Raw genomic sequence first — 57,120 nt, 5'->3', positions numbered from 1 at the left:
GCGTGATGGGGGGCAACATGCAGCCCCAGGGGCACATGCAGACACTGGTGCGCATGCTCGATTACGGACAGAACCCGCAGGCGGCCTGCGATGCGCCGCGCTGGCGCTTCAATGCCGGGCTCAACCTGAACGTCGAGGCGGCCATGAATCCGGCCACGGTGCAGGGCCTGACGGCTTTGGGCCACCAGCTGGATGTGATCAACGACTCCTACCAGGACTTCGGCGCCGGCCAGTTCATCTGGCGCGCGGGCGACCCTTCGGTCGAAGGCTATATCGCGGCCAGCGATCCGCGCCGTGACGGTCTTGCCGCAGGTTACTGATGCACCGCGCTGGATGACCGCTGAAAAGAAACTGGGGCCGGGTTTGGTGCTGGCCACGCTGGGCGCGATCGCATTCAGCGGCAAGGCGATCATCGTCAAGCTGGCTTACCGGCACGGGGTGGATGCGGTCACGCTCATCATGCTGCGCATGCTGTTCGCACTGCCGCTGTTCCTGGTCATGGCCTGGTGGGCCGGGCGCGGCAAGCCGCCGCTCACGCGGCGCGATGGGCTGGGCGTGCTGGGGCTGGGCGTGTCGGGCTACTACCTCGCGAGTTTTCTGGACTTTGCCGGGCTGGCCTACATCTCGGCGAGCCTGGAGCGGCTCATCCTTTATCTCAACCCGACGCTGGTGCTGATCTTCGGCTGGCTGGCGTACCGCCGTCGCGTCACGCGCTGGCAACTGGCGGGCATGGCGATCAGCTATGCGGGCGTGCTGCTGGTGTTCGGCCACGAGTTGCAGGTGGGCCAAACCGCGCAGGCGGCCTGGGGCACGTTGCTGGTCTTCCTGAGCGCGGTGAGCTATGCCGTGTACCTGGTGGCCAGTGGGGAGTTCGTCCGTCGACTCGGCTCGCTGCGGCTCGTGGGCCTGGCCACCAGCGTGGCCTGCGTGCTGTGCATCGCGCAGTTCCTGCTGCTGCGCCCGGTCGGCCTGCTGGCGACACTGGCACCCGAGGTCATCTGGCTGTCGGTGCTCAATGCCACGGTGTGCACGGCACTGCCGGTGCTCGCGGTGATGATGGCCATCGAGCGCATCGGCGCACCGATGGCGGCGCAGACCGGCATGGTCGGGCCGATGTCGACCATTCTGATGGGTGTGGTGATCCTGGGGGAACCGTTCACGGCCTGGGTGGCAGCGGGTACCGTGCTCGTCATTGCTGGAATTTTTGTCTTTACACGAACTGGGCGTTGAGCCCCGGAGAACGAACATGGATCTCGGAATTGCAGGCAAGACCGCCCTGGTGTGCGGTGCGAGCAAGGGCCTGGGCCTGGGTTGCGCCGACGCGCTGGTGCGCGAAGGCGTGAACGTGGTGATCGTCGCGCGCGGCGCCGAGGTGCTCGCCGCCGCGGCCGAACGCCTGTCGCAGGTGGCCGCCGGCGTGACTGGCACGCCGTTCGTCAAGCACGTCGCGGCCGACATCACGACGCCAGAGGGCCGCGCGGCCGCATTCGCCGCGCATGCCGACTACGACATCGTCGTGACCAACGCGGGCGGTCCGCCGCCGGGCGACTTCCGCGACTGGGACCGTGAGGCCTGGATCAAGGCGGTCGACGCCAACATGCTCACGCCGATCGAACTGATCAAGGCCACGGTCGACGGCATGGCCGCACGCGGCTACGGCCGCATCGTGAACATCACGTCGAGTTCGGTGAAGTCGCCCATCGACATCCTGGGCCTGTCGAACGGCGCGCGCAGCGGCCTGACGGGTTTTGTTGCGGGCGTGGCGCGCACTTCGATTGCCGCCAAGGGCGTGACCATCAACAACCTGCTGCCGGGTGCGTTCGACACCGATCGCCTCAAGGGCACGATGGCCGGCACGGCCAAGAAGTCGGGCCAGGACGTGGAGGCCGTGCGCGCCGCGCGCCAGAAGGGCATTCCGGCCGGCCGCTTCGGCAGCCCGGAAGAGTTCGGCGCGGTCTGTGCCTTCCTGTGCAGCCTGCAGGCCGGCTACATCACCGGCCAGAACGTGCTCACCGACGGCGGTGCCTACCCCGGCACGTACTGAGTTCAGGGCCGGGGCGCCGGCCTGCACGAATGGCGAGGTCGTGGCACCATCGGCGGCGCCTCTGGCAACCCCCGCAAATCCCTGGAAGGACATTTCCTCATGAGCAAAGCCGTCCGCATCGAGCGCCATGGTGGCCCCGAAGAACTCAAGATCGTCGACGTGGAAGTCGGAGAACCCGGCCCCGGCGAGATCCGCATCCGCCACAAGGCCGTCGGCCTCAACTTCATCGACACCTACCAGCGCAGCGGGCTCTACCCGTTCGCGATGCCGCTGCAGCTCGGCATGGAAGCCTCGGGCATCGTCGAGTCGGTCGGCGAGGGTGTGACGCACCTGCAGCCCGGCGACCGTGCCGCCTATGCCAGCGGGCCGCCCGGTGCGTACAGCGAAGTGCGCGTGATGCCGGCCAAGACCGTGTGCAAGCTGCCCGACGCGATCTCCTTCGAGACCGGCGCGGCCATGATGCTCAAGGGCCTGACCGTGCAGTACCTGCTCAAGAAGACGCTGCCGGCCGAAGGCCTGCAACCGGGCGACTTCATCCTGTTCCATGCCGCGGCCGGCGGCGTCGGCCTGATCGCCTGCCAATGGGCCAAGGCGCTGGGCCTGCAGCTCATCGGCACGGCGGGCTCCGACGCCAAATGCCAACTGGCGCTCGACCATGGCGCGGCGCACGCGATCAACTACAGCACCGAGAACTTCGCTGAACGCGTGAAGGCCATCACCGGCGGCAAGGGCGTGAAGGTGGTCTACGACTCGGTCGGCAAGGACACCTACGAAGGCTCGATCGACTGCCTGCGCCCCTTTGGCCTGTTGGCGGTCTTCGGCAACGGTTCGGGCCCCACGCCGCCGATCAACCTGGGTCTGCTGGCATCGAAGGGGTCGCTCTACGTGACCCGCCCCACGCTGTTCACCCACATGTCCACGCGCGAGGCCACGCAGGCCATGGCCGACGACCTGTTCGCGGTGGTGCAGAGCGGCGCGGTGAAGATTCCGATCGCGCAGCGCTATGCGCTGGAAGACGTGCAGCAGGCGCACCGCGACCTCGAAGCACGCAAGACCACCGGCTGCACCATCCTCACGCTGTAGACGGCGACACTGTCTCGCGCACCAGCTGCCACACGCGCTGCGCGAGCGGCGAGGGCGCGCGGTTGCGCCGGTGCACGAGCATGATCGCGCGCTGCACACGGGGCAGCAACGGCAGCGCCACCAGGCCGCCCAGTCCTTCGGACGGCACGGCAAGCGCGGGCATGACGCTCAGGCCGATGCCCGCCTCGACCATGCGAAAGACGGTGGTCGGATGGCCGAGTTCCTGCGCCACGGGGCAGTGCGCGCCCTGCGCGCGCAGGGCGTCATCGATCAGGCGCCGGCTGCCCGACGCGTGGTCGAGCAGCACCAGCGCCGTGCCGTCGAGCGCCGACCAGCGCAGGCCCGTGCGCGCGGCCCACGGATGGCGCCGGGGCACGATCAGCACGAAAGGGTCGTCCAGGATGGATTCGCAATGCAGGTCGTCGCTCGCCGAAGGCTCGACGACCACGCCGAAGTCGACCTCGCCGCCGCGCACACGGTCGAGCACGTCCTGCTGGATGCGGTCGAGCAGCACCAGCTCGATGTCGGGTTCCTGCCGCGCGCAGGCTGCAATGCAGGCCGGCATGAGATTGGCCGACAGCGTGGGGCTGCTGGCCACACGCACCTTGCCGCGGCGCGCATTGCCCAGGTTCTTGACGTCGAGCAGCGCCTGATCGAGTTCCTCGAGCACGCGTTCGAGCCGCGCGGCGAGCGACTGGCCCGCTTCGGTCACCACCACTTCGCGCGTGGTGCGGTCCAGCAGCTTGAGCCCGAGCTGCGCCTCCAGCTCCAGGATGGCGCGGCTGACTGCCGGCTGCGTCAGCCCGACGGCGTCGCCGGCACGACTGAAATTGCGCGCCTGTGCGGCGGCGAGAAAGACGCGAAGCTGGCGCAGGCTGATATTCATGCAGAGAAATCATATATCTATCAGATAAATCCATTTCTCTTTTGAATCGCCTGCGGGTCCAATTCGCGCCATGGCTCGTTCACGCTTTCTCCCCGACAACTTCACGCTCGCCCTCGTCACCACCGTGGCGCTGGCGTCGCTCTTGCCCGCCAGCGGCAATGTGGCGCATTTCTTCGAACGGCTGACCAGCGTGGCGATCGGCCTGCTGTTCTTCCTGCACGGTGCCAAGCTCTCGCGCGAGGCGATCGTCGCGGGCGTCGGCCATTGGCGGTTGCACCTGCTGGTGCTGGCCAGCACGTTCGTGATGTTCCCGTTGCTCGGCTGGGCGCTCAAGCCCGTGCTGTCGCCGCTGGTCACACCAGCGCTCTACACCGGCGTGCTGTACCTGTGCGTGCTGCCTGCCACGGTGCAGTCGGCCATCGCCTTCACCTCGATGGCGCGCGGCAACGTGCCGGCAGCCATCTGCAGCGCCTCCGTGTCGACGTTGCTGGGCGTGTTCGTCACGCCGCTGCTGGTCAATCTGGTGGTCACGCCGGGCGTGAGTGCGGCGTCGTCCTTCGACGCGATCGGCAGCATCCTGCTGCAGCTGATGGCGCCCTTCGTGGCGGGGCACCTCATGCGCCCCCTGATCGGGGGCTGGGTCAAGCGCCACGCCGCCATGCTCACGCTGGTCGATCGCGGCTCGATCCTGCTGGTGGTCTACACGGCCTTCAGTGCGGCCGTGATCGAGGGCCTCTGGAAGCAGGTGCCCCTGGGTTCGCTGTTCGGCCTGGTGCTGGTGTGCGCGGTGATCCTTGCACTGGCGCTCGGGTTCACCACCCTGGTGGCACGCAAGCTCGGTTTCAGCAAGGCCGACGAGATCACCATCGTGTTCTGCGGCTCCAAGAAGAGCCTGGCCAGCGGCATCCCGATGGCCCATGTGCTGTTCGCATCGTCGGCGGTCGGCGCCATCGTGTTGCCGGTGATGCTGTTCCACCAGATGCAGTTGATGGTCTGTGCGGTGCTGGCACAGCGCTATGCGCGGCGACCGCTGGAAACCCTGCCTGGTGATGCGCCCGATGCGCCCTCGGCGGCCGTGCAAAGTCCGCCAGCCAAGGTCACGGCCCGCTGAGCCGCAGGCGCACCGTCAGGGCCTGTCGTCGACGACGGTGGGCGTCAGGTGCGCCTCGCGCAGCCGGCTTGGCGCCAGTGCGCCGGCCGAATCGAGGATCGGGTAGGCGATCGAGCAGATGTGCGAGTTGATGCGCTTCAGGTCGCTGATCAGGTCGATGTGCAGCGAGCTGGTTTCCATGCTCGTCGCCGTGCGGTCCATCAGGCGAAAGAGGTGGGTGCTGGCATAGGCACGCTCCAGGTCGCGAAAGCGCGCCTTTTCCTCCAGCAGCTTCTGCGCGTCGCGCACATTGCCGTTCAGGAACACGCTCATGCCCAGGCGAAGGTTGGCCACCAGGCGCTCGTGCAGCTCGACGATCTCTGCCATGCCCGCTTCCGAGAAGTTGCGCTGCGGCTTGATCTTCTTGTCCTCGATGTCGATGATCACCCGTTCGATGATGTCGCCGACCTGCTCCATGTTGATGGTGAAGCTGATGATGTCGGTCCAGCGCTTGCTCTCTTCCTCGCCCAGCGCCTCGCGCGAGATCTTGGTGAGGTAGTACTTGATGTCCGAATAGAGCCGGTCGACCTTGTCGTCGAGCTTGCGCAGCTCGTTGGCCAGGGCCAGGTCGTTGTTGCGGATCACCGAGAGCATGCCGATGAGCATGGTCTCCACCACGTCGGCCTGGTGCAGTGCCTCGCGCGCCGCGTTGGAGATGGCCAGCGAGGGCGTGGACAGCGCCGACGGGTCCAGATGCTGCGGACGGGTGGTCGAAGGCGGCTTCTGCGGCACCGGCAGCAGGCGGCGCACCAGCGTGGCGACCCAGCCGGTCAGCCCGATGAAGCCCACGCTCACGATCACGTTGAAGGCCAGGTGGTAGAGCACCACCAGTTGCGTGGCATCGGTGACATGGGGGCGCATGTACTTCAGGTAGACGCCCACGAAGGGCGCGGCCACGGCCACGCCGAGCAGCTTGAAGAGCAGGTTGCCCAGCGTGACCTGGCGCACTGCGATGTCGGCCTTGGCCGTGGTCAGCACGGCCAGCACGCCGCTGCCCAGGTTGGCGCCCAGCACCAGGCCCAGCGCCACGTCCAGCGGCACCACGGCGGACGTGCCCATGGCCGCGACCAGCAGCACCACCGCCAGGCTCGAATACGCCACCACGGCCAGCATGGCACCGATGGTGATCTCCAGCAGCACGTCGCTGTTGATCGACATCAGCACGGCGCGCATGGCCTCCGACTCGAACAGCGGGCCAGTGGCCTGCACCACCAGCTGCAGGGCGAGCAGCATGAGTCCCAGGCCGATCAGCACGCGGCCGAAGCGGCCCGCCGCGCGCTCGGGACGCGTGATCGACAGCACCACGCCGACGAAGATGAACAGCGGCGACAGCCAGGACAGGTCGGTGGAGAACAGCACCGACATCAGTGCCGTGCCCACATCGGCCCCACGCATCACGGCCAGCGCTGCGGGCAGCGTGATGAGGCCCTGGCCCACGAAGGACGAGGTCATCAGCGAGGTGGCCGTGCTCGACTGCACCAGCGCCGTCACGCCGATGCCCGACAGGGCCGCCGTGAAGCGGTTGCGCATGCTGCGTGCGAGCAGGGTGCGCAGGTTGCCACCGAACACGCGCAGGACGCCGGTACGGACCAGGTGAGTGCCCCAGACGAGGAGTGCGACTGCTGCCAGCAGGTTCAGCAGGTGTTTCATGGGCGGCGTGCGACTTTCTAAGCTTCTGTGCGAGTCCCGATGGTCGGCGGCGTCGGCACGGCCATGCGCAGCCGATCGCCATCGGGATCAGTCAATGAGAGCCCCATTCTCGTGGAAAGGAAAAGGCCCCTCGAAATCGCCCGAGGCCGCCAGGTGCGTGACCAGCCGCTGCCCGTCCCAGGCATGCACCCGGAAGCCGGGTGGTTCGAGCATCCACGCGGACGGCGCGGCCGGGTCGAGGTCGAGCGCCACCTGGTGGCCCGGTGCCGGCGAGGTCGACGCGAGGGTGCCGCCGAAGCGCACGTCGATGGCGCGGTGCAGGTGGCCGCAGATCACGCGTTCGACGTTCGGATGGCGGGCGACCAGCGCCTCCAGTTCGGCCGCGCCTTCGAGCAGGCCGATGTCGTCCATGTGGCCGATCAGCGTGCGGAAGGGCGGATGGTGCATGGCGATGACAACCGGCTCGTGGCTGCACGCATCGAGCTGCGCGGCGAGCCAGTCGAGGCGCTCGGCATCGAGCGTGCCGTGGCTGTGGCCCGGCACGCAGGTGTCGAGCGTGAGCAGCCGGAGGCCGCCGACCTTCACGCTGTACTGCACGAAGGTGCCTGCATCGCCCAGGTAGCTGTGCGTCGGAAAACTGCGACGCAACTGGTCGCGGTCGTCGTGGTTGCCCGGCATCAGGTAGATCGGCATGGCCAGCGGCGCCAGCAGCTCGGCCATGTGCGCGTACTCGGCCGCGCGGCCGAAGTCGCTCAGGTCGCCGGTGATGACGACCGCGTCGGGTGCCTGCCGCAGGCGCAGCACGCTCTTCACGGCACGCTTGAGGTACGGCGCGGTGTCGATGCGGCCATACGCCAGCCGGCCGGGTTCGCGAATGTGGAGGTCGGTGAGTTGAACGAGAAGGCTAGTGGTCATGCGGCGACCTCCTCCTGCGAGGTCATGAAGCGGTCGGGCTCGGCGCGGATGCCGATGGTGTCACCAGCCTGGAAGGGTGTGTCGCGCACGGCGTCGGCCAGCAGGCCGGGTTGATCGGCGAGGCTCAGGCGCAGCTGCACGCGGTCGCCGAGGAAGGTGCGTTGCTCGACCCGGGCCGTGCCCCAGCCCGGCTCACCCGCAGGGCCGATCCGGATGTCTTCGGGGCGCAGCAGCAGGGTCGGGTGGTGCATCCAGTCCGGTGGGCATGCAATGGCCGTGCCGCCGAAGGGCACCACGCCCTGGGCGATGGCTTCCGGCGTGCGTTCGAGCCGGTTCACCCGGCCCAGGAACTCCGCCACGAAGGGATGGCTCGGCGCGCGGTACAGGTCTTCGCCGCGGCCGATCTGCACGATGCGGCCGGCCCGCATCACGGCCAGCCGGTCGGCGATGGCCATGGCTTCCTGCTGGTCGTGCGTGACGTGCACGGCCGTGATGTGCAGCCGGCGCAGCAGCTCGGCGAGCTCGTCGCGCAGCGACTCCTTGAGCTTGGCATCGAGCGCGGCCAGCGGTTCGTCGAGCAGCAGCACGCGCGGGCGCACGGCCACCGCGCGCGCCAGGGCCACGCGCTGCCGCTGGCCACCGGAGAGTTCGCTGGGCCGCTTGCTCTCCAGGCCGGTGAGGCGCGTGAGGTCGACCAGCTCGCCGACCACGCGCTTCTCTTCGGACGCTGCGACGCCGCGGATGCGCAGGCCGTAGCCGATGTTGGCCGCCACGCTCATCTGCGGGAACAGCGCGTAGCTCTGGAACACCATGCCCACGCCGCGCTGCTCGACCGGCTTGTGCGTGACGTCCTGGTCGCCGAAGCGGATGCGGCCGCCGTCGTCGAGCGTCTCCAACCCCGCGATCAGGCGCAGCAGCGTGGTCTTGCCGCAGCCCGAGGGGCCGAGCAGCGCGAGCACTTCGCCCGGCTCCACGTGCAGGTTCGTCGGCTGCAGGCCGCGCGTGCCGTCGGCGTAGGTTTTGGCGACGTTGTCGATGTCGACGGGGATGCGTTCAAGTTCCATGGCGTTTCTGCAGGAGATGGGCGAGGGACTGCAAGCCCCACAGCACCGGGAGGATGACGATGAAGAAGACCAGCGTGTAGGCCGAGCCCACTTCCAGCCGCATCGAGGCGTAGCTGTCGGCCAGGCCGACGGGCAGCGTGCGCGTGAGCGGCGTGTGCAGCATCCAGGTCAGGTTGAATTCGCCGACCGAGAGCGTGAAGACCATCAGGCTGCCCGCCACGATGGCAGGGAACACGGCGGGCACCAGGATGCCCATGAAGCGCTGGCGGAAGCTCGCGCCCAGCGTGCGCGCCGCTTCTTCCAGCGCGACGAGGTCATGGCGTTGGAAGGCCGAGGCCATGGTGCGCACCATGAAGGGCAGCGTGAAGATGATGTGCCCGACCAGGATGAAGGCGAAGCTCTGGCGGAAGGCGCTGATCTGTCCGTAGGCCAGGATCAATGCCAGCGCCGTGGCCAGGCCGGGCACCGCGACCGGCAGCGTCAGCAGCTCCTCGAAGATGCGCGCGGCGCGCGAGCGGCTGCGGGCCAGCGCGTAGGCGCACGGCACGCCGAGCACGATGGTGCCCGCGACGCAGACCAGCGCCAACGCGAGCGACCAGCCGACGGTGCCGCCGTAGACCTCCCAGACCTCGCCGAGCCAGCGCGTGGTGAGGCCGCTCTTCAAGCCGACGCTGTAGTTGTTGACCAGGCCGGCCATCACCGACAGCAGCATCGGCGAGATCATGAAGACGCTGACGATTGCCGTGATCGCGAAGAGGAAGGGCGCCTTGGTGGTTGTGTGGGTTCGCATGCGTCCTCCGTTCAGCGCACCGCAGGGCTACCGCCAAAGTGGCGTGCCAGAAAGAGCACCAGCCAGGTGACCACGCCCAGCGCGATCGATAGCGACGCGGCCAGCGCGAAGTTGGCGTAGTTGGTGAACTCGTTGTAGATCGTGATCGGGATCACCTCGAACTTGCTCGCCAGCGTGAAGGCCGTGCCGAAGGCGCCCATCGAGGTCGCGAACAGGATCGCGCCGCACGCGAGCGTGGTCGGCGCCAGCTCGGGCAGCCACACGTCGCGCACCACCCGCAGCCGCGAGGCGCCGAGCGAACGCGCGGCTTCCTCCAGCTGCAGGTTCATCGATTCGGCCGCCGCCGCATAGGTCGCGATGGCGCGTGGCAGCGAGAAGTACAGGTAGGCGAGGAACAGGCCGAGCAGGCCGTACGCAAAGGTGATGCGTTCACCCACCAGCGCGTCGGACAGGTCGGCCACCAGGCCCTGCCGGCCGCCCAGCAGGATCACGAAGAAGCCGATGATCACGCCGGGAAAGGACAACGGCAGCGTGAGCAGCGACAGCAGCACGCGCTTGCCGACGAAGTCGCGCCGCGCGAGGTAGACGCCGACCGCGCCGCCGAGGACCAGCGTGGCCAGTGTCACGCCCAGCGACAGCAGCACCGTGTTGAGCATGCTCTGGAGGTAGCGGCTGTCGGTGAGCACGGCGAAGTAGGTGGCCCAGCCCTTGTCCGCCGGCAGCGCCAGCAGGCGCAGCACCGGCAGCAGCCAGAACATCAGGAAGAAGGCGGCGGCCGGCGCTGCGCAGCCGAGCAGCAGCCAGCGCTGGCCGGACTTCAACGCACGTCCTTCAGGTAGCTGTCGGAGAAGGCGCGCTGCGCGGCGGCCATGCGGCCGTAGTCGACCGTCTTGGCGCGCTTGTACTCGGCGGCGGGCAGGAACTGGGCCTCGACGTCCTTGGGCATCGCGCCGGCACGCACCGGGCGCAGATAGGCCTTGGCCCAGATCGCCTGGCCTTCGTCGGACAGCACGAAGTCGAGCACCTTCTTGGCATCGGCCGCGTGCGGCGCGTTGGCCACCATGCTCATCACGTAGGGCACGACGACGGTGCCTTCGGTCGGGATCACGAAGGCGACGTTGGCCTTGTCCTTGTACTTGGCGCGGTAGGCGTTGAAGTCGTAGTCCAGCAGGATCGCGATCTCGCCGGACAGCACGCGCGCGTACGAGGTCTGCTTGGGCACGATAGGTTCGTTCTTCTGCAGCGCCTTGAAGTAGTCGATGGCCGGGCCGAAGTTGTCAAGGGTGCCACCGCGCGCTTCATTGACCGCCACCGCGCCGACGTAGCCGACGAAGGCCGAGGCCGGGTCGAGGTAGCCGATCAGGCCCTTGTACTCGGGCTTGAGCAGGTCGGCCCACGACTTCGGGATCGGCTTGCCCTTGAGTGCGTCGACGTTCACCATGAAGCCGAGCGTGCCGGAGTGGATCGTGAACCAATGACCGGCCGGGTCCTTCAGGCCGTCGGGGATGTCCTTCCAGTTGGCGGGCTGGTAAGGGGCGACCACGCCGTCCTTCTGCGCCTGGATGGCGAAGGTGACGCCGAGGTAGGTCATGTCGGCGACCGGGCTGGCTTTCTCGGCGATGAGCTGGGCCAGCGACTGGCCGGAGTTCTTGTTGTCCGGCGGCACGGTGACGCCGGTCTTGGCCTTGATGGCGCGCAGTTGCGTGCCCCAGTCGGCCCATTCGGTCGGGCAGTTGTAGCAGATGGCAGTCTGCGCCATCGTGGCGCTGGCAGCGGCGAGGCCGACGGCCAGCACGCCGAGGCGGGCGATGCGTTTCAGGGTGAGGGACATGGAAAAAGCTCCTGGGTTGGAAGAGATCGTTGGGGGAAGGGGGAATCAGGTGGGCGCCGCCGCACACGACTCGCCTTCGCGGAAGGCGTGCGGCAGCAGCAGGCTGGCGTCGGCACGGGGCACGACGCCGTCGGCCAGCGCCTTGAGCAGCAGCTCGACGCTGTGGCGGCCGATGTCGTGGTTGGGCTGCATCACGGTGCTCAGCGCCGGCGTCAGGTCCTGGCCGAGCGCGATGCCGTCGAAGCCGACCACGGCCAGGTCCTGCGGCACGCGCAGGCCGTCGAGCGACGCGGCGCGGATGCTGCGGATGGCCAGCAGGTCGTTCGAGCAGAACAGGGCGGTGGGCCGCGGCGTCTCCGCAAGGTAGTGGCGAAGGGCGTCGACCGCGGTCTCGACGAAGGGCACCTCCAGCACCGGCGGCGCCGTCAGGCCGGCCGCGTCCATGCCCTGCAGGTAGCCACGGTAGCGCTGCTGCGCACGGTCGGACGCCGCCATGGTGCCGGTCACCATCGCGATGCGTCGATGGCCGAGCCGCACCAGCCGCGCCACCACGTCGGCCGAGGCGCCTTCGCTGTCGACCGAGACGCAGGGGTGCAACCCGTGCTTGTTGTAGGCCAGCACGTAGGGCACGGCGTTGGCCCGCAGGCGTTCGAGCGCCTGCGACGTCGTCGGGTTCGACACCACCAGGATCATCCCGTCGACGTTGCCGGCGAGCAGCTGGTTCACGGCGCGCTCTTCCTCTGCGAGCTGGTAGTCGGTGGTCACTGGGACGATCGCATAGCCACCGGCCGCCGCCGTCTGGGCGATGCCCTGCAGGCATTCGGCGAAGGTCGGGTTCAGCAGCGTGGGCAGCACGACCCCGAGCACGCGGCTGCGCTGGGTGCGCAGCGTGCGCGCGCTGGCGTTGGCGACATAGCCCAGCTCGGCGGCAACGCGTTCGACCAGCGCGCGGGTGGCCGGCGCCACCTTGTCGGGGAAGTTGAACGCGCGCGACACCGTGGCGACGGAGACGCCGGCGCGTCGGGCAACGATCTGGATGTTCATCGAGGGCATCGGGGCGGTTTCATGTAATCGATTACATTGGACCGCGTCAGTGTGACGCCCTGATGACCAAGAAAAAACCGCGTTAACCCTGGGAGGGCAACGCGGCTGTCGGTTCGGCGGAAGGCCGGGGCGCTACTTGCCGCGCCGCACGCGCCGGATCTCGTCGAGGATCAGGCAGATCGCGCCGATGGTGATGGCACTGTCGGCCACGTTGAAGGCCGGGAAGTGGCTGCTGCCCAGGTGGAAGTCGAGGAAGTCGACCACGTAGCCATGCATCATCCGGTCGACCACGTTACCGATGGCGCCGCCCAGGATGCAGGCCATCGCGAAGCTGAACAGCTTCTGGCCAGGGTGCGACTTCAGCATCCAGACGATGAACACCGCCGCGCCCACGCCGATGCCGGTGAACAGCCAGCGCTGCCAGCCCGAGTGGTCCGCCAGGAACGAGAAGGCCGCGCCGGTGTTGTGAGCCCGCACGATGTTGAAGAAGCCGGTGACGTAGGTCGCGTCGCCGAGCCGGTAGTAGCCGAGGATCAGCGTCTTGGTGAACTGGTCAAGGATGAACAGCACCAGCGACAGGCCGAGCCAGGGCCAGATGCCGGCGCCGGACGACGACAGCTTGCGGGTGGAGGCAGTGCGGGCCATTACGCGATGCTCCGCGCTTCGCCCGCGCCGTAGAGGTTGCTGGTGCAGCGGCCGCAGATCGTCGGGTGCGCCGGGTCGTGGCCGACATCGGCACGGTAGTGCCAGCAGCGTTCGCACTTGGTGTCGGTGCTGGGCTGAACGGTCGTGGCCAGCGCGTCGCCGGCCACCAGCGCGATGGCCGACGTGATGAGCACGAACTTGAGGTCGTCGCCCAGCGACGCGAGCAGCGCATGGTCGTCCGGCGTGGCCGTCAGAACCACGTTGGCCTGCAGCGACGCGCCGACCTGGCCGGCTGCGCGCAACGCCTCGATGTCCTTGTTGACCACGTCGCGCAACTCGCGGATGCGCGACCACTTGGCCAGCAGCGCCGCATCCGGCGTGCCCAGGTCGCTGTAGGTCTGCGTGAAGATCGAGTCACCCGGCTGGCCCGTGCCCACCAGCTTCCACGCCTCTTCGGCCGTGAAGCTGAGGAAAGGCGCCATCCAGCGCAGCATTGCCTGGGTGATGTGCCAGAGCGCGGTCTGCGCGCTGCGTCGCGCGTGGGAGCCGGGCGCGGTCGTGTAGAGCCGGTCCTTGAGCACATCGAGGTAGAAGCCACCGAGGTCTTCCGAGCAGTAGAGCTGCAGCTTGGCCACCACCGGATGGAACTCGTACACCTCGTAGTGGGCCAGGATCTCGGCCTGGAACTGCGCCGCGCGGCTGAGCGCGAAGCGGTCGATCTCGAGCATCTGTGCAAGCGGGACGGCATCCTTGGCGATGTCGAAGTCGCTGGTGTTCGCCAGCAGGAAGCGCAGCGTGTTGCGGATGCGGCGGTAGGCGTCGACCACGCGCGCGAGGATCTTGTCGTCGCCCGCGATGTCGCCCGAGTAATCGCTCGCGGCCACCCACAGGCGGATGATTTCGGCGCCGAGCTTCTTGCTGACCTCCTGCGGGTCGATGCCGTTGCCCAGCGACTTGCTCATCTTGCGGCCCTGGCTGTCGACCGTGAAGCCGTGCGTCAGCAGGCCGCGGTAGGGCGCACGGCCTTCGAGCGCCGAGGCCAGCAGCAGCGACGAGTGGAACCAGCCGCGGTGCTGGTCATGACCTTCGAGGTACAGGTCGGCTTCAGGGCCGGCGTCGTGGTGCACCGTGGGGTGCGTGCCGCGCAGCACGTGCCAGAAGGTCGAGCCCGAGTCGAACCACACCTCCAGGATGTCGGTGCTCTTGGTGTAGTTCGGCGCGTCTTCGGCGCCGAGGATCTCCTCGACGGTCACGCGGCTCCAGGCCTCGATCCCGCCCGCTTCCACGATGTCGGCGGCCTGGTCGAGGATCTCCATCGTGCGCGGGTGCAGCTCGCCCGAATCCTTGTGCAGGAAGAAGGGGATCGGCACGCCCCAGCTGCGCTGGCGCGAGATGCACCAGTCGGGCCGACCGGCGATCATGTCGTGCAGGCGTGCCTTGCCGTTTTCCGGATAGAAGCTCGTCTGTTCGATGGCGGCCAGCGCGGTCTGGCGCAGCGTCAGCGGCGCCTTGTCCTTGGTGAACACGCCTTCGCCCTCGTCCATGCGGATGAACCACTGCGCCGCAGCGCGGTAGATCACCGGCGTCTTGTGGCGCCAGCAGTGCGGGTAGCTGTGGGTGATTGTTTCGGTCGTCAGCAGCCGGCCCGCATCGCGCAGCGCTTCGATGACGACCGGCGCGGCCTTCCAGATGTGCTGGCCGCCGAACAGGGGCAGTTCGGCCGCGTACGTGCCGTTGCCCTGCACCGGGTTCAAAATGTCGTCGTAGGCGACGCCGTGGGCCACGCAGGAGTTGAAGTCTTCCACGCCGTAGGCCGGCGACGAGTGCACCAGCCCGGTACCGTCGGTGGCGGTCGCGTAGTCGGCCAGGTAGACGGGCGACAGGCGGCGGTAGCCGTAGACGCCCTGGGCGTCCTTCACGTCGTAGAGCGGATGCTCGAATTCCAGCCCGCCGAGCTTCTCGCCCTTGACCACGGCCAGCACGCGGCCGTCCAGTGCGTAGCGGTTCATGCACATCTCGACCAGCGACTCCGCCAGCACCAGCAGGCCGCGCTCGGTGTCGACCAGTGCGTAGTCGAGCTCGGGGTTCAGGTTCAGCGCCTGGTTGGCCGGCAGCGTCCAGGCGGTGGTGGTCCAGATGACGGCGAACGCATCCTTGGTCAGCAGCGGCAAGCCGAAGGCGGCAGCAAGCAGCGCTGGATCGTGCGCCTTGAAGGCCACGTCGAGGGTCTGCGACTTCTTGTCGGCGTACTCGATCTCGAACTCGGCCAACGACGAGCCACAGTCGAAGCACCAATACACGGGCTTCAGGCCGCGGTAGACGAAGCCGCGTTCGATCACGCGCTTGAACGCGCGCAGCTCGCCCGCTTCGTTGGCGAAGTCCATGGTCTTGTACGGATGGTCCCATTCGCCCAGTACGCCCAGGCGCTTGAAGTCGGCCATCTGCTGGGCGATCTGCTCGGTCGCGAACGCGCGGCTCTTGGCCTGCATGTCATCGCGGCTGAGGTTGCGGCCATGCTTTTTCTCGATGGCGTTCTCGATCGGCAGGCCGTGACAGTCCCAGCCGGGCACGTACAACGCGTCGAAGCCCTTGAGCTGGCGCGCCTTGGTGATCATGTCCTTGAGGATCTTGTTGACCGCATGACCCATGTGGATCTGGCCGTTGGCGTAGGGTGGCCCGTCATGCAGGATGAACTTGGGCGCACCCCGGCGGGCGTCGCGCAGGCGCTGGTAGCGGCCTTCGTCTTCCCATTCCTTGACCCATCCTGCCTCGCGCTTGGCCATGTCGCCGCGCATTGGAAAGGGGGTGTCGGGCAGGTTCAGGGTGGCGCGGTAATCGGTGCCGCCGTCGGTCTTGTTGTCAGCCATGGGAGTTCCGGATATCTGCGCTGCCTTGCAGCGCGAAGAATCGAAGTATGCGTGCGGCGCCGATCATGGCGACGCGGGACGCGAGAAGTGGCGAAGGAGCGGGATCGGCTTCCCGCCCTAAATTCGGTCGCGCGTGGTCTGACGTTGTGTTTCGGCGTGGGTGGAGGAGGCAAAGAAGGCACGTGCGTCGGCGCCATCCTTGGCGATGCCCGCGGTCAGGGCTTCGAGGCTGGTGTAGCGCAATTCGTCATGCAGTTTGTGCAGAAGTTCCACGTGGACGATTTTACCGTAGGCCCCTTCCTTGCCGAGTTCGGCGGGCCAATCGAGGCAATGCGTCTCCAGCAGCACGCGCCCGCCATTGACGTCATTGGCATCGAGTGAAGGGCGCACGCCCAGGTTGGCAACGCCCTGCAGCGGGTGGGCCGCCAGGCCATGCACCAGCACGGCAAAGATGCCGCTGGCGGCCGGTTTCCAGTGCTTGAAGCGCAGGTTGAGCGTGCGGAAACCGTCGTCGCGTCCGGGCGCGGAAGCCCCCAGCGCACGCCCCAGCTTGCGGCCGTGCACCACGTGGCCGGAGATGGCATAGGGCCTGCCGAGCAGGGTGTGGGCATCGGCCATGCGGCCCTCGGCAAGGGCGTCGCGCACCGCCGAACTGGACACGCGCAGGCCGCGCACCTCGTAGCTGTTCATGCGCGCCACGTCGAAACCGTGCTGCACACCGGCCTGGTCGAGCATGGCGTAGTCGCCTGCGCGCCGGGCGCCGAAGCGGAAGTCGTCACCGACGAGCACGTACCGCGCGCCCAGCCCTTCGAGGAGCACGTCGCGAATGAATTCTTCCGGCGTCTGTGCGGCCAGCCGCGCATCGAAGGGCAGCACCACCGTCTGCGCCACGCCGGCCGCGGCGAGTTCGCCGAGCTTGTCGCGCAGCGTGCCGATGCGCGCTGGCGCGAGCTCGGGCCGTTTGCTGGCCGCGGCGAAGTAGTCGCGCGGATGCGGCTCGAAGGTCAGCACGCAACTGGGCAGCCCGCGCTGGCGCGCCTCGGTCTGCAGCAGCGCCAGCATGGCCTGATGGCCCCGGTGCACGCCGTCGAAATTGCCAATGGTCAGGGCGCAGGCCGGAGCCACGCCCGGATGTCTGAACCCGCGGAAAACCTGCATGGATGGATCTAATTTTGATAGCGCTTGAAGCCCGCACGGCGGGCATGACAGGCCAATCTGTCACAAAGCCGGTATATTGTGACGCACTGCGTCGATGCATGGGCCCGCCGGGCGCTTGCAGCGGCCCTGGTCTTTCCGAATTTCTTCCCTGTTGTGAGGAGGCGAGTGGTGAAGGTCTTGAAGCTGTCGGCCCAAGGGCTGCCCCAATCGTGGATATCGCTTGAACAGGCGGTCACCCATTACGCCGCTGACGAGGTGCGCTGGGAGGTGGGGGTGCAGGTCGCGCTGTTTCGCGGTGGCCACAACTCGGTCACAGGGCGTCAGTCGCAGATTGCTGTCAACAGCATCATCGGAACAAAGGGCGTGCCGCGCATCAACCCGTTCGCCCAGCGCCCCGGCCTGACCAACAGCAAGCTGTTCGCACGCGACCGCAACGTGTGTGCCTATTGCGGCGGGCGCTTCCACGACGACGAGCTCACCCGCGAGCACATCATCCCGTTCGCCCAGCGCGGCATCGACACGTGGATGAACGTGGTCACGGCCTGCAAGCCGTGCAACCACCGCAAGAGCAGCCGCACGCCCGAGCAGGCCAACATGCCGCTGCTCTACACGCCCTACGTGCCCACGCTCTGGGAAGATTTCATTCTGCGCAACCGTCGCATCCTGGCCGACCAGATGGAGTTCTTGATGGCGCACCTGCCGCAGAGCTCCAGGCTTTACACCTGAGTGGTCTTGAAGCCGGGGCCGGCGTCTTGCTGCGGCCCAGGACATGGCTCAATAGGTCAGTTCGAGCACGCTCACATGGCCCTGCGCCAGCGGCCATGTCTGGCCGACCACGCGTTCCGCGTTGAATTCGGCCGTGACCGCACGCGGTGCATCGCTTGGCAGTTTCAGCTTGGCGCTGGCAACCCCGGCACCTTGCGGTGGCACCCCGGCGGGCCGAGCGTTGCCGTCCAGGCGCAAGGTGTCGCGCTGCAGGTCGAAATAGCCACGCGGGCGCGTCATCAGAACCAGCGCCTGGGCATCGCGGTCGGCCGGCAGCACGCGCTCGGGGCGCATCTGTACCACTGCGCTGGAGCGCGGGAACGGGCTGCGGTAGATGTGGGTGGTGTCGTAGCCGGGGGCGGCAATGACGAACTCGTAGAACGTATCGGGTCGGGCGTTGAACGGGCCCCAGAGGCCTTCGGCGCCCATGGTTTGCGCCCAGGCGGCATTGCCGCGCCGCTGACCGGTGGACGGATCGACCGCAAACACGGTCAGCTGCGCACCTGGCAACGGCAGGTTGTTGGTGAAGTTGCCGCTCTTTGGATTCAGCGAGTCGGTCCCCAGGCCCGTCACGCGCCCGCTGAGCGTGACGCTGGACTCGGGGATGGGTTGCAGGGTGGCTGGTGCGGCCCCGGTCAGGAAGCGCCAGGCGGCATCGAAGGCGGCTGGTGAAAACGAGGTTTCACGGTGGTCGACGCGTGGCACCACCACGTTGCTGGCGCCCCGGAGCGCCGGGCCGTCGAAACCGACGTTCGTCGGCTTGCCCGGCATGCCGATCCAGACGGCGTCGGGCTGCGCGTACTTGTCGTTGCTGTCCGAGCGAACCGTGAGCCAGCGCACGCCGGGCGTGACCTCGTCGCCGTTCGGGCCCTTGGGCGCGTTGAGCTGGCGCAGGAACGGTGACCGGGCGGAGAACTCGCTGGCCTCGTTGAAGCCCGCGATGTTCCAGATGCCATGCGCCGGGTTGCCGCCCAGGATGACGTCGCTCACCCGCTGGTCGCCGCCCCCGTTCTGCACATAGTTGCGGATGGTGTTGCCGCCACGCGAGTTGCCGATCAGCACCACCTTGCGTGCGCCGGTGGCCTGCAGCACGCGCTCGACCTCGGCCTGCAGGAAGGCCAGCGACTCGGCAGTCGAACTCCGGCCTGCCTGGGCGACCGGATCGCTGTCGCGCGCAAGCGGCAGCGGCTGGTCGAATGCGAAGAGCCGGTCGCGCGGCCAGCCGTTCGACTCGAAGCGCCAGATCGTGGTCTGCCAGAGCGCGGCCGAATCCCCGTTGCCGTGCACGAACACGATGGGCGGGCGCTCGGTGAGCGACGGCCCGGTGGCGCAGGCGGCGAGCATGGCGGTGGAAAGACTCAGGGCGAGCAGGGTGCGGCGTTGGAGCATGGTCGGTGCAAGCTTCGTTCCAGATGTGGAAAACCCGTCGACGCGCGGGATCGTGCGCGCGTCGACGGGCTCGGTGGCAGTGGCGGTGACGCGCCGGATCAGGCGAAGACGCCGGCCGTGTCCTGCATGCGTGCCGAGACTTCGCCCAGGTGGTGCAGCGAATCGCCGAAGGTCATCTCCAGCTGCGTCAAGCGTTTGAAGTAGTGGCTCACGATGTATTCGTCCGTCACGCCGATGCCGCCGTGCAGCTGCACTGCCTGCTGGCCGACGAAGCGCATCGACACGCCGAGCTGGTACTTGGCGCGCGCCATCGCCTGCCGGCGTTCGGGCGCGGGCGCATTGAGCTTGAGGCTGGCGTAGTAGCTCATCGATCGCGCCAGTTCGAGCTGCATCTTCATGTCGGCCACGCGATGGCGCAGGGCCTGAAAGGTCGCGATGGTCACGCCGAACTGCTTGCGCGTGTTCATGTAGTCGACCGTGACCGCCAGCGTCTTGTCCATCACACCGACGGCTTCGGCCGCGACGGCGGCAATGCCGATGTCCACCGCGTGCTCGAGCGCGGTCAGGCCGTCGGGCGTGACGAGCGTGGCGGCGGCCTTGTCGAACACGACTTCGGCTGCACGGCTGCCGTCCTGCGTGCCATAGCCGCTGGCGGCCACGCCGTCGGCGCTGCGCTCGACCAGGAAGAGGGCGATCTGGCCGTCGACTTGCGCGGGCACCAGGAAGGCATCGGCTTCGTCGCCCGCCGCCACCAGGCTCTTGGTGCCGGAAACCGTCCAGTCGTCGCCATTTTTCGCGGCCCTCGCTTCGCACACGTCCAGCCGGTAGCGCGCCTTGCGCTCCTGATAAGCGAGCGACACCAGTGCCTGTCCGCCCGCAATGCGCGGCAACCAGCCTTCCTTCAGGTCGGCGCCTGCGTAGGCGCTGAGCACGCCACCAGCGATCAGCGTCTGCACGAAGGGTTCCAGCACGATGCCGCGCCCGAGCTCTTCCATGACGACCATCCCGGCCACTGGGCCCATGCCCAGGCCGCCGTCATCCTCGGCAATGTAGAGGCCTCCCAGCCCCAGTTCACCCAGCGCGTCCCAGGCTTCGCGCGAAAAGCCGCCGGCAGCTTCGGTGCGACGACGGCGTTCGAAGTCGTAGCTCTTGTCGACCCACTTGCGCACCGCATCGCGCAGCTGTTCCTGGTCGTCGGAAAAATTGAAGTCCATATGTGTGTCTCCTCAGCCCAGAACCGTTTGCGCCACGATGTTGCGTTGGACTTCGTTGGAGCCGCCGTAGATCGTGGTCTTGCGCATGTTGAAGAAGGTCGACGACAGCGGTGCGAGCGCCGGGTTGCCGCCTGGGAAGTTGCCCTGCCAGCCTGCAGCCATGGCTTCGCGCACCAGCGGCAACGAATAGGGGCCACCCGCGAGCATCATGAGTTCGCTGTAACGTTGCTGGATTTCGCTGCCCTTGATCTTGAGCAGGCCGGCGATATCCAGCGAGTTCTTGCCCGAGCTGGCGGCCGACAGCACGCGCAGCACCAGCATCTCGAGCGCGACCACGTCGACTTCGAGCCGGGCGATCTCGTCGCGGAAGCGGACGTCGTCCCACACGCCTTCGCTTCGGGCGATGCGCTTGAGGCGTTCGAGTTCGCGCTTGGCGCGGTTCACGTCGGCGATGTTGGTGCGCTCATGGCTCAACAGGTGCTTGGCGTAGGTCCAGCCCTTGTTTTCCTCGCCGATCAGGTTCTCGGCGGGCACTTCCACGTTGTCGAACCAGACCTCATTGACCTCGTGGCTGCCGTCGAGCAGCTTGATCGGGCGCACCGTGACACCGGGCGACTTCATGTCGAGCAGCAGGAAGCTGATGCCGGTCTGCGGCTTGCCCTCGTTGCTGGTGCGCACGAGGTTGAACATCCAGTCGCCGTACTGGCCGAGCGTGGTCCAGGTCTTCTGGCCGTTGACGATGTACTTGTCGCCCTGACGCTCGGCCTTGGTCTTCACCGATGCCAGGTCGGAGCCCGAGCCAGGTTCGCTGTAGCCCTGGCTCCACCACACCTCGCCGCTGGCGATGCCGGGGAGAAAGCGCTTTTGCTGCTCGGCGTTGCCGAAGGCCTGGATCACCGGGGCGACCATCACCGGGCCGAAGGGCACGATGCGTGGCGCACCCGCCAGCGCGGTTTCTTCCTCGAAGAGATGGCGCTGAATGGCGGTCCAGCCCGGGCCACCGAATTCGGTGGGCCAGCCGTAACCCAGCCAGCCTTTCTTGCCGAGGATTTTGGCCCAGCGCTGCATGTCGTCGCGCGTGAGCTCCAGGGCGTTGTGGACCTTATGGGAAATTTCCTGGGGAAGGTTGTCCTTGACCCAGGCGCGGATGTCCTCGCGGAACTTCTGTTCTTCGGGGGTGAAGCTCAAATCCATGCGTGCCTCGCTGTGTTGATCGATGCCGCATGCGCGGCCTGTCTCCGTGAACCATGTTTTTAGCACGGTCGTGCGGTAAATGCATGTCCGCGCGGCGACAAGCAGTACTTGCGCGGCGTGCGGAGATAATCCGGCGTCCCATGAAGAACATCGTGATATTGATTTCCGGCGAAGGCTCCAACATGGCGGCCATCGTGCGTAGTGCCCGACAGGAACGCTGGGCCGAGCGCTTCGGCGCGCGCGTGACGGCGGTCATCAGCAACAAGGCAGAAGCCGGTGGGCTGGTTTTTGCACAGGCCGAGGGCATCGCCACGGCGGTCGTATCGCACAAGGCGTTCGCCACGCGCGAATTGTTCGACACGGCGCTGGCCGAGGCGATCGACGCGCACGCGCCAGCGCTGGTGGTGCTCGCCGGCTTTATGCGCATCCTCACACCGGGTTTCGTTGCACGTTATGCCGGCCGGCTGCTGAACATCCATCCGTCGCTGTTGCCGGCCTTTCCGGGGCTGCACACGCACCAGCGCGCGATCGACGCCGGCTGCAAGGTGGCGGGCGTGACGGTTCATCAGGTCACGGCCGAACTCGACCACGGCCCGATCCTCGATCAGGCGGTGGTGCCGGTGCTCGCGGACGATACAGCGGCGGCACTGGCCGCACGCATCCTGACGCAGGAGCATCTGCTCTATCCGCGTGCCATTGGCGGCTGGCTGGCGGCGCAGGCGCGCGCGGCCGAGCCTGCGTTCAGTCCGTCCTGACGAAGCGGGGCTGGCGCACCCCTTCGAATTCGATGGTCTCGCCGAACATGGCGGCCGGCCGCACCCACAGGCCGCGCTGACCATAGAGCGCACGGTAGAGCGTCAGGGGCTCGAGTGTTTCGCTGTGGCGCACGGTGTCGATGACTTCGTATTCGCCCCCTTTGTAGTGGCGGTAGCGCCCGGGCGGCGTGGCGATGAGAGGGGGCAGGTCGGTGTCGTTCACCCTGCGGATTCTGCGCGATGTGCGGGGTGATGCGCATTGGAAAGTCCCTGGGGCGCTGCGGCTGAGACAATCGGGGCATGCACCCCAAAGCCCTGTTGGAGGCCACCGCCGATCTGGTGGGCCTTGTCCTGAAATTCGATCACCCGGCCGACCAGGTCGTTTCCCGTTTTTTCCGCGATCACCGCGAGTTCGGTCCGCGCGAGCGCGCCACCCTGGCAGAGACGGTCTACACCGTGCTGCGCAAGAAGCTGTTGTTCGATCACCTGTCGCCCTCGGGCACCGGCTCCAAGGAGCGCCGCATGGCGATCCTGGGCTTCCACGGCCCACGCGATTTCCTCAAGAGCGCGCTCAACGACGTGGAAAAGCGCTGGCTCGACAACTGCGACGCCGTCCAGGAGAGCGATCTGCTGGAACGCCACCGCCACAACCTGCCCGAATGGCTGGTCGCGCCGTTGAAGGCGCAATTGGGCGACGAATTCTGGCCGCTGGTCGCCAGCCTGCAGCAGCCGGCGCCTTTGGACCTGCGTGTGAACATGCTTCACGACAAACGCGCCGACGTGCAGAAGGAACTGGCCAAGGCAGCGCTCAAGGCGGTGCCCACGCCGTTCTCGCCCTGGGGCCTGCGCATCGAAGGCAAACCGGCGCTGACCAAGCTCGACGCCTTCGCGCGCGGTGCCATCGAGGTGCAGGACGAGGGCTCGCAGTTGCTCGCCCTGCTGCTCGACGCCAAGCGCGGTGAGATGGTGGTGGATTTCTGCGCAGGCGCGGGCGGCAAGACGCTGGCCATAGGTGCAACCATGCGCAACACCGGGCGCCTCTACGCCTTCGACACCTCCGCCCACCGCCTGGATGCGCTCAAGCCACGACTGGCGCGCAGCAAGCTGTCGAACGTGCATCCTGCGGCCATTGCGCACGAGCGCGACGAGCGCATCAAGCGCCTGGCTGGCAAGATCGACCGGGTGCTGGTCGATGCACCCTGCTCGGGTCTGGGCACGTTGCGCCGCAATCCTGACCTGAAATGGCGCCAGTCGGCCAAGGCCGTGGAAGAACTGACCGCCAAGCAGACGGCCATCCTGCAAAGCGCGGCGCGCCTGGTGAAATCGGGCGGCCGTCTGGTTTACGCCACATGCAGCGTGCTGCCAGAGGAAAACGAGGCAATCGCCGAGGCTTTTTCTGCCGCCAACCCTGATTTCGTCCTTCAGGATGCGGCCGACCTGCTCGACGGCCTGAAGGTCGACGCTGCGCAGACGCTTTGCGCGGGTGGCGAAAGCGCGCGGCGCTATCTGCGGCTCTGGCCGCACCGGCATGCAACCGACGGTTTCTTTGCCGCCGTATGGAACCGGAAGTAGGGCACGCACTCCAAACAACAGGTAAACGCCTGATGTGACAAAGGTTTGGCACACTTTTTGTGGCCCAGCCTTTAAAATCGATGCTTACCTGAAAAGCTACACCGTCGTGTGGCAATGGAGTACTGAATTCAATGATGCTTCCTGACTCTGCCGTCCTGGACGCGGCCATCACCTGGCTTGGACACGGCTTGTGGGATCTCGCCTGGTGGGAGGTGGTGCTGTACACGCTCGTCACCACGCACATCACGATCGCTGCGGTCACGATCTTTCTGCACCGCACGCAAACGCACCGGGCGATGGACCTGGGCCCGATCCCGTCGCATTTCTTCCGTTTCTGGCTGTGGCTCGGCACCGGCATGGTGACCAAGGAGTGGGTCGCCATCCACCGCAAGCACCACGCCAAGTGCGAGACGGTCGACGATCCGCACAGCCCGCAGGTCAAGGGCATCGACGAAGTCCTGTGGCGCGGCGCCGAGCTGTACCGCAAGGAGTCGAAGAATCAGGAAACGATGGACCGTTACGGTCACGGCACGCCTGACGACTGGATCGAACGCCATCTCTACACCCGCTACAGCTGGCAGGGCGTGGGTCTCATGTTGATCATCAACCTTGCGCTGTTCGGCGCGCTGGGCATGGCGGTGTGGGCGGTCCAGATGCTCTGGATCCCGATCACCGCGGCGGGCATCATCAACGGCATCGGCCATTACTGGGGTTATCGCAACTTCGAGGCTGCGGACGCGAGCCGCAACATCTCGCCATGGGGGCTGATCATCGGCGGCGAAGAGCTGCACAACAACCACCACACGTACCCGACATCGGCCAAGTTTTCGGTCAAGAAGTACGAGTTCGACATCGGCTGGGTCTATATCCAGGCGATGCAGAAAATCGGTTGGGCCAAGGTCAAGAAAGTGCCGCCGAAGATGCTGATGGGCGACGTGCAGCCCGTGGCGAACGAAAAGACGCTGGAGGCCGTGATCGCCAACCGGTACGAGGTGATGGCTGGCTATGCGCGAGAAATGCGCCGCACCACCAAGCTGGAGTTGGCGCAACTGAAGGCCAAGGGCGCCGACATGTCGGTGCTCAAGGCGGCCAAGCGCTGGCTGCATCGCGACGATGACAAAGTGCCTGCTTCGGCGCGCACGCAGTTGGTGCAGGCGCGCGAGGCCCACCCGGTGCTCGACAAGATGGTCACGATGCGTGAGGAATTGCGCCAGCTTTGGCTGAACACCTCGCACTCGCGTGAGCAGCTGGCCGCCGACTTGGCCGCCTGGTGCCACCGTGCGGAAGCCAGCGGCATTGCCGGCCTGCGCGAGTTCTCGACACGCCTGCGCGCCGCACGGGCCTGAGATCTGCCTTCACCGAAAAGCCGGCCTCTGCGCCGGCTTTTTTGCGTCCGCCGGGTGTGCAGGGCATATGCCCAGACAACAAAAAACCCGCTGGATCGCAGCGGGTTTTTTGTGGGGCAGGCTGAATTACTTCAGCTTGATTTCCTTGTACTCGACGTGCTTGCGCGCCTTCGGGTCGAACTTCATGATCGACATCTTTTCAGGCATCGTCTTCTTGTTCTTGCTGGTGGTGTAGAAGTGGCCGGTACCCGCAGTGGATTCCAGCTTGATCTTTTCGCGTCCGCCTTTGCTCGTTGCCATGATGGTGTTCCTTAAGCTTGGCCGCGTGCGCGCAGGTCTGCGAGCACGGCGTCGATGCCGTTCTTGTCGATCAGGCGCAGTGCAGCGCTCGAAACCCGCAGGCGAACCCAACGGTTTTCAGTTTCGACCCAGAAACGACGGTATTGCAGGTTCGGCAGGAACCGGCGCTTGGTTTTGTTGTTGGCGTGGGAAACATTGTTTCCGACCATCGGGCCCTTGCCCGTGACTTGACATACGCGTGCCATGTGAACACTCTTTCTTGAACAGCTGGCACCCCGCGAACTCCGGCTGTGCCGGAGCAGTGCAACAACGCAGCAAAGCGGTTGTTGCGAAGGGTGTTTTGCAGCTTGACCTCGCCATGAACAGGTGGCGGTAACCCGGCTTGCCGGCCATCAGCCCATGAGCTGATTTCGGCAAAGCCTCGGATTATAGCGCGTAAGACACTGGCGGTGAAGCGTCCATTTACAGCGTGCCGTCCTGTTCCAGGAAACGCTGCGCATCGAGTGCCGCCATGCAGCCGGTGCCGGCGCTGGTGATCGCTTGGCGATAGACGTGATCCTGCACGTCTCCTGCGGCAAAAACGCCCGGCACGCTCGTCATGGTTGCGAAACCCAGCAGGCCCGAGCGCGTGACGATGTAGCCGTCCTTCATCTGCAGTTGGCCTTCGAAGATATCGGTGTTCGGATGGTGGCCGATGGCGATGAAGCAGCCTTTCAGGTCAATCTGCTCGGTTTCACCCGTCAGCGTGCTTTTCAGCCGGATGCCGGTCACGCCACTGTTGTCGCCCAGCACTTCGTCGAGCGTGTTGTGGACCTTGAGCACGATCTTGCCTTCGGCGGCCTTCTCGTTGAGTTTGTCCACAAGGATCGGTTCGGCCTTGAACTTGTCGCGGCGGTGAACCAGCGTAACCTTGCTGGCGATGTTCGACAGGTACAGCGCTTCTTCGACGGCGGTGTTGCCGCCGCCGATCACGCACACCTCCTGCTCGCGGTAGAAAAAACCGTCGCAGGTCGCACAGCCCGACACGCCGCGGCCCATGAACTTTTGCTCGGAATCGAGGCCCAGGTACTTGGCGGAGGCGCCGGTGGCGATCACCAGCGCGTCGCAGGTGTAGGTGCCACTGTCGCCGGTGAGTGTGAACGGGCGCTGGCTGAAGTCGACCTTGTTGATGTGGTCGAACACGATCTGCGTCTTGAAGCGTTCCGCATGTTCCAGGAAGCGCTGCATCAGCTCGGGGCCCTGAACGCCGTGGATGTCGGCCGGCCAGTTGTCGACTTCGGTGGTCGTCATGAGCTGGCCGCCCTGGGCAATGCCCGTGATCAAGAGCGGCTGGAGATTGGCACGAGCCGCGTAGATGGCGGCCGTGTAGCCTGCGGGACCCGACCCGAGGATCAGGACTTTGGCGTGCTGGGTGGGAGAAGACATGATTAAAGCCTAGGAGGTACATGCGCTCAGCGTGTACATTTTGCGATGAATATAGGTGAGTATCACCGTTCGGCATCCGAGGAGCGGTGGGTGTATTCAATGCACGCGATTGTAAGAATGCATTGGTTTCTCATGTTCGTAGGTAGGGGATGAATAAAAATGTCGATGTTGTCAAACTTGGAGCTCCTGAGGCGAGTGCCTCTTTTTTCCGCGCTTACGCCCAGCCAGTCGGCGAGCATTGCGGATGCGATCGTCAAGCGGCGGTTCAAGCGCGGTGAAATGGTGGTCGAGCAGGGCAAGAAGACTGATGCCCTGTTCATCATCCTGACCGGGCGCGCCCGTGTCACGAGCGCCGACAGCCGGGGGCGGGAAGTCATCCTGGCCACGCTCCAGCCGGGCGATTACATTGGCGAGATGAGCCTGATCGACGACGAGCCGCATTCGGCCACCGTGCGCACCGAAATCCAGACTGACGTGCTCATGCTGAACCGGGCTGCGTTCTCGCGCTGCCTGCCCGAAAACTCTTCGATGGCCTACAACGTCATGCGCGGGCTGGTCCAGCGTCTGCGCCATGCCGACCGCAAGATCGAGTCGTTGGCGCTCATGGACGTGTACGGGCGCGTGGCGCGCTCGCTGATCGAATTCGCCGTCGACGACGGGCTGGGAAATCTGAAGATCCGCGACAAGATATCGCGGCAGGACCTTGCCAAGATGGTGGGCGCCTCGCGCGAAATGGTCAGCCGGGTGATGAAAGACCTGGAGGAACGTGGATTTGTCCACACGCAGGCCGACGGCTCCATGCTGGTCAAGGAGCGGTTGTCGTCGCTGACCTAGAATGACCGATTGACGGATGCGCGGCTTGATGCGTGCGCCTTCCTGCGTGGTCAGCACGCCGCGCGCAGGTGGATGGCGTGGCCGCGCGCTCTCGTTTTTCCGTTGTCGTCTTCGGCCTCGACGCGTGCGTCCGCGAGCGGAGTGCTTTGCCTTTCAATGACTTATTCGCTGAACACACTCCAGTCCTCTTCTTCCACTGACGCGCAGCCCGTGCGTCTGCGCGCCATGCGCTTCGCGCACGAAATCACCTTGATGGTCGGGTTCGTCGTGCTGCTGTTCTGGCTGCTTGCCATGCTGAGCTTCACGCCCTCCGATGCGGCATGGTCGACGTCCGGTACGGGCGGTGAGGTCAAGAACTGGGGCGGACGCATCGGTGCCTGGATTGCCGACGGCAGTTATTTCCTGGGTGGCTATTCGATCTGGTGGTGCCTGGCCGCCGGACTGCGTGTCTGGCTGTCGTCGCTGGCCGGCTGGCTGCGCGGGGGCGAGGCCCCATCGGCGGCCACCCCCCTGGGACAGCCGACACGCGGCCGCTTCAATCGCAGCCGCATTGCGTTTTGGGCCGGACTGGTGTTGCTTTTGTGCGCCAGCGCCATGCTGGAGTGGTCTCGCCTCTATCGCCTGGAGTTCCGCCTGCCCGGGCACGGCGGCGGCGTCCTCGGCTATTTCGTGGGTCCGCTGAGTGTGAAGTGGCTGGGCTTCACGGGCTCGGCGCTGATCGCCATCGCCGGCGGTGTGATCGGCTCGGCACTGGTGTTCCGTTTCTCCTGGAGCGTGATTGCCGAGCGCATCGGTTCGCGTGTCTATTCGCTGTTCGAGCTGCGCCGCGAAAAGCGCGAAATCGCCCAAGACCTCGCCATGGGGCGTCAGGCTGCCCGTGAGCGCGAAGAACTGATCGATGGCGACTTGCCCGCGCCGCCGGTTCGCGCCGCGGCCGCGAAGCCGCCCAAGGCCGCCAAGGGTGTGGCCGCCGCGTTCGAGAGGCAGGAGCCGCGGGAGCCGTCAGGTTTCGGTGACGAGCCGATGCAGGCAGAACCACCTCCCAAGCGCCGAGTGCCGTCGCCACCTGTGCAGATCGAACCCGGGATGACCGAGGTGCCCCGCAGCGAGCGCGTGGTCAAGGAGCGTCAGAACCCGCTTTTCCGCGAGCTTCCCGACAGCAAGCTGCCGCAGGTCGATCTGCTCGATGCAGCCCAGGTGCAGCAGGAAACCGTGTCCAGCGACACGCTGGAGATGACCTCTCGCATGATCGAGAAGAAGCTCAAGGACTTCGGCGTCCAGGTGCGTGTCGTGCTGGCCTCGCCAGGCCCCGTGATCACGCGCTACGAGATCGAGCCGGCCACCGGCGTGAAAGGCTCGCAGATTCTGGGTCTGGCCAAGGACCTGGCGCGGTCGCTGTCGCTGGTGTCGATCCGCGTGGTCGAGACGATTCCCGGCAAGAACTACATGGCGCTCGAACTGCCGAACGCCAAGCGCCAGTCGATCAAGCTGAGCGAAATCCTCGGCTCGCAGGTCTACCACGAGGCCCGGTCGATGCTGACCATGGGCCTGGGCAAGGACATCATCGGCAATCCGGTCGTGGCCGACCTGGCGAAGATGCCGCACGTGCTGGTGGCCGGTACCACCGGTTCGGGCAAGTCGGTGGGCATCAACGCGATGATCCTGAGCCTGCTCTACAAGGCCGAGGCGCGCGACGTGCGGCTTCTGATGATCGATCCGAAGATGCTGGAAATGTCGGTGTACGAAGGCATTCCGCACTTGCTGGCGCCTGTGGTCACCGACATGCGCCAGGCGGCGCACGGACTGACCTGGTGCGTGGCCGAGATGGAGCGGCGCTACAAGCTGATGAGCAAGCTGGGCGTGCGCAACCTGGCCGGCTACAACGCCAAGATCGACGAGGCCAAGTCGCGCGAGGAGTTCATCTACAACCCCTTCAGCCTGACGCCGGACGATCCGGAGCCACTGCGCCGCGAACCCCACATCGTGGTCATCATCGACGAGCTGGCCGACCTGATGATGGTGGTCGGCAAGAAGATCGAGGAGCTGATCGCCCGCCTCGCGCAGAAGGCGCGCGCAGCAGGCATCCACCTGATCCTGGCCACCCAGCGCCCGAGCGTGGACGTCATCACCGGTCTGATCAAGGCCAACATCCCGACGCGCATCGCCTTTTCGGTCGGCTCCAAGATCGACAGCCGCACCATCCTCGACCAGATGGGTGCCGAGGCGCTGTTGGGCATGGGCGACATGCTGTACATGGCCAGCGGTACCGGCCTGCCCATCCGCGTGCATGGCGCTTTCGTGAGCGACGAGGAAGTGCATCGCGTGGTGGCCTACCTCAAGACACAAGGGGAGCCGGACTACATCGAAGGGGTGCTCGAAGGCGGAACTGTGGACGACGACGGTGGTCTCATGGGTGAGGGTGGTGGTGATGCGGAAAAAGACCCGATGTACGACCAGGCGGTCGAGGTCGTGCTCAAGAACCGCAAAGCCAGCATTTCGCTGGTGCAGCGCCACCTGAAGATCGGCTACAACCGCGCTGCGCGGCTGGTCGAGGACATGGAAAAAGCCGGCCTGGTCAGCGCAATGAGCGGTGCGGGCCAGCGAGAGATCCTCGTGCCCGCGCGCTCTGAATGATGATGGGAATCGAAGGAATGTTGAAAAAGATGGTTGCTGCCACGCTTCTTGCGGTCGCGGGGGGGGCCTGGGCGGGCGGCATGGAAAGCCTTGAAACCTTCGTGAAGACGGTGAAGTCCGGTCGGGCCGACTTCACGCAGATGGTGACGGCGCCGGCGCGCGACGGCGAAGCGCCGCGTGTCAAGACGTCCACCGGCACGTTCGAATTCCAGCGGCCGGGCAAGTTCAAGTTCGACTACAAGAAGCCCTTTGCGCAAAGCATCGTGGCCGACGGCCAGAGCCTGTGGCTCTACGACGCCGACCTCAATCAGGTCACGCAGCGGCCGCAGGCGCAAGCGCTGGGCTCGACGCCCGCCGCCTTGATTGCCTCGGCTGCGGACCTGGGTGCGCTCAAGCGTGATTTCACGCTCGAGTCGGCGCCCGAGCGCGATGGCCTGCAGTGGGTCAAGGCCATACCCAAGTCCAAGGACGGGCAGTTGCAGAGCGTGCAGGTCGGCTTCCAGGGCGATGCGTTGTCGGCCTTGGAAATCCTCGACAGCTTCGGGCAGCGCTCGGTGCTGAAATTCAACAAGGTCGAGGTGAATCCGGCGCTGGGCGCGAGCACCTTCGCCTTCAAGGCACCTGCCGGCGCCGACGTCGTCAAGCAATAACCAGGACATTGCGGCGTGCGCCGCAGCGCACCATCGATGGCTGATCTTTTCCAGGCGGCACCTGCCGCGCCGCTTGCCGAGGCACTGCGCCCGGCCAGCCTCGACGAGGTGATCGGCCAGAGCCATCTCATTGGGCCGGGCCGGCCATTGCGCCTGGCGTTCGAATCCGGCAAGCCGCATTCGATGATCCTGTGGGGTCCGCCCGGCGTGGGCAAGACGACGCTGGCGCGGCTCACGGCGAGCGCGTTCGGCTACGAGTTCATCGCGCTGTCGGCGGTGTTCTCCGGCGTCAAGGAGATTCGCGCCTCCATGGAACAGGCCGAACACAATCTGGCGCTCGGCCGCAAGACCATCCTTTTCGTCGACGAAATCCACCGGTTCAACAAGAGTCAGCAGGACGGCCTGCTTCCCTTCGTCGAATCCGGCCTCGTGACCTTCGTCGGCGCCACTACCGAGAACCCGTCCTTCGAGGTGAATTCGGCGTTGCTCTCGCGCGCCCAGGTCTATGTGCTGCAGGGCCTGACGGACGAAGAACTCAAGCAACTGGTGGCACGCGCCCAGGCCAAGGTGCTCACCCACCTGCGGCTCGACGATGCTGCCGCCGACACGTTGGTCGGCTATGCCGACGGCGACGCGCGAAGGCTGCTCAACCTGCTGGAGCAGACCGATACGGCGGCACGGGCCTCCAAGACCGACGTGGTCGATGCCGATTTTCTGCAGAAGGCGCTGACGCTCAACGCGCGTCGGTTCGACAAAGGCGGCGACAACTTCTACGACCAGATTTCTGCGCTGCACAAATCCGTGCGCGGCTCGAACCCCGACGCGTCGCTCTACTGGTTGAGCCGCATGCTCGACGGCGGCGCCGACGCCAAGTACCTGGCGCGGCGCATCGTGCGCATGGCGTGGGAAGACATCGGTCTGGCCGATCCGCGCGCGATGCAGATCGCCAACGATGCGGCCGCCACCTTCGAGCGTCTCGGCTCGCCCGAGGGCGACCTCGCGCTCGCGCAGGCGGTGATCTACCTGGCGGTGGCCCCCAAGAGCAATGCCGGCTACATGGCCTACAACGAGGCCAAGGCATTCATCAAGAAAGACAAGTCGCGCGAGGTGCCGGTGCATCTGCGCAATGCGCCGACCCGGCTCATGAAGGAGCTGGGCCATGGCAAGGCCTACCGCTATGCGCACGACGAACCCGAGGCGTACGCGGCGGGCGAGAGCTATCTGCCCGAAGGCATGCCCGAGCCCGGCTGGTACCGACCGGTACCGCGGGGCCTGGAGGCGAAGATCGCCGACAAGCTCGCGCACCTGCGCCAGCTCGACGAGGACGCGCGACGCGACTGACGGCCTGCAGGCCGCCGGCGCCGTGGCGGCGATCACGCGGCGCATGGCCTTAAGCCGATCCGGCATGGACCGAGCGGGTAAACCCCGTGCGTGCACCACGCTGGGGATGCCATCCCATGACTACAATCCCGCCCACAATTCCCCGCGGCGCCACATGCTGGCGGGTTTTTTGCTAGATGACCCCAAGGTGCCAATCCGGTGCACCTGGGCGCGGAAAGCACCCCGCGAGGGTGTAATCACATAGGGATTCTCGTTATGGAAATATTGCTGCAGCAGATCATCAACGGTCTGGTTCTCGGCAGCATGTATGCCTTGATAGCCTTGGGCTATACCATGGTGTACGGCATCATCAACCTCATCAATTTTGCGCACGGTGAAGTGCTGATGGTCGGCGCGCTGACCAGCTGGACGATCATCGGGCTCATGCAGGAATCGATGCCCGGCACGCCCGGCTGGCTGATCCTGTTGATCGCGCTGATCATTGCCTGCGTGGTGGCCGCCACGCTGAACTTCGTGATCGAGAAGGTCGCCTATCGGCCGCTGCGCAACAGCCCCAAGCTGGCACCGCTCATCACGGCCATCGGCATGTCGATCCTGCTGCAGACGCTGGCCATGATCATCTGGCGGCCGACCAACAAGGCCTACCCGACATTGCTGCCCAGCGAATCGATCGTGGTGGCGGGCGCGTCCATCTCACCCACGCAGATCATGATCCTGGTGGTCACAGCGATCTCGCTGGCGATCCTCACTTGGCTGGTGAACTACACCAAGCTGGGCCGTGCGATGCGGGCCACAGCAGAGAATCCGCGGGTCGCATCGCTCATGGGCATCCGGCCCGACATGGTGATCTCCGCGACCTTCATCATCGGCGCCGTGCTGGCCGCCATTGCAGGCGTCATGTACGCCTCGAACTACGGCATCGCCCAGCACGCGATGGGCTTTGGCCCGGGCCTGAAGGCCTTCACCGCCGCGGTGTTCGGCGGCATCGGCAACCTCGCCGGCGCGGTCGTCGGTGGGTTGCTGCTCGGCCTGATCGAGGCCATTGGCGCCGGTTATCTCGGCACCGTCACTGGTGGCGTGCTGGGCAGTCAGCACAGCGACATCTTCGCCTTCGTCATCCTGATCCTGACGCTCACCGTGCGGCCTTCCGGCCTGCTCGGCGAACGTGTGGCAGACCGCGCCTGAGGAGCCACACACCATGAAGAGCAAGAATCTCATCGTCTTCCTGATCGCCGCCGTGCTGCTGCTGGCACTGCCGCTGGTGCTGCAGACCCAGGGCAATGCCTGGGTGCGCATCGTCGACATCGCGCTGCTGTACGTGCTGCTGGCCCTGGGCCTGAACATCGTGGTCGGTTATGCCGGCCTGCTGGATCTGGGCTACGTCGCCTTCTTCGCGATCGGGGCGTACCTGTACGCATTGCTGGGTTCGCCCCACCTGACCGAAACCTTTCCGGCCATCAAGGCCATGTTCCCGAACGGGCTGCATGCGCCGCTGCTGATCGTGATTCCGCTGGCCTTCGTACTGGCGGGCATCTTCGGCGTGTTGCTGGGCGCGCCCACGTTGCGCCTGCGAGGCGATTACCTGGCCATCGTGACGCTGGGTTTCGGCGAAATCATCCGCGTGTTCCTGAATACGCTCGACCACCCGGTGAACATCACCAACGGTCCGAAGGGTCTGGACGCCATCGACTCCGTGCATTTCTGGGGCCTGAATCTCGGGCGGCCGCTCAAACTGGGCGACTACACCATCTCCTCGGTGTCCCTCTACTACTACCTGTTTCTCGCGCTGGTGATCGTGACCGTCATCGTGTCGCATCGCCTGCAGCTGTCGCGTGTGGGCCGTGCCTGGATGGCCATCCGCGAAGACGAAATCGCAGCCAAGGCGATGGGCATCAACACCCGCAACATGAAGCTGCTCGCCTTCGGCATGGGCGCGAGCTTCGGCGGCGTCTCCGGCGCCATGTTCGCTGCTTTCCAGAGCTTCGTGTCGCCCGAGTCCTTCAGCCTGATGGAGTCGGTGATGATCGTCGCGATGGTGGTGCTGGGCGGCATCGGCCACCTGCCGGGCGTGATCCTGGGTGCGGTGCTGCTGGCTGCATTGCCCGAAGTGCTGCGCTATGTGGCGGGCCCGCTGCAGTCGATGACCGACGGCCGGCTCGATGCGTCCATCCTGCGCCAGCTGTTCATTGCGCTGGCCATGATCGTGATCATGCTGGTGCGCCCGCGCGGCCTGTGGCCGTCGCCCGAGCACGGCAAATCGCTCCAGCGCAAGGGCGGTGCCACGCCGGGCAAGCCGCTCGATGCGCCTGGCGTGGACAGCCCCGCCGATGAAGTCCCTGGCGCTGCTTCGCGCCCGATGTCGATCAACCCGTGAGCGAAGCGAGCACAGCCATGACAGACACCATTCTCGAGGTCCGGGGGATCTCCAAGCGCTTCGGCGGCCTGCAGGCCCTCTCGGACGTCGGCATCAAGATCCAGCGCGGCCAGGTCTATGGCCTGATCGGGCCGAACGGCGCGGGCAAGACCACTTTCTTCAACGTCATCACCGGGCTCTACACACCCGACAGCGGCACCTTCGAGCTGGCGGGCAAGCCTTACCAGCCGACGGCGGTGCACGAGGTGGCCAAGGCAGGCATTGCGCGCACCTTCCAGAACATCCGTCTTTTCGCCGACATGACGGCGCTGGAGAACGTGATGGTCGGGCGCCATGTGCGCACGCATTCGGGCGTGATCGGTGCGATCCTGCGCACGGGCAGCTTCAAGGCTGAGGAGGCCGCAATTGCCCAACGTGCGCACGAACTGCTCGAATATGTGGGCATCGCGAAGTTCGCCGACTACAAGGCGCGCACGCTCAGCTACGGCGACCAGCGCCGCCTGGAAATCGCACGTGCCCTGGCCACCGACCCGCAACTGATCGCACTCGACGAACCTGCCGCCGGCATGAACGCGACCGAGAAGGTGATGCTGCGCGAGCTCATCAGCCAGATCCGCAAGGACAACCGCACCATCCTGCTGATCGAACACGACGTGAAGCTCGTGATGGGCCTGTGTGACCGCCTCACGGTGCTCGACTACGGCAAGCAGATCGCCGAGGGCACGCCGGCCGAGGTTCAGAAAAATGAGAAGGTGATCGAGGCTTACCTCGGTACCGGAGGACACTGAGATGAGCGAAACGATCACTGCCACGGCACCAGCATCCACCGGCACGACCGGCAAGACCCTGCTCAAGGTCAGCGGCCTGAAGGTCGCCTACGGCGGCATCCAGGCCGTCAAGGGGGTCGACTTCGAGGTGCGCGAGGGCGAACTGGTGTCGCTCATCGGTTCCAACGGCGCCGGCAAGACGACCACGATGAAGGCCATCACCGGCACGCTGCCTTTCGTCGACGGCGACATCCAGTTCCTAGGCCGGAGCATCAAGGGGCGCGGCGCTTGGGACCTGGTGGGCGAAGGCCTGGTGATGGTGCCCGAGGGCCGCGGTGTCTTCACGCGCATGACCATCACCGAGAACCTGCAGATCGGCGCCTACATCCGCAACGACAAGGGCGGCATCGCGGCGGACATCGAGCGCATGTTCACCATCTTCCCGCGCCTGAAGGAACGCAAGGACCAGCTCGCCGGCACCATGTCCGGCGGCGAGCAGCAGATGCTCGCCATGGGCCGCGCGCTGATGGCGCAGCCCAAGGTGCTGCTGCTCGACGAGCCCTCGATGGGCCTGTCGCCGATCATGGTCGACAAGATCTTCGAAGTGGTGAAGACCGTGTACGACCAGGGTGTGACCGTGATGCTCGTCGAGCAGAACGCCAGCCGCGCGCTGCAGATCGCTGACCGCGGCTACGTGATGGAGTCGGGGCTGATCACCATGAGCGGCGACGCCAAGATCATGCTGAACGACCCGAAGGTCCGCGCAGCCTATCTCGGGGAATAGTCGTTCGTCCAGGGATGCCGCGGAACCGGCTTTGCCGGGCCGCCGGCATCGCCCCCTGAAAGGGGGTTGGCGAAGCGACACGAAGTGCGCGAAGACTGGGGGTCAGTCCACTTTCGCTCCGGTCGCCTTCACCACCTTCTCGTACTTCGCCAGCTCGCTCTTCATGAACGCGCCGAACTGCTCGGGCGTGTTCGACACCGGTTCTGCCAGCAGGGTGGCAAAGCGCGTCTTCGTCTCCGGCGCGTTCAGTGCCGCGACGAAGGCCTGGTTCAGCTTGGCGACCACGTCGTGCGGCGTGCCGGCGGGTGCGACCAGGCCCCACCAGGTGTCGATGGCGAAGCCCTTGAGCGTGTCTGCCACGGCCGGTACGCCGGGCAGGGCGCTGCTGGGCTGTGCGGTCGTCACGGCGATGGCCTTGAGCTTGCCCGAGCGGATGTTCGGCGCCGCGGTGGCGAGGTTGTCGAAGTTGAAGTCGACCTGGCCCGATAGCAACGCAAGCTGGGCCGGGTTGCCGCCGTTGTAGGGGATATGCACGGCGAAGATGCCGGCCTGCTGCTTGAACATCTCACCGGCCAAGTGCCCAGCGCTGCCGTTGCCGCCGCTGCCATAGTTCAGCTTGCCGGGGTTGGCCTTGGCGTAGGCGATGAGCTCGGGCAGCGTGTGGATCTTCAGGCGCTGCGCGGCCTCGGCGTTCATCACCAGCACATTCGGCACGCGGACCATCTGCGTGATGGGTGCGAAGTCGGTGGCTGCGTTGAAGGGCATCTTGCTGTAGAGCCACGGGTTGACCGCGTTGGTGGCGGTCGCTGCGATGCCGATCGTGAGCCCGTCCGGCGCGGCCTTGGCCACGGCGTCGGCACCGATGTTGCCGCCTGCCCCCGGCTTGTTGTCGATGATCACCGTGCCCAGCGAATCCTTGACCCGCTCGGCCACGATGCGCGCCGTGACGTCGATCGGGCCGCCCGCGGCGTAGGGAACGATCAGGCGGATGGGGCGCTGCTGCGCCCACGCGGGCGCCGTGCCGAGGGTGGCGAGCGTGACGGCGGTGGCCATCGCAGCCAGGAGGAAGTGTCTCGTCTTCATTGTTGTAGGCCGTTGCCGGCGTGGCTGAAAAAAGAAAGGGTACTCAGGGCTGGGCCTTGTCGGCCTCTGTGGTGAAGGGATCCGCGTAGAACTCGTCTTCGGACAGGCCGGCTTCAGCCACGTAGTCGCGCTTGGCTGAATCGACCACGATCGGCGCGCCACAGGCATACACCTGGTGGCCCGACAGGTCGGGGAAGTCCTCGAGCACGGCCCGATGGACGAAGCCGGTGCGGCCGGTCCATTGGTCTTCAGGCATGGCGTTGGAGACCACGGGCACGAAGTGCAGGTTCGGCATGCTGGCCATCTGCGCGCGCACCCAATCGGCCATGTACAGGTCTTCGGGCCGGCGTCCGCCCCAGTACAGCGTGGCCGGCCGGTCTACGCCCAAGAACTTCATGTGCTCGATCAGGGCCTTGATCGGCGCGAAGCCGGTGCCCGAGGCCAGCAGCACGATCGGTTTGTCCGAGTCTTCGCGCAGGAAGAAGCTGCCAAAAGGGCCTTCGATGCGAAGGATTTCCTTTTCCTTCATGGCGCCGAACACGTGGTCGGTGAACTTGCCACCCGGCAGATGGCGAATGTGCAGTTCGATGCCCGTGCCCGGTTCGCTCAGCGTGTGCGGCGCATTGGCCATGGAGTAGCTGCGGCGCGCGCCGTCGCGCAGGATGAATTCCACGTACTGGCCGGCATGGAACTGCAGCGGCTCGCCCGCCGGCAGTTGCAGGCGCAGCATGACCACATCGTGCGACAGGCGGGTCAGGGTCTGCACGCGCGAGGGCATCTTGCGGATCGGTAGCGCACCGGCCTCGGTGACCTGGCGCGACTCCAGCATCACGTCGCTCCTGGCGTGCGCGCAGCAGGTGAGCACCAGACCGCTGAGTTCTTCCTCGGCACTCAGCGCCTTGCTCTGGTGCGGGCCGTGCGTGACCTCACCGGCGAGCTTGCGGCATTTGCAGGAGCCACAGGCCCCGTCCTTGCAGCCATAGGGCAGGCCGATGCCCTGGCGGATCGCAGCGGCGAGAATGGTTTCGTCGCCCTGCACCACAAAATGGCGCCCACTGGGCTCGACGGTGATCTGGAAGGCTGCTTCGTGGAGCACTGCACTGGTCATGGGTATTCTTGGAACGGATCGCGACGGGTCGCGACGCAACGAACGGAAAGATCGGATTTTGCCTTCAATCAACAACCCTCTTGGCGCGCGGCCCGCGCGCTTCCGGCGCCAGCGTCTGCTGATCGTCGGCTGCGGCGACGTCGGCATGCGCGCCGTGCGGGCGCTGCAGGGGCGATTGCAGGTGATCGCGCTGACCTCGTCGCCTGCGCGTGTGCCGGCGCTGCGGGCGGCGGGCACCATCCCGCTGGTGGCCGATCTCGACCAACCTGCCGCGCTGCGTCGGCTGGCTGGACTGGCCACCCGTGTGCTGCACCTCGCACCGCCCGCACGGGTGGAGGAGGGGCCAGGATGGGCGCGCGACGTGCGCACCGCCGCGTTGCTGCGCGCGCTGCGGCTGCGCACGCTGCCCAAGGCGCTGGTCTATGGATCTACCAGCGGCGTGTATGGCGACTGCGTCGGCGCGCTGATCGATGAAACACGTGCCGTGCATCCGCACACGCCGCGCGCGCATCGCCGCGTAGACGCCGAACGGCACGTGCGGCTGTTCGGTCGCGCGGGCGTCGCGACACGCATCCTGCGTATTCCGGGCATCTACGCCCCCGACCGTGAAGGCGGTACGCCGCGTGCGCGTCTGCTCAAGGGGACTCCCGTCCTGCGCAGCGAAGACGACGTCTACACCAACCACATCCATGCCGACGATCTCGCTCGCATCTGCGTGGCCGCGCTCTGGCGCGGCGGACCGCAGCGGGTGTTCCATGCCAGCGACGACACCCAACTCAAGATGGGCGACTACATGGACCTGGCGGCCGATCTGTATGCGCTGGCGCGGCCGCCGCGCATTGCGCGGGATGCTGCGCAGGCTGCGCTGCCGGTGTCCCTGCTGAGTTTCATGGGCGAGTCGCGGCGCCTCAACAATACACGCCTCAAGCAAGAGTTGCGCGTGCGGCTCTGCCATCCGACCGTGGCAAGCGGCCTGCGTGCCGCTGGCTGACGGCTTTCCTCTCCTTGTCCACGCCATCCCATGCCCACTTCACAACTGTCCGTTTATTTCTTCCTGCAGGTGGCAACCATCATCGTGGCCTGCCAGCTCTTCGGCCGGCTGGCCCAGAAGCTGGGCCAGCCGCAGGTCGTCGGCGAAATGATCGCAGGCGTGGCGCTCGGCCCTTCGCTGTTCGGCCTGCTCGCCCCGGAATTGCAGCGCGCGCTATTCCCCAAGGAAACGTTGGGCATGCTCTACGTGGCCGGGCAACTGGGCGTGGGCATGTACATGTTCCTGGTGGGCACCGAATTCCGCAGCGACCACTTCCGCAGCCGCTTTCGCAGCGCCGTGTCGGTGTCGGCGGCTGGCATCGTGGTGCCTTTCGTGCTGGCCTTTGCACTGATTCCGTGGCTGCACACTGTGCCGGGGCTTTTCTCCGAGCGGGCCAAGCCGCTGGAGGCCTCGCTGTTTCTCGGCGCGGCGATTGCGATCACGGCATTTCCGATGCTCGCGCGCATCATCCATGAGCGCGGCCTGTCGGGCAGCTCGCTCGGCACACTGGCGCTCACCGCTGGCGCGGTCGACGATGCGGCAGCCTGGTGCATCCTGGCCATCGTGCTCGCGAGCTTCGGCGGCACCTGGGACAGTGCCTATGCCGCTATCGGTGGCGGCATCGCCTACGCGTTGTTCATGGTGTTCATCGGCTCCCGGCTGCTGCGTGGCCTGGGCCGCCATGTGCGCCCCGACGCGCCGCTGAGCGCTTCCATGCTGGCGCTGGTGCTGGTGCTGTTCGCGTTGAGTGGGTTCGCCATGGATGCCATCGGTATCCACGCCGTGTTCGGCGGCTTCCTGCTGGGCGCCGTCTTGCCACGCGGTGCGCTCACGCAAAAGCTGCGTGAGCAGCTGCAGCCCTTCGTGGTCGTCTTCCTGCTGCCGATGTTTTTCACCTACTCGGGCTTGAACACCCGACTGGGCGTACTTTTCGAGCCCGGCATCCTGCTGGCGGCCGTGGCGATCATCGCCGCCTCCTTTGGCGGCAAGGGCATTGCCTGCTGGGCTGCAGCGCGCCTGACGGGTGAGAACAACCGCGACGCGCTGGCCATTGGCTCGCTCATGAATGCGCGTGGTCTGATGGAGCTGATCATCATCAACATCGGCCTGCAGGCCGGTGTGATCGAGCCGGGCCTGTTCTCCATCCTGGTCCTGATGGCGATCGTGACCACGCTCATGGCCACGCCTCTTTTCAACTGGGCCATGCGCCGGCGCGTACCGGCCGTGGCGAAGCGCGAACACCCGGCGGCAAAAGCGCAAGGTTTGTGACAACAAGCACGCGACAATAGGGGCTGGAACTTTCAGCCACGTCTCAAGCATGTCCATGCCACTCTTGTCGCCATCCACCGATTTGGATGCCATGTTCGAACTGGCGCCGGTGTCGCTCTGGCTGGAGGACTACAGCCAGCTTCATGCGCTGTTCGCCCGGTGGCGCAACGAAGGCATCGAAGACCTGCGTTCGCACCTGGAGGCCGATGCGACCCGCGTACAGGCCTGCATGGCCTGCTTCCAGGTGCTGCGCGTCAACCAGGCCACGCTCGACCTGCTGGGCGCGTCCAGTCAGGCTGTGCTGGTGGCCAACCTGGAGTGCGTGTTTCGAGACGACATGACGCGCACAGCCATTCATGAGTTGTGCCTGCTGTGGCAAGGCCAGCTGTCTTTTGCCACCCAGACCGTGAACTACACGCTCGATGGGCGCAGGCTGGACGTCGAAGTGCGCGTGCGCGTGCTCCCCGGCCACGAGGCGGCGTGGGACCGCGTGATGGTGTCCGTCGACGACATCACGGCCCGGGTGGCCGCCGAGCGGCGGCGCGCGGAAAGCGAGCGCTACGCGCGCGGCCTGTTCGAACACTCGCCCGTCTCGCTGTGGGTGGAGGATTTTTCTTCGATCAAGCGCCTGCTCGACGATCTGCGCGAGCGCGGCATCACCGACTTCGCCACCTTCATCAAGGTGCACCCGGAATTCGTCACGCGCTGCATGCAGGAGATCCGTGTGCTCGATGTCAACCGGGAAACGCTGCACATGTTCGGCGCCACCGACAAGAAGATGCTCATGCAGAACATTCCGCGCGTGTTCCGCGACGAGATGCGCGAGTCCTTTGCCGAGCAACTGCTCGATCTGTGGAACGGCAAGCTGCTGCAGCAGCGCGAGGTGATCAACTATTCGCTGACCGGCGACCCGATTCACATCCACATGCAGTTCTCGGTGCTCACGGACCGGTCGGCCCATTGGGACCTGGTGGTGGTGTCGCTGATGGACATCACCGCACGCAAGAAGGCCGAGGCATACCTCGAATACCTCGGCAAGCACGACGTGCTCACGCAACTGAACAACCGGACCTTCTACACGGAGGAGCTCAATCGCCTGTCGCGCAAGGGGCCGTGGCCCGTGTCCGTCCTGGCCATCGACCTCAACGGCATGAAGGAGGTCAACGATGACAGCGGCCACGCGGCCGGCGACGGGCTGCTGCGGCGGGTGGGAGAGGTGCTCAGCAAGGCAGTCGACCCGCCCTCGTGGCCTGCCCGCATCGGCGGCGATGAGTTCGCCGTGCTGATGCCGGCAACCGATGAGCGTGGGGCCCTTGCCGCGCGCGAACGCGTGCTGTCGCTGCTGGACCTGAACAACCAGTTCTATGCGGGCCATTCGGGTCTGACGCTGAGCCTGGCCATCGGCATTGCGACCTGCCATGCTGGCGACTCGCTCGATGCTGCGTTGCTGCGCGCCGACAAGGCGATGTACGCGGACAAAGCCTGCCACTATCGCGAAATCAAAGGCACGGCGCGATGAGTGCCTTCCTTCGTCCATCGACCCTGTTTGGGTGAACCCTGCTGCTCGCCCGCCATTGAGGCGGTGACGCGCGCTCCGCCTCTCCACCGATTCTTCCTCCCCATGTCTTCCCGCATCGTCGCTGGCCATTTGAAGATTTGTGATGGCCAGATCCTATGGGCCGACGAGGATGCGCACCATCTGCTGGCGTATGCCCCCGGTACGCTGGCCGACATGCCGTTCAGCGACGTGTACGAACCCTCAGCCGACGCCCAGGCGCTGTCTGGCGATGCGATGCCGGCGCCAGTGCGGGGCGTGATCGAGCATCTGGGCGTCACGCTGATCGGGCAGAACGGCCAGGCCCAGCGCGTGGACATGCGCGGTGAGCGCATGGAAGACCGCTGCATCCTCTGGACCTTCGTACTCGCCTCGCGCGGTTTGCGTGGCGAACGCCTGGAAGTGTTGTCGCGCCGCGATGCGCTCACGCGGCTGCCCAACCGCATTCCGTCGACCGACGAACTGGCGTCGATGATGCAACTGGAGCCCGGCGGCGACAAAAGCCGCCTGCTCGCCGTGTGCTACCTGGACATCGACCGTCTTCGCGACATCAACGACCGCTTCGGCCCGGCGGGCGGCGATACCGTGCTGCGCGAAATGGCGCGCCGGATCAAGACGGCCGTCCCGCCCGATGCGGTGATCGCCCGCGTGGGCGGCGATGAGTTCGCACTGGTGATGTCGTTCGCGAGCCGTACGCAGTGCGACGAGTTCCTGCGGCAACTGCTCGCGCGGCTCACGCACCCGTACCGCCTGCTCGACCGCCAGGCCCGCCTGCGGCTGAGCGTGGGCGTGTCGCTCATGCCCTGGGGTGAACAGCCGACCGAGGTGATGCTTCAGCACGCCCAGCATGCCGTGTTCCTGGCCAAACGTCCGGGCGGCAACCATGTGCATTACTTCGATGCAGGGCAGGTCCGTGACGAACAGCTCGACCGCCAGACTCTCGCGCTGATCAAGGACGGGCTGGGACGCGATGAATTTTTCCTGGCGTACCAGCCCAAGGTCGACATGCGCTGCGGCCGGGTGATCGGATTCGAGGCGCTCATTCGCTGGCAGCATTCCGAGCGGGGCCTGTTGCAGCCGTCGGAGTTCGTGCATCTGATCGAAGACCACGAGCTGGTCGAGGACCTCGGCGACTGGGCCATCGGCGAAGCCATCCGGCAGGCCGCGGAATGGTTCGACCAGGGGGTGCGCACTTCGGTGAGCGTCAACATCAGTCCGCGGCACATGCTGCGGCCCGACTTCGTGCAACGGCTTGAGCACCATCTCGCCCGTTATCCGGAACTGCCCATCGGCGTGCTCGAACTGGAAATCCTCGAGACCACGGCCATCAAGGATTTCGTTGCCGTGGCGCAGTTCATCGGCGCGTGCACGCAAATGGGCGTGCCGGTCACTATGGACGATTTCGGCACTGGCTACTCGTCGCTGTCGTACCTGCGGCGCCTGCCATTGACTGCGCTCAAGCTCGACCAATCCTTTGTCAACGGCATGCTCGACGATGCGGAAGATCGCGCCATCGTCGAAGGCATCCTGCTGCTCGCACGCGCGCTCGGCCGCACGATGATCGCCGAGGGAGTGGAGTCCGTGGCGCATGGCCACGCGCTGCTGGCACTGGGCTGCACCCTTGGGCAGGGGTACGGCATTGCCAAGCCCTTGTCGGCGGCCGAGGTCCCCGAATGGATCGCCGGTTTCGAGCGGGCGCCGCCCTGGGGCCGTGCGGCCGATTGCGCCTGAAGGGCGGCGCTCCGGCTGCAGCAGGCTACAACAGCGGCGTATAGGGTGAAGTGACCGGCGCGAGCGTGCCGCCCGTGCCGGCACCCGGTGCCGAGAACGAATTGCCTGGCACCCCGAACATGTAGCGCAGGTACAGGCCGCCGGTGACCTGCCGGTAGTTCTGCGCGTTGTTCAGGCCGACAGAACCGCCCAGATACAGCTGCGGCGCCAACTGGTACTCCAGCACACCGGCAAAGTTGTAAGCGAAGCCCGTGTGGGTGGTGCCCGTGTACACGCCGGTGAACGTGCCGCTGGTCAGCCCCAGCGAGGTCGCCGAGGTATTGGCGGCCACTGCGTTGGCCTGGCGCGCCGCGTCGGTCGGGAAGTACGACGCATCGTCCTGCTTGAACGACTGCAGACCCAGCGAGGCGTTCACGCGCCACGCCAGGCGGTTGCTGCGTCCTTGCCAGTCGATCGGGAAGGCCACGCTCACATAGCGCTGCGGGCTGAAGTAGCCGCCGTGCCCGTAGGTGAAGTAGCTCAGGTTCTTGTCGTACCCCATCAAGCCGATGTTCAGGCCGGCCGTGAGGCTGGAGCCCGCATTGCGCAGGATGTGCATGTAGAGCCCGCCGCCACCTTCGGCGCGCGTGTTGTCGGCCACGTTCAGCCCCGTGATCGAGCTGTACGAGCCATAGCCGTAGATGCCATAGGTGCCGTCGTCATGCGTCAGGTCGAGCCTGCCGCCGGTGGCGACGATGCCGCCCCACTTGTCGCCCGTGCGCCGGTCCTCGGTGCCCGCAAAGGAAAGCAGGCTGTCGGTCACGGGCTTGCGCGACAGGTCGGCCTTGAGGGACAGGCTGTCGGTCAGCGCACCGGTGTAGCCCACATTGCCGATCACGTTGGTTTCCTGGAAGCCCAGCGGCGTGGTGCCGATGCTGGCATTGAGGTTCTTGCCCTCGTAGCCCACACTCAGGCCGATGCCGCTCGCGCTTTGCGATTCCGGCGCGCGCACGCTGCCCAGCGACTGGTTGAGCGCGGCCTGCGGTCCGCCGCCGAAGCGGCTGGTGGTGGCGTAGTCCGAAGCCATGGAGCCGGCATCGAGCACCGTGGGCGTGGCACTCACCACCAGCTTGCCGCTGCCCACGGGAATGCGGGCCTGGATGGGAATCTGGAGGTCCGACAGTTTGCTCAACCCACCTTCGCCCGCACGGTTGCGATAGACGGTACCTGCGGTGACCACGGTACTGCGCTCGGCCTGCAGTTCCTGCAGCTCGGACAGCAGCGGATTGGCCGGTGCGCCGAGGTTGCTGAGCGGCGGCGTCGTCCAGCCCGGATCGTTGGCCAGGCTGCTGCCAGGCCGCGGGTACTGGCTGGGCACGGGCAGCGCCTCGGCGGTCTGTACCGGATAGCCGCCATAGATCGGGGCCTGCGATGGCTGCTGCATGGTCGCCGGCGGCGGCTGCCAGTTGCCGGCGGCGTTGGCCGTCGGCGCAGCAGCCGTGGCGTTCGCGCGCATGTTGCCGGCCGCGATGTTGCGCTGCGTGGTGCGCGAAGCGGTGGTGGCCGAGCGCTTGCCGGCCGCCGTGTTCGATGTCGCGGCCGGCGCACTAGAGGCGCCAGATGCCCACGGCATGCCCGCAGTGGACGCGGGCGCCGCTGCAGTCGCTGCGGGCATCTGCATGCTCACTGGCACGGCAGCCTGCGCTGCGGCGGGATTGTTGCCCCGCATTCCGGCAAAGGGCGAGACTGGCACGCCAGGCATGGCCGCCTGCGAGGACGCGGACGTCTGCGACAGGCCGAACGGGGAGGCGGAGGTTTGCGCACCGCCGGTCATGCCCGCGAACGGGTTGCCGCTTGGCATGCCGCCGCCGGTGCCGCGTGCACCAGCGGTGCCCAGCCCGCCGGCCGCGCGGTTGTCGGCTGCGACGGCCGCGCGCAGGTACTGTTCGGCGCGGCCGTTGTCGCCAGCGGCGCGGTACATGCGTCCGGCCGCGGCCAATACGCGTGATTGCTCGGGCGCCTGCTTGAGCGCGGCCATGACGTAGTTCTCGGCGTTGCCGTAGTCCTTGATCGCCGTGGCGCTAGAGGAGGCCGCCAGCAGCGTGTCGAGATCGGTCGGCGTGCGCTGCAGGATGCGCTGGTAGAGCGCCAGCGCCTGCTGGTCGTCGCGCGCAGCGCTGTACAGGCGGGCGAGGGCAGCCATGACCTGCGTGTCGTTGGGCCGTTCCGCCAACAGCGGCGCCATGGCGTTGTAGGCCGCCTCCAGGTTGCCGGCCTCGCGCAGCGCATCGGTCTGGCGCAGGCTGTACGACACGCGCAGGTTGTCGAAGTCCGCGCGCTGTGCCGGCGTCATGTTGGTGGCCTGCAGGTTGCGCAGCAGGGCCGCCAGCTCGATGTCCTGGTTCGTCTTCACCAGAATGGAGGCGTACAGCAGCCGGTCGCCGATGGGCGGGTTCGGGCTGCGGGCGAGCAGCTGGCGGCTCATGGCCAAGGCACGCGGTGCGTCGCCGATTTCGGCATAGGCGCTCGCAAGCTGGCCCCAGAGTTCGGCTGGAATGTCGTTGCCCAACGAGCTCTCGGCCTGGGCCAGCAGGCCGCGCGCGGCACCGGCCTGGCCCGAGCGCGCCAGGGCCTGGGCCTGCTGCGCCTGGCCTTGAACGAAGAGCTTGCGCTGCAACTGCGTCATGTCGCGCGTGCGCGTGTTCGGCGGAATGCGTTCGAGGTACTGCAGGCCGGAAATCGGGTCACCCGCGTCGGAGGCGAGCAGGGCGCTCGCATACAGCGCGTCGGGCATGTCCGGCTGCGACATCAGCAGGCCGTCCATGACGCCGCGCGCCTGGGCAGTCAGGCCCTGGCGCCGGTAGATGTTGGCCAGGTCCAGGCGGATCCACGGGCTGTCCGGCGCGGTCAGCATGGCGTCCTCCAGCGTGCGTTGGGCGCCGGCCGGGTCGCCGGCCTCGTTCTGCTGGCGTGCCTGGGCACGGGCCTGGTCGACGCGCACGTTCTGCAGGCCACCGATCTGGGCGGCCTGCTCGGGCGTGAGCCGCTGGGCCAGCGCCAGCGCTTCGTTGGCGCGCCCCTGCTGGGTGTAGACGTTGATGAGGCCACGAATGGCCTGCGGGTCGCCCGGCTTGGCCTCGAGCACGCGGGTGTAGCCCTGCTCGGCCTGCGGCAGTTCGCCGTTGGCCAGGCGGACATCGGCCAGGGCGGTCTGGCCGACCGGTTCCTTTGCGTCGATGCGCACCGCGCGTTCGAGCAGCGACTGCGCGCCACCGAGATCGTTGCGCTGGCGCGCCGCGGTGGCCTGGCCGATCAGGTTCCAGTAGGTGGCGCTCTGCAGCGCCTGGTTCCACTTGCGCCCACCGGTGCGCGAGGCCTGCTCGAGGTATTCCTGGGCCTGCGCGAAGCGCTCCTGGCGCAGCCGGATGAGGCCGAGACCGCCGAGTGCCTCGCTGTCGCCGGGCAGCAGGCGCAGTGCCTGCTGGAAGCGTGCTTCGGCCGTGGTCTGGTCGCCGCGGTCGAGCGCCTTGAAGCCTTCGCTCAGCGGCTGTGCGGAAGGCGAGGCCGGCGTGGCCGCGGTCTTGGTTTCAGTGAGGCTTTCCAGGCGTGCCGAGACGGCGGCGTCGGGCGCCGTGCTCAGGAACTCCTGGTAGAGCGGTGCATCCGGCGCACGTGCATCGAGCCAGATCAGCGCCTGGCGCCAGCTGGCGCGTGCTGCCGTGCCGACGCCCGCCTGCTTGGACAGCGCCGAGAGGCTGCGGATGCCGTCGCGGCGCGTGGGCTCGCGGTAGGTCTGCAGCTGCGCCAGGGCCAGGCGCACGTTCAGGTTGTCCGGCTTGTCCTTGGCCAGCTGTTCTAGGCCCTTGCGGCCCTCATCCCAGCCCGTGGGCGTGCCACCGAGCAGTTGGTAGTACTCGAGCGCGAGGTTGTCCGGTGGCGGGTTGTTGCCGATGACGCTGCGGTAGAGCTGCAGGGCTTCTGCCGCGCGGCCGGCCTGCGCCGCGGCGCGCGCGCGCTGCAGGTCGCTGGTCGGCACGCCGCCTTGCTGGGCCTGCTGCTGCAGGCGCACCGCGCGAGGGTCGTTCGGGTGTGCGGCGCGCAGGCGGTTGATCCAGGTGCGTGCCGGTTCGGCATTGCCGCGGCCGAGCTCGATCTGTGCCATGCCGTACAGCGCATCGGCGGACTGCGGGTCGACGCGCAGCAGCTTGCGCCAGCTCTCTTCCGCGAGGTCGGCGCGACCCATGTTCTGCCAATAGTTGCCTTGCTCGATGAGCGCAGCGCTGGCGTCGGCCTGCGCATGCAGCGCGCCGCTGGCAAACAGGCTGCCGATCAGGCCGATCGAGGCGATCAGTTGGCTCGCGGTGGAACGGGTGCGCACCGTCGCCCTGAAGCTGCGTGCACGAAGGCTCACGCGGGTCGGTCGGACGGACATAGGAGTCTCCAGGAAGTTTGCAGTTGGCCGGTCTTGCTGAAAGCGTAGCGACCTTCGTACCAACCCAGGCCAAAAAGAATGAGCATGCGCTCGTAATAGGGAAGCGGCAGCACGCTGCCGGTTTTTCCGTCACCCATGCGATTGCGGATGCGGGTGAGCTGCACCTCGGCCAGGTTGCCAAGACCTTGGGCCTTCAGGTAAGGCAGCAGCGCGCCGGCAAAGCCCACGCCACCGGTGCCACGGGGCGCACCGGTAGCGGTGTCGACATATTCGGGCACCATCGTTTGCGCCTCGATGGCGCGGCGCGGACCATACAGCGATTTGAGCAACAGGCTGCGCGTCGGGTCCTGCGGGTGCAGCATGCCGGCCCAGAGGTAGACGCGGATCGCATCGTAACTGCCGACGGCACCCTTCTGTGGATCGGCCACGAAGCTCTTGCTGTCCGAAGACCAGGCGCACCAGTCGGGCGCGTAGCCCTGTGGCGTGACCGCGCCGAACATGCGCATGGCGTTCTGGATGATCTCGTTCCAGGGACCGCTGGGGTCTTCTTCGTGAAAACGGCGAAGCAGCTGGATCGGTACGTAGCTCGGGTTCAGGCGCCAGTTCGGCCCGCGTGCCACCGAGCGCGGCCAGGGCATCAGCATCTGGCCGAGGCCGTCGAGCTTGATCACTTCGTCGCGCGCCACCATCGCCATCATCGTGCGGCCGAGCCGCTGGTACGACGGTTCCTTCCACAGTCGCGCAGCCTCGATCAGCGTGTAGGCGATCCACACGTCGGAGTCGGACGCCGAGTTGTCGTCGAGCACGCCCCAGCCGCCTTCATTGTTGCGTCCCCATTGCCAGGCAGGCAAGCGCTTGGCCATGTCGCCGCCGGCGAGATTCTTGTGGGTCCACTGCAGCACGCGGTTGAAGGTATTGCGGTCGTTGTGCACCAGCGAGAAGAACAGCCCGTACGACTGACCTTCGGAGGTGGACTGCTGCTGCGGCGTGTCGAAATCGACCACGCGCCCATCCACCTGGATGTGGCGCGCTGCAAAGGCCTGCCAGTCGCTGGTGTTCACGCAACTGCCCGATTGCGGTCCAGGTTGCGACGCCTGTTGTGACTGCGCGCGTGCGGGCAAGGCGGCGGCAAGCGACGCCAGCGCCATGCCTTGCAGCAGCCGTCGTCGTCGGGATGCGAACGGGTGCGGGTCGTCTTGTTCGGAAAAATTCATGGAGAAGGTGAGGGGCGCGGTCTAGCGCAAGCGGGCGCGTGCGCGCAGCTTCAGGCTGGCGTAGGCGGCGGCTGCACCAAGCAGTGCCAGCGCAAGCACCAGGCCGATCAGGATGACCGGGCTGCGTGACAGGTTCCACTGCAGCCAGGCAAAGGGGGGAAGGCGGCCCACGTAGTAGGTGTCGCCGCTCAGGAGACTGTTGACCTGCGAGCCGCGCACCAGCGTCATGCTGCCCTGGATGCGCTTGATGAGATCGGGCGTCATCAGCGCGTTCACCAGCGCGGGCTGCGACTGGGGGGTGCTCACCATCGCCACCACGCTGCGCTGCGCGCGCAGCGGCGACTCGAAGCCGGCGATGGCAGCGTCCGAGCCGTCGTCGGCAATCGAGAACTGCGTGGCCGACGGCAAGTCTTCCCGCTTGCGGGTGCCGGTGACCAGGTTGAGCGTGTCGTCGATCCAGCTGCCGATGCGGAACTGCTGCGCGGCGCTGTTGCGCTTGAGCGGCATCTGCGCGGCCCACTGCGTGAACAGCGGCTGATTCTGCAGGCTGCCGATCACCAGCAGATCCTTGTCGCTGAGCTCGTTCGCGTTGGACGCACGGCCCACCGTCACGCGCAGCACGGGATAACCCGTGGCGTTGCCCAGCTGGCCCATGGCCGCCAGGTAGGTCTCGGTGTCGGTGCGCTCAGGCTGGTCTGGCAGGATCACCGCCGTGTCGGCCAGGTCGGCCAGCCGGGTGAACGGGAAGCCGCTGTTCGCAAACGCGGCCAGCTCCGGCATGGCGATGTAGTGCGGGAACTTGGACACGTCGATGGTCGATGTCGGGTCGATGCCCCCGCGTACGTTGTCCAGCAACGGCTTGCAGTTGCTGGCTGCCGGCTCGAAGTAGTAGTGCATCTGCAGCTGGGCGCGCGAGCCCATGGCCAGCGTGGGCAGCAGCACCTCCTTGCGTTCGGCCACTGTGCCGTCGGGCAGCAGCTTGGCGGTCATCGGGTTCCACCAGTGGTCGCCGGTCGGGAAGCCGGGGCGCAACGGTAGCGAGCCGATGAAGGTGTCGTTGACGTTCAGGTTGAGCGTGGACTGGTCGGCCTGCACGCGCGGTGTGTAGCGGTACTGAAGGTCGAGCGGTACGCCACGGCTGCGCCAGGTGAACAGGTCGGGCGGCAGCTGCATGTTCACGCGGATCACGTTCGGCGTGTAGCCTGCGACCGTGAACTCCGCCGCCTGCGCGAGCTCGCCCAGTTGCACCGGACGGTCGCTCGACAGCCAGCGCGGTGCGTCGTAGGGCTTGCGCGGCGCCGGTTGCTCGTACTCGGGAATGGCGGCGTTCGCGCCGGTGAGCGCGCGATTGTTCAGCGCCATCGTCGAGGCCGCCGTGCGCAGCTCGGCCGGGTTGCGGCCCATCACCAGCAGCAGCTTGGCATTGGGGTCCTGCGGGTGATCGACCATGGCCAGCGCCGGCCCCTGGATGGGGGGCAGCGTCAGGCCATTGATGACCGATTCGGGCATGGCGAAGACCACGGCATTGCCCATCGGCAGATCGCCGTTGCTCACAGGAAAGGTCGCGCCGCGGTAGCCGGCCAGTGCGCCGAACCACGACGACAGGATGCCTGCGGCCTCCAGCGTGGCATTGGCGTTGGCATTGCCGAACACGAAAGGCAGGTTCAGACGGCGCACGTCGCGCCGGTCGAAGAAGGGTTGCGGCATGACCGCCAGGTCGTTGACGATCTTTAGCGGCGAGACGTTCAGGCGCAGCGTGGTCGACGCGTCCACCGTGGCCCACAGGCTGGTGTGCACCGGGTCTTCGCATTCCCGGGTGTAGTGGCCGATCAGCTCGACGTCGATGCGGTTGAACTCGGTGATCAGGCGGCGGTCGATCGGGATTTCCACCGACAGCGGCTTGCCCGCATCCGCACGCGCGGCCGGCAGTGTGCTGATGAGCACGTTGTTCACGCTCACCTTGAGGTGCGACAGCTCCGGAATCAGCGCAGGCGAATACGCGTAGTTCAGACGCAGCGAAGCACCCGTGATGAGCTCGTCGGCCCGCACGCTGAATGGAATGCCCACAGTGCCATTGATGCCGCGCAGCTTGATGGCGTAGTCGATGCCCAGCTGTGTGAGGTTGAGTTCGCGCACATTGCCCACCGGCGCGGCGGGCACGGCCAGCGCCGGCAGGGCGGGTGCGCCCGGCGCAGGCGCCGCCGTCGCGCGCGTCTGGGCCCAGGCCAGTGGGGCCAGGCCGCCGGTCCATGCCATCAGGGCGAGCGCCACAGCCGTGGTCAGTTTCGTGTTGCGGTAAATCATGGTTGTGAAGTCGGAAGCTGGCCGGATCAAGATGAACGAATCGATGGGCAGTGGGTGGATCAGGACGGTTTCTTGGCCGTGGCCGGTTCTGCGCCGCCACCTGTCAGCCGTCGCAGCTTGCGTCCGCTCGCGTGGTAGTAGTGGGCGAACATCTGGCGGAAACCCACCATGCTGATGCTGGCGATGTGCCCGATCACCTTGTGCGCGGCCACGCGGGGATGGTTGCCCCAGCGTGCCGCCCAGATGTCGGCGCGGGCCGTCGTGCATTGCACCAGCGCACGCTCCTGCGCAAAGCTCAGTGGCTCGAACTGCACGCCGATGCGCTTGCCGCGGCTGAAGCGCACGGTCGCCGGGAAGCGCGACTCGACCTCGCCGCGGAACAGCGCCACCTCCAGCGGTGCGCCGTCCTCGGCGCTCAGGTCGGCCGGCAGGTCGATGCCCAGGCCGCTGCTGGAGAAGTCATAGGTGTGGCAGCGCAGCGAGTGGCCGTCCGGGAAGTGCAGGGCGGCCGGAATGCGCAGCGCGATGCGGTGCGCGCCACGCAGCTGGCGCGACTCATTGGCTGCCGCCACGCAGGCACCCAGGATCACCAGGTTGTAGAAGGTCCACGCCAGATTCAGCCAGACGGTGGCAATGTTGTCCGGGTCGACCCAGGTCAGGCGCCAGAGGCCGGCCACCACGCCCACGAAATTGAGCGCCAGCAGGAAGAGGCTGGCCTTGGCGATGGACGTGTCGAAGTATTCCTTCTGGATCAGGCCGCCCTTGGCCGTCACGTTGAAGCTGCCCAGCTTGGGGTTGATGAGCGCCACCAACGTCGGGCGGAAGATGTACCAGGCCAGCACGGCTTCGTACACCTCGTTCCAGAACAGGTAGCGAAAGCGCCCCTGGATGCGGCTGTTGGTCAGGTTGGCGTGGAAGATGTGCGGCAACGCGTACGCGAAGATCATCGACGCCGACGCATGGATCACGCTCGCGCCGAACAGCAGGTAGGCCAACGGCGCCGTCAGGTAGATCAGGCGCGGCAGGCCGTACAGGAAGTGCAGCATCGCGTTGACGTAGCACAGCCGCTGCGGCCACTTCAGGCCGCGGCCGAACATCGGGTTGTCGATGCGGAAGATCTGCGCCATGCCGCGCGCCCAGCGAATGCGTTGACCCACGTGGCCCGACAGGCTTTCGGTGGCCAGGCCGGCAGCCTGCGGCAGCGCCAGGTAGGCGGTGTTGTAGCCCAGGCGGTGCAGCTTGAGCGCGGTGTGGGCGTCTTCGGTCACGGTTTCGACCGCGATGCCGCCGACTTCCTCGACCATCGTGCGGCGCAGCACGGCACACGAGCCGCAGAAGAAGGTGGCGTTCCACAGGTCGTTGCCGTCCTGGATCAGACCGTAGAACAGCTCGCCTTCATTGGGCACGGTGCCGAAGGTGTCGAGGTTCTTCTCGAACGGGTCGGCCGAGAAGAAATAGTGGGGCAGCTGGACCATGGCCAGCTTCGGGTCGTGGCCAAACCAGCCCATGGCGATCTGCAGGAAGGAGCGCGTTGGAATGTGGTCGCAGTCGAAGATCGCGACGAACTCGGCAGTGGTGTTCTTCAGTGCGGCATTGATGTTGCCGGCCTTGGCGTGGCGGTTGTTGTCGCGCGTGACGTGTGCCACACCCACTTGCTGGCAGAACTCACGGAATTCGGCGCGGCGGCCGTCGTCCAGCACGTGGATCTTGATCTTGTCCTGCGGCCAGTCGATCGACTGGGCGGCCAGCACAGTCGAGCGCACCACCGACAGGGCCTCGTTGTAGGTGGGGATGAACACGTCGACCGTCGGCCAGGTCGACGAATCTTCCGGCAGCGGAATCGGCTTGCGCTCGAGCGGCCAGGCGGTCTGCACATAGCCCAGCAGCAGCACCACGAAAGCGTAGATTTCAGCGACGAGCAGGCCCAGGCCGAGCAGCAGGTCCAGCGGGTTGTCCATGAACATCGTCTCGGTCACGCGCCAGTACATGTAGCGCGAGGACACGATCACCGACAGGAAAATCATCGCCAGGCTGGCGTAACGGCCCTTCGCACGGTTGATCACCAGCGCCAGGACAAACACGCCGATCGACAGGGTCAACTGCTGCTGAAGCGTCATCGGCGTGACGACCAGCGCGCCGAGCACGAGCAGGGTGACGATCCACGCGATCGCGCGCAAGGGTTGGCGTTCGAACAGCGCCAGTCCCTGGCTGGAACGCCCGGTTCGGTGAGGAGAGGTTTTCTTCATGAGGACGTGCTCGGACGTTCAGTGGCGGCGGAGATGTTCAATGAGGGCGCCAGCGCGAAGGCTCGGCGATGGCGAGGCGCTCGACCAGACGGTCGGCACATTCGGAGATGTCCTGCGCGGCCTGCGAATGAGGCGCGTAGGAGCGCACAGTCAGCGCCGAGGCCAGTGCTTCGCTCACGGCCTGGTCCTGGTGGATGGCGCCGAGCAACCGGCTGCCCAGATCCTGGCGCAGCCGTTCAAGCACGTCGCGACTCAGGCGCTTGCCTGGGTCGATCTGGTTGACCAGATAACCGCTCCCCAGAAAATCACTGCGCTGAGTGCCGTACTTGGCGATCACGCGATCGATGATGGGCATCGTGGCAAAGGAGCCCGCGTCGGGCAGCACTGTCACCACGTCGAAGTGGGCGACCCTCAATGTCTGCTGCAGATAGACCGACGGGCCTGGCGGCGTGTCGATCAGCACCAGCGTCTCCTCGGGCATGCCGAAGGAGGCGAGCAGTTGACCCAGCCAGTTTGGGTAGGACGCCAGGTACTGCTCGATCTCGAACTGGCGCTCGTCGTCAATGGCACCGAAAGGCAGCAGCAGGACGCCGCTGCGTGCGGGCTGGATGACCTTCATCCAGGCGTGTTCGCCTGAGATGGCCTGCGCCAGGCCCGTCTCGCAGGCCTGCACATCGGCGCAAAGATGAAATCGCAACGCGTTCTGCGGATCGAGATCGATCGCCAGCACCTGATGGCCTGCCTCGGCCAGCGTGGTGCACAGGTTGGCGGTGACGGTGGTCTTGCCTACCCCTCCCTTGGCTGCTATGACGGCAACGATCCGCATCGTCAGGACGGCCGGCGCCAGCGCGACAGCAGGGTGTGGCCTGCTTCTGCGGGAGCGGCCGTCTCGGCGGCGAGGCGAGCGAAGAGGACATCCAGGGGGCGCGTTGCAGGGGCCGTGACCGGTGTGGCCGGCACGCTGGCTGGCTCGGGCACGGCGACGGGTGCGGCCATGGGGGGCATTGCCGTTGCAAAAACGGAGGCTGGCACAGGAGCCGGTGCGGCAGCACGCGGCACCACCAGTGCAGGCGGTGCGGCCGGAGGAGGCGCAAGTGGAGGTGGCGCTGGCGCGATCACCGGCGTTTCGGCCGAATGGCCACCCGGCAACAGGCGCCACGGCGACTCCTGATCGGCTGGCGTATGGTCGAATTCACGGTAGCCTTTGGCGTCGCCGCCGAACTTCTTGAAAAGACCGGCGATGTCTTCGCCCTGCTCGTCGTCCTCTTTCATGGGTGGACCCTGCTCAATCTCAATACGATCTGTGATGCTGCCGACGTGATGGCGGGCTCCTCGGCACGCACGCGGAGCACCGACGGAATCCCTTGCGCTGCGAACCAAACCTGGTAGGCGCCTTCGAAGAATCCGGAGATCCATTCCGACGACGCGGGGCCGAAGGCCACGGCCAGCGGGCTGCAGGCGTGGATGATTTCGAGAAAGTCCTCTTCCTCGCGCAGGCTGCTGAAACCCCATGCGATGGATGCCCAGCGGGCGTTGAATTCCGCCTGCAGTTCCTGCAGCGAGTCACATCGCGCAAGGGGCATCGCCTGAGCCATGTGGCTGCCGATACGCTTGAACAACGCCCTGATTTCTTCGGACGGCAAGCCGGCGCTCAATTCGAGCGCCAACCCCCTGTTGAACTCCAGCCACTGGGGCGAGCATGCATTGCGTTCGTAATAGCCGAGAAGTGAGTCAGTCGAAGTCATAGATTCCACGCTTTACCAATTGTCACGGACGTGGCGATCACTGACAACGTTTGTTAAGAAACATCCAAAGAGTGCTGTCGCATGACAACGATCAACCCTTCGAGTTGTCAAATTCTGTGAATTTATGCCGGATTTGGCACTTTTTTCTGGAAGGGATTTGTAACGCTGTCAGAGGATTATTGTGGGTGAATGCACCCCGCTTGATACGTCCCGCTTCATGCGCCTTGTGCCGTCGACGGGGACGCACGGCTAAAGGTCTGTCGTCGGCTTTTGCGAACCGTGATTGCGGCGAACTGCGCACCGCCGTTCAAGAACCACCGTAGGCCTGTGCGTCGATTTTGGGCTGGAACAAGCGTTCCATTCGGTCGCAAGCGCCGCCTTCGAGGCGCTCACCGGGCTTGAGGGTCGCTTGTTCTTTCCAGCAGAGTTCCATGGCCGCACGCTTGTTGGCATCGCGGTCCGCGATTCGGAGCCCACCGTCGCGCAAGCTCAGGACACCGTACAGGGCGACCAGCACCAGCACGCTCACCCCGACAACGAGCCACAGCCAACGGCGGCGAGGGGTGGGCGCGGTCGTGTTGGTGGACGGTGCTGCAGCCATGAAAGGTTCTCTGGAAGGACATTGATCGGGCGCTGGCGATTTTGCGCTGACGCGCAAGGGCGGGCAATGTGAATTGCTTAACCCGGCCAGCGGTCGGCGGCCTGCCGCCGCACCCAGCTTCAACATTCCTCCAAAGTTGGCATCGACCATCGGCGCCTTGTGCCCCGAACAGGCCGGCCCCGCTGCCGGTCGATTAGTCAAATGAACCGTATTTTTCGTCGCTCCGACGTCGCTGGTCTGGCCGCGACTGCCGTGATGGTGGTCGCCAGTGCCCTGGCCGCGACGGCCGCCTGGGCCGTGGAGCCCTTCACCGTGCGCGACATCCGGGTCGAAGGCCTGCAACGCGTGGAGG

49 protein-coding genes (1 of these 49 only partly in view) are annotated in these 57,120 nt (G+C 66.3%); 21 read left to right on the top strand and 28 right to left on the bottom strand.

Annotation, left to right across the window (positions count from 1 at the left end; genetic code table 11):
• The 4 genes from J2W36_RS13755 to J2W36_RS13740 all read left to right on the top strand — a co-directional run.
• A protein-coding gene (locus J2W36_RS13755; RefSeq protein WP_307690504.1) for a gamma-glutamyltransferase family protein crosses the window boundary here: on the top strand, nt 1–320 show its 3' portion. It extends 1,294 nt beyond the left edge of the window; only the last 320 of its 1,614 coding nucleotides appear in the window; its start codon lies off the left edge, out of view; it ends in the stop codon at nt 318–320.
• Between the two features lie 13 nt (nt 321–333).
• On the top strand, nt 334–1,230 hold the full coding sequence (locus tag J2W36_RS13750) for a DMT family transporter (protein ID WP_307690307.1): 897 nt from the start codon (nt 334–336) through the stop codon (nt 1,228–1,230).
• A gap of 16 nt (nt 1,231–1,246) precedes the next feature.
• Nucleotides 1,247–2,044, top strand: coding sequence for an SDR family oxidoreductase (locus J2W36_RS13745; protein WP_307690306.1), 798 nt, complete (start codon nt 1,247–1,249; stop codon nt 2,042–2,044).
• Between the two features lie 99 nt (nt 2,045–2,143).
• A complete protein-coding gene (locus J2W36_RS13740; protein WP_307690305.1) occupies nt 2,144–3,127 on the top strand; it encodes a quinone oxidoreductase family protein in 984 nt (327 codons plus the stop codon).
• On the opposite strand, the gene J2W36_RS13735 is transcribed toward J2W36_RS13740, so the two are convergent.
• Nucleotides 3,117–4,013, bottom strand: coding sequence for a LysR family transcriptional regulator (locus J2W36_RS13735; protein ID WP_307690304.1), 897 nt, complete (start codon nt 4,011–4,013; stop codon nt 3,117–3,119). The two genes, J2W36_RS13740 and J2W36_RS13735, sit on opposite strands and share 11 nt — an antisense overlap.
• A gap of 70 nt (nt 4,014–4,083) precedes the next feature.
• Between J2W36_RS13735 and J2W36_RS13730 the strand changes: the two genes are divergently transcribed.
• Nucleotides 4,084–5,124 (top strand): bile acid:sodium symporter family protein, encoded by a 1,041-nt coding sequence (locus tag J2W36_RS13730; protein WP_307690303.1) that lies wholly within the window; start codon nt 4,084–4,086, stop codon nt 5,122–5,124.
• Nucleotides 5,125–5,139: 15 nt separating this feature from the next.
• Here the strand turns inward: J2W36_RS13730 and J2W36_RS13725 are convergent, their stop codons facing one another.
• The 10 genes from J2W36_RS13725 to J2W36_RS13680 all read right to left on the bottom strand — a co-directional run bounded on the left by J2W36_RS13725 (nt 5,140) and on the right by J2W36_RS13680 (nt 17,127).
• Nucleotides 5,140–6,813, bottom strand: coding sequence for a Na/Pi cotransporter family protein (locus tag J2W36_RS13725; protein WP_307690302.1), 1,674 nt, complete (start codon nt 6,811–6,813; stop codon nt 5,140–5,142).
• A gap of 87 nt (nt 6,814–6,900) precedes the next feature.
• On the bottom strand, nt 6,901–7,728 hold the full coding sequence (locus J2W36_RS13720; RefSeq protein WP_307690301.1) for a phosphodiesterase: 828 nt from the start codon (nt 7,726–7,728) through the stop codon (nt 6,901–6,903).
• Nucleotides 7,725–8,792, bottom strand: a complete 1,068-nt coding sequence (locus J2W36_RS13715) for an ABC transporter ATP-binding protein (protein ID WP_307690300.1) — start codon at nt 8,790–8,792, stop codon at nt 7,725–7,727. Before J2W36_RS13715 ends, J2W36_RS13720 begins: the two co-directional genes overlap by 4 nt.
• On the bottom strand, nt 8,782–9,582 hold the full coding sequence (locus J2W36_RS13710) for an ABC transporter permease (protein ID WP_307690299.1): 801 nt from the start codon (nt 9,580–9,582) through the stop codon (nt 8,782–8,784). Before J2W36_RS13710 ends, J2W36_RS13715 begins: the two co-directional genes overlap by 11 nt.
• A gap of 11 nt (nt 9,583–9,593) precedes the next feature.
• Nucleotides 9,594–10,403, bottom strand: a complete 810-nt coding sequence (locus J2W36_RS13705) for an ABC transporter permease (RefSeq protein WP_307690298.1) — start codon at nt 10,401–10,403, stop codon at nt 9,594–9,596.
• Nucleotides 10,400–11,413, bottom strand: a complete 1,014-nt coding sequence (locus J2W36_RS13700) for an ABC transporter substrate-binding protein (protein ID WP_307690297.1) — start codon at nt 11,411–11,413, stop codon at nt 10,400–10,402. The genes J2W36_RS13705 and J2W36_RS13700 overlap by 4 nt, the downstream gene beginning before the upstream one ends.
• 45 nt (nt 11,414–11,458) lie before the next feature.
• Nucleotides 11,459–12,457, bottom strand: a complete 999-nt coding sequence (locus tag J2W36_RS13695; RefSeq protein WP_307690503.1) for a LacI family DNA-binding transcriptional regulator — start codon at nt 12,455–12,457, stop codon at nt 11,459–11,461.
• Between the two features lie 132 nt (nt 12,458–12,589).
• The gene (gene lspA, locus J2W36_RS13690) at nt 12,590–13,102 is read right to left on the bottom strand and encodes a signal peptidase II (RefSeq protein WP_307690296.1); all 513 of its coding nucleotides are present in this window, start codon (nt 13,100–13,102) and stop codon (nt 12,590–12,592) included.
• Entirely contained in the window at nt 13,102–15,969 is a 2,868-nt protein-coding gene (gene ileS / locus J2W36_RS13685) for an isoleucine--tRNA ligase (RefSeq protein ID WP_307690295.1), read from the bottom strand. The genes lspA and ileS overlap by 1 nt, the downstream gene beginning before the upstream one ends.
• Before the next feature lie 117 nt (nt 15,970–16,086).
• Nucleotides 16,087–17,127: a bifunctional riboflavin kinase/FAD synthetase gene (locus J2W36_RS13680; RefSeq protein ID WP_307690294.1), complete on the bottom strand. Its 1,041-nt coding sequence runs from the start codon at nt 17,125–17,127 to the stop codon at nt 16,087–16,089.
• 168 nt (nt 17,128–17,295) lie between these two features.
• On the opposite strand from J2W36_RS13680, the gene J2W36_RS13675 reads away from it, so the two are divergent.
• Nucleotides 17,296–17,853 carry an HNH endonuclease gene (locus tag J2W36_RS13675; protein WP_307690293.1) on the top strand — a complete coding sequence of 186 codons (558 nt, stop codon included), beginning with the start codon at nt 17,296–17,298 and terminating at the stop codon, nt 17,851–17,853.
• 48 nt (nt 17,854–17,901) lie between these two features.
• Here the strand turns inward: J2W36_RS13675 and J2W36_RS13670 are convergent, their stop codons facing one another.
• The 3 genes from J2W36_RS13670 to J2W36_RS13660 form a co-directional block, all read right to left on the bottom strand.
• Entirely contained in the window at nt 17,902–19,281 is a 1,380-nt protein-coding gene (locus J2W36_RS13670; RefSeq protein WP_307690292.1) for an alpha/beta fold hydrolase, read from the bottom strand.
• A 98-nt stretch (nt 19,282–19,379) separates the two neighbouring features.
• A complete protein-coding gene (locus J2W36_RS13665) occupies nt 19,380–20,495 on the bottom strand; it encodes an acyl-CoA dehydrogenase family protein (protein WP_307690291.1) in 1,116 nt (371 codons plus the stop codon).
• 12 nt (nt 20,496–20,507) lie between these two features.
• Nucleotides 20,508–21,689: an acyl-CoA dehydrogenase family protein gene (locus J2W36_RS13660; protein WP_307690290.1), complete on the bottom strand. Its 1,182-nt coding sequence runs from the start codon at nt 21,687–21,689 to the stop codon at nt 20,508–20,510.
• Nucleotides 21,690–21,829: 140 nt separating this feature from the next.
• Here J2W36_RS13660 and purN point away from each other — a divergent pair, with 140 nt between their 5' ends.
• Nucleotides 21,830–22,444, top strand: a complete 615-nt coding sequence (purN, locus tag J2W36_RS13655) for a phosphoribosylglycinamide formyltransferase (protein ID WP_307690289.1) — start codon at nt 21,830–21,832, stop codon at nt 22,442–22,444.
• On the opposite strand, the gene J2W36_RS13650 is transcribed toward purN, so the two are convergent.
• Entirely contained in the window at nt 22,431–22,667 is a 237-nt protein-coding gene (locus J2W36_RS13650; RefSeq protein ID WP_307690288.1) for a DUF1653 domain-containing protein, read from the bottom strand. The genes purN and J2W36_RS13650 overlap by 14 nt on opposite strands.
• A 77-nt stretch (nt 22,668–22,744) precedes the next feature.
• On the opposite strand from J2W36_RS13650, the gene J2W36_RS13645 reads away from it, so the two are divergent.
• Complete coding sequence (locus tag J2W36_RS13645) at nt 22,745–24,016, top strand: RsmB/NOP family class I SAM-dependent RNA methyltransferase (protein WP_307690287.1); 1,272 nt, start codon at nt 22,745–22,747, stop codon at nt 24,014–24,016.
• A 131-nt stretch (nt 24,017–24,147) separates the two neighbouring features.
• The gene (locus J2W36_RS13640; RefSeq protein WP_307690286.1) at nt 24,148–25,362 is read left to right on the top strand and encodes a DesA family fatty acid desaturase; all 1,215 of its coding nucleotides are present in this window, start codon (nt 24,148–24,150) and stop codon (nt 25,360–25,362) included.
• Between the two features lie 126 nt (nt 25,363–25,488).
• On the opposite strand, the gene rpmG is transcribed toward J2W36_RS13640, so the two are convergent.
• The 3 genes from rpmG to trxB form a co-directional block, all read right to left on the bottom strand.
• A complete protein-coding gene (gene rpmG / locus J2W36_RS13635; protein WP_007830291.1) occupies nt 25,489–25,662 on the bottom strand; it encodes a 50S ribosomal protein L33 in 174 nt (57 codons plus the stop codon).
• An 11-nt stretch (nt 25,663–25,673) separates the two neighbouring features.
• Nucleotides 25,674–25,907 (bottom strand): 50S ribosomal protein L28, encoded by a 234-nt coding sequence (gene rpmB / locus J2W36_RS13630; RefSeq protein WP_158724588.1) that lies wholly within the window; start codon nt 25,905–25,907, stop codon nt 25,674–25,676.
• A gap of 217 nt (nt 25,908–26,124) precedes the next feature.
• Nucleotides 26,125–27,087, bottom strand: a complete 963-nt coding sequence (trxB, locus tag J2W36_RS13625) for a thioredoxin-disulfide reductase (RefSeq protein WP_307690285.1) — start codon at nt 27,085–27,087, stop codon at nt 26,125–26,127.
• 159 nt (nt 27,088–27,246) lie between these two features.
• On the opposite strand from trxB, the gene J2W36_RS13620 reads away from it, so the two are divergent.
• The 8 genes from J2W36_RS13620 to J2W36_RS13585 all read left to right on the top strand — a co-directional run bounded on the left by J2W36_RS13620 (nt 27,247) and on the right by J2W36_RS13585 (nt 36,471).
• Nucleotides 27,247–27,921: a Crp/Fnr family transcriptional regulator gene (locus J2W36_RS13620; protein WP_307690284.1), complete on the top strand. Its 675-nt coding sequence runs from the start codon at nt 27,247–27,249 to the stop codon at nt 27,919–27,921.
• Nucleotides 27,922–28,077: 156 nt separating this feature from the next.
• Nucleotides 28,078–30,555 carry a DNA translocase FtsK gene (locus tag J2W36_RS13615; protein ID WP_307690283.1) on the top strand — a complete coding sequence of 826 codons (2,478 nt, stop codon included), beginning with the start codon at nt 28,078–28,080 and terminating at the stop codon, nt 30,553–30,555.
• Nucleotides 30,556–30,572: 17 nt separating this feature from the next.
• Nucleotides 30,573–31,205 (top strand): outer membrane lipoprotein periplasmic chaperone LolA, encoded by a 633-nt coding sequence (gene lolA, locus J2W36_RS13610; RefSeq protein ID WP_307690282.1) that lies wholly within the window; start codon nt 30,573–30,575, stop codon nt 31,203–31,205.
• A 36-nt stretch (nt 31,206–31,241) separates the two neighbouring features.
• Nucleotides 31,242–32,546 carry a replication-associated recombination protein A gene (locus tag J2W36_RS13605; RefSeq protein ID WP_307690281.1) on the top strand — a complete coding sequence of 435 codons (1,305 nt, stop codon included), beginning with the start codon at nt 31,242–31,244 and terminating at the stop codon, nt 32,544–32,546.
• A gap of 255 nt (nt 32,547–32,801) precedes the next feature.
• A complete protein-coding gene (locus tag J2W36_RS13600; RefSeq protein ID WP_307690280.1) occupies nt 32,802–33,731 on the top strand; it encodes a branched-chain amino acid ABC transporter permease in 930 nt (309 codons plus the stop codon).
• A 13-nt stretch (nt 33,732–33,744) separates the two neighbouring features.
• A complete protein-coding gene (locus J2W36_RS13595; protein ID WP_307690279.1) occupies nt 33,745–34,920 on the top strand; it encodes a branched-chain amino acid ABC transporter permease in 1,176 nt (391 codons plus the stop codon).
• A gap of 17 nt (nt 34,921–34,937) precedes the next feature.
• Nucleotides 34,938–35,708 (top strand): ABC transporter ATP-binding protein, encoded by a 771-nt coding sequence (locus J2W36_RS13590; RefSeq protein WP_307690278.1) that lies wholly within the window; start codon nt 34,938–34,940, stop codon nt 35,706–35,708.
• A 1-nt stretch (nt 35,709) separates the two neighbouring features.
• Nucleotides 35,710–36,471 (top strand): ABC transporter ATP-binding protein, encoded by a 762-nt coding sequence (locus J2W36_RS13585; protein ID WP_307690277.1) that lies wholly within the window; start codon nt 35,710–35,712, stop codon nt 36,469–36,471.
• 102 nt (nt 36,472–36,573) lie between these two features.
• On the opposite strand, the gene J2W36_RS13580 is transcribed toward J2W36_RS13585, so the two are convergent.
• Together J2W36_RS13580 and J2W36_RS13575 are read right to left on the bottom strand one after the other, a co-directional pair.
• A complete protein-coding gene (locus tag J2W36_RS13580) occupies nt 36,574–37,554 on the bottom strand; it encodes a Bug family tripartite tricarboxylate transporter substrate binding protein (protein WP_307690276.1) in 981 nt (326 codons plus the stop codon).
• A gap of 43 nt (nt 37,555–37,597) precedes the next feature.
• A complete protein-coding gene (locus J2W36_RS13575; RefSeq protein WP_307690275.1) occupies nt 37,598–38,662 on the bottom strand; it encodes a CDP-6-deoxy-delta-3,4-glucoseen reductase in 1,065 nt (354 codons plus the stop codon).
• Nucleotides 38,663–38,720: 58 nt separating this feature from the next.
• Here J2W36_RS13575 and J2W36_RS13570 point away from each other — a divergent pair, with 58 nt between their 5' ends.
• The 4 genes from J2W36_RS13570 (at nt 38,721) to J2W36_RS13555 (ending at nt 44,247) form a co-directional block, all read left to right on the top strand.
• A complete protein-coding gene (locus J2W36_RS13570; protein ID WP_307690274.1) occupies nt 38,721–39,653 on the top strand; it encodes an NAD-dependent epimerase/dehydratase family protein in 933 nt (310 codons plus the stop codon).
• A 30-nt stretch (nt 39,654–39,683) separates the two neighbouring features.
• The gene (locus J2W36_RS13565) at nt 39,684–40,961 is read left to right on the top strand and encodes a cation:proton antiporter (RefSeq protein ID WP_307690273.1); all 1,278 of its coding nucleotides are present in this window, start codon (nt 39,684–39,686) and stop codon (nt 40,959–40,961) included.
• A 55-nt stretch (nt 40,962–41,016) separates the two neighbouring features.
• Nucleotides 41,017–42,480, top strand: a complete 1,464-nt coding sequence (locus J2W36_RS13560) for a sensor domain-containing diguanylate cyclase (protein ID WP_307690272.1) — start codon at nt 41,017–41,019, stop codon at nt 42,478–42,480.
• A gap of 102 nt (nt 42,481–42,582) precedes the next feature.
• On the top strand, nt 42,583–44,247 hold the full coding sequence (locus J2W36_RS13555; RefSeq protein ID WP_307690271.1) for a putative bifunctional diguanylate cyclase/phosphodiesterase: 1,665 nt from the start codon (nt 42,583–42,585) through the stop codon (nt 44,245–44,247).
• Between the two features lie 25 nt (nt 44,248–44,272).
• Here the strand turns inward: J2W36_RS13555 and J2W36_RS13550 are convergent, their stop codons facing one another.
• The 8 genes from J2W36_RS13550 to J2W36_RS13515 all read right to left on the bottom strand — a co-directional run bounded on the left by J2W36_RS13550 (nt 44,273) and on the right by J2W36_RS13515 (nt 56,768).
• Nucleotides 44,273–48,658: a cellulose biosynthesis protein BcsC gene (locus J2W36_RS13550; protein WP_307690270.1), complete on the bottom strand. Its 4,386-nt coding sequence runs from the start codon at nt 48,656–48,658 to the stop codon at nt 44,273–44,275.
• A complete protein-coding gene (gene bcsZ / locus J2W36_RS13545) occupies nt 48,634–49,872 on the bottom strand; it encodes a cellulose synthase complex periplasmic endoglucanase BcsZ (RefSeq protein ID WP_307690269.1) in 1,239 nt (412 codons plus the stop codon). Before bcsZ ends, J2W36_RS13550 begins: the two co-directional genes overlap by 25 nt.
• Before the next feature lie 21 nt (nt 49,873–49,893).
• Entirely contained in the window at nt 49,894–52,176 is a 2,283-nt protein-coding gene (gene bcsB / locus J2W36_RS13540; protein ID WP_307690268.1) for a cellulose biosynthesis cyclic di-GMP-binding regulatory protein BcsB, read from the bottom strand.
• Between the two features lie 59 nt (nt 52,177–52,235).
• Nucleotides 52,236–54,422: a UDP-forming cellulose synthase catalytic subunit gene (gene bcsA / locus J2W36_RS13535; RefSeq protein WP_307690267.1), complete on the bottom strand. Its 2,187-nt coding sequence runs from the start codon at nt 54,420–54,422 to the stop codon at nt 52,236–52,238.
• Nucleotides 54,423–54,459: 37 nt separating this feature from the next.
• Entirely contained in the window at nt 54,460–55,248 is a 789-nt protein-coding gene (bcsQ, locus tag J2W36_RS13530) for a cellulose biosynthesis protein BcsQ (protein ID WP_307690266.1), read from the bottom strand.
• A 2-nt stretch (nt 55,249–55,250) separates the two neighbouring features.
• Complete coding sequence (locus J2W36_RS13525) at nt 55,251–55,694, bottom strand: hypothetical protein (RefSeq protein ID WP_307690265.1); 444 nt, start codon at nt 55,692–55,694, stop codon at nt 55,251–55,253.
• On the bottom strand, nt 55,691–56,167 hold the full coding sequence (gene bcsD / locus J2W36_RS13520) for a cellulose biosynthesis protein BcsD (RefSeq protein ID WP_307690264.1): 477 nt from the start codon (nt 56,165–56,167) through the stop codon (nt 55,691–55,693). The genes J2W36_RS13525 and bcsD overlap by 4 nt, the downstream gene beginning before the upstream one ends.
• Before the next feature lie 307 nt (nt 56,168–56,474).
• Nucleotides 56,475–56,768, bottom strand: coding sequence for a hypothetical protein (locus tag J2W36_RS13515; protein WP_307690263.1), 294 nt, complete (start codon nt 56,766–56,768; stop codon nt 56,475–56,477).
• Nucleotides 56,769–57,120: the final 352 nt, after the last annotated feature.

Source organism: Variovorax ginsengisoli (genome assembly GCF_030811835.1).
In the GTDB taxonomy this organism is placed as follows: Bacteria; Pseudomonadota; Gammaproteobacteria; order Burkholderiales; family Burkholderiaceae_C; genus Variovorax; species Variovorax ginsengisoli_C.
The sequence above is the reverse complement of the archived record's forward strand: the minus strand, read 5'-3'. Positions and strand labels throughout refer to the sequence as shown.

Bases quoted from the DNA above. Each gene is read 5' to 3' on its own strand.
- J2W36_RS13750 (WP_307690307.1), top strand. From the start codon at position 334: ATGACCGCTGAAAAGAAACTGGGGCCGGGTTTGGTGCTGGCCACGCTG.
- J2W36_RS13745 (WP_307690306.1), top strand. From the start codon at position 1,247: ATGGATCTCGGAATTGCAGGCAAGACCGCCCTGGTGTGCGGTGCGAGC.
- J2W36_RS13740 (WP_307690305.1), top strand. From the start codon at position 2,144: ATGAGCAAAGCCGTCCGCATCGAGCGCCATGGTGGCCCCGAAGAACTC.
- J2W36_RS13735 (WP_307690304.1), bottom strand. From the start codon at position 4,013: ATGAATATCAGCCTGCGCCAGCTTCGCGTCTTTCTCGCCGCCGCACAG.
- J2W36_RS13730 (WP_307690303.1), top strand. From the start codon at position 4,084: ATGGCTCGTTCACGCTTTCTCCCCGACAACTTCACGCTCGCCCTCGTC.
- J2W36_RS13725 (WP_307690302.1), bottom strand. From the start codon at position 6,813: ATGAAACACCTGCTGAACCTGCTGGCAGCAGTCGCACTCCTCGTCTGG.
- J2W36_RS13720 (WP_307690301.1), bottom strand. From the start codon at position 7,728: ATGACCACTAGCCTTCTCGTTCAACTCACCGACCTCCACATTCGCGAA.
- J2W36_RS13715 (WP_307690300.1), bottom strand. From the start codon at position 8,792: ATGGAACTTGAACGCATCCCCGTCGACATCGACAACGTCGCCAAAACC.
- J2W36_RS13710 (WP_307690299.1), bottom strand. From the start codon at position 9,582: ATGCGAACCCACACAACCACCAAGGCGCCCTTCCTCTTCGCGATCACG.
- J2W36_RS13700 (WP_307690297.1), bottom strand. From the start codon at position 11,413: ATGTCCCTCACCCTGAAACGCATCGCCCGCCTCGGCGTGCTGGCCGTC.
- J2W36_RS13695 (WP_307690503.1), bottom strand. From the start codon at position 12,457: ATGAACATCCAGATCGTTGCCCGACGCGCCGGCGTCTCCGTCGCCACG.
- lspA (WP_307690296.1), bottom strand. From the start codon at position 13,102: ATGGCCCGCACTGCCTCCACCCGCAAGCTGTCGTCGTCCGGCGCCGGC.
- ileS (WP_307690295.1), bottom strand. From the start codon at position 15,969: ATGGCTGACAACAAGACCGACGGCGGCACCGATTACCGCGCCACCCTG.
- J2W36_RS13680 (WP_307690294.1), bottom strand. From the start codon at position 17,127: ATGCAGGTTTTCCGCGGGTTCAGACATCCGGGCGTGGCTCCGGCCTGC.
- J2W36_RS13670 (WP_307690292.1), bottom strand. From the start codon at position 19,281: ATGCTCCAACGCCGCACCCTGCTCGCCCTGAGTCTTTCCACCGCCATG.
- J2W36_RS13665 (WP_307690291.1), bottom strand. From the start codon at position 20,495: ATGGACTTCAATTTTTCCGACGACCAGGAACAGCTGCGCGATGCGGTG.
- J2W36_RS13660 (WP_307690290.1), bottom strand. From the start codon at position 21,689: ATGGATTTGAGCTTCACCCCCGAAGAACAGAAGTTCCGCGAGGACATC.
- purN (WP_307690289.1), top strand. From the start codon at position 21,830: ATGAAGAACATCGTGATATTGATTTCCGGCGAAGGCTCCAACATGGCG.
- J2W36_RS13645 (WP_307690287.1), top strand. From the start codon at position 22,745: ATGCACCCCAAAGCCCTGTTGGAGGCCACCGCCGATCTGGTGGGCCTT.
- J2W36_RS13640 (WP_307690286.1), top strand. From the start codon at position 24,148: ATGATGCTTCCTGACTCTGCCGTCCTGGACGCGGCCATCACCTGGCTT.
- rpmG (WP_007830291.1), bottom strand. From the start codon at position 25,662: ATGGCAACGAGCAAAGGCGGACGCGAAAAGATCAAGCTGGAATCCACT.
- rpmB (WP_158724588.1), bottom strand. From the start codon at position 25,907: ATGGCACGCGTATGTCAAGTCACGGGCAAGGGCCCGATGGTCGGAAAC.
- trxB (WP_307690285.1), bottom strand. From the start codon at position 27,087: ATGTCTTCTCCCACCCAGCACGCCAAAGTCCTGATCCTCGGGTCGGGT.
- J2W36_RS13620 (WP_307690284.1), top strand. From the start codon at position 27,247: ATGTCGATGTTGTCAAACTTGGAGCTCCTGAGGCGAGTGCCTCTTTTT.
- J2W36_RS13615 (WP_307690283.1), top strand. From the start codon at position 28,078: ATGACTTATTCGCTGAACACACTCCAGTCCTCTTCTTCCACTGACGCG.
- lolA (WP_307690282.1), top strand. From the start codon at position 30,573: ATGTTGAAAAAGATGGTTGCTGCCACGCTTCTTGCGGTCGCGGGGGGG.
- J2W36_RS13605 (WP_307690281.1), top strand. From the start codon at position 31,242: ATGGCTGATCTTTTCCAGGCGGCACCTGCCGCGCCGCTTGCCGAGGCA.
- J2W36_RS13600 (WP_307690280.1), top strand. From the start codon at position 32,802: ATGGAAATATTGCTGCAGCAGATCATCAACGGTCTGGTTCTCGGCAGC.
- J2W36_RS13595 (WP_307690279.1), top strand. From the start codon at position 33,745: ATGAAGAGCAAGAATCTCATCGTCTTCCTGATCGCCGCCGTGCTGCTG.
- J2W36_RS13590 (WP_307690278.1), top strand. From the start codon at position 34,938: ATGACAGACACCATTCTCGAGGTCCGGGGGATCTCCAAGCGCTTCGGC.
- J2W36_RS13585 (WP_307690277.1), top strand. From the start codon at position 35,710: ATGAGCGAAACGATCACTGCCACGGCACCAGCATCCACCGGCACGACC.
- J2W36_RS13580 (WP_307690276.1), bottom strand. From the start codon at position 37,554: ATGAAGACGAGACACTTCCTCCTGGCTGCGATGGCCACCGCCGTCACG.
- J2W36_RS13575 (WP_307690275.1), bottom strand. From the start codon at position 38,662: ATGACCAGTGCAGTGCTCCACGAAGCAGCCTTCCAGATCACCGTCGAG.
- J2W36_RS13565 (WP_307690273.1), top strand. From the start codon at position 39,684: ATGCCCACTTCACAACTGTCCGTTTATTTCTTCCTGCAGGTGGCAACC.
- J2W36_RS13560 (WP_307690272.1), top strand. From the start codon at position 41,017: ATGCCACTCTTGTCGCCATCCACCGATTTGGATGCCATGTTCGAACTG.
- J2W36_RS13555 (WP_307690271.1), top strand. From the start codon at position 42,583: ATGTCTTCCCGCATCGTCGCTGGCCATTTGAAGATTTGTGATGGCCAG.
- J2W36_RS13550 (WP_307690270.1), bottom strand. From the start codon at position 48,658: ATGTCCGTCCGACCGACCCGCGTGAGCCTTCGTGCACGCAGCTTCAGG.
- bcsZ (WP_307690269.1), bottom strand. From the start codon at position 49,872: ATGAATTTTTCCGAACAAGACGACCCGCACCCGTTCGCATCCCGACGA.
- bcsB (WP_307690268.1), bottom strand. From the start codon at position 52,176: ATGATTTACCGCAACACGAAACTGACCACGGCTGTGGCGCTCGCCCTG.
- bcsA (WP_307690267.1), bottom strand. From the start codon at position 54,422: ATGAAGAAAACCTCTCCTCACCGAACCGGGCGTTCCAGCCAGGGACTG.
- bcsQ (WP_307690266.1), bottom strand. From the start codon at position 55,248: ATGCGGATCGTTGCCGTCATAGCAGCCAAGGGAGGGGTAGGCAAGACC.
- J2W36_RS13525 (WP_307690265.1), bottom strand. From the start codon at position 55,694: ATGAAAGAGGACGACGAGCAGGGCGAAGACATCGCCGGTCTTTTCAAG.
- bcsD (WP_307690264.1), bottom strand. From the start codon at position 56,167: ATGACTTCGACTGACTCACTTCTCGGCTATTACGAACGCAATGCATGC.
- J2W36_RS13515 (WP_307690263.1), bottom strand. From the start codon at position 56,768: ATGGCTGCAGCACCGTCCACCAACACGACCGCGCCCACCCCTCGCCGC.